This is a genomic window from Rhodococcus sp. NPDC056506 (assembly GCF_042794945.1).
In the GTDB taxonomy this organism is placed as follows: domain Bacteria; phylum Actinomycetota; class Actinomycetes; order Mycobacteriales; family Mycobacteriaceae; genus Rhodococcus_F.
Window position 1 is genome coordinate 1 of sequence record NZ_JBHTSW010000040.1, and the last position, 55,724, is coordinate 55,724.

Annotated in this window: 47 protein-coding genes and 2 tRNA genes; 19 read left to right on the plus strand and 30 right to left on the minus strand. The window is 62.5% G+C overall.

The window, feature by feature from the left end; genetic code table 11:
- The 7 genes from rpmE to argS form a co-directional block, all read right to left on the minus strand.
- Positions 1–229 (minus strand): 50S ribosomal protein L31 (gene rpmE, locus ACFQ6H_RS24055; RefSeq protein ID WP_378649043.1); only part of this gene is annotated, 229 nt, incomplete at its 3' end.
- A 226-nt stretch (positions 230–455) separates the two neighbouring features.
- A complete protein-coding gene (gene rho, locus ACFQ6H_RS24060; RefSeq protein WP_378649045.1) occupies positions 456–2,612 on the minus strand; it encodes a transcription termination factor Rho in 2,157 nt (718 codons plus the stop codon).
- 503 nt (positions 2,613–3,115) lie between these two features.
- Positions 3,116–4,060 carry a homoserine kinase gene (gene thrB, locus ACFQ6H_RS24065; RefSeq protein ID WP_007726194.1) on the minus strand — a complete coding sequence of 315 codons (945 nt, stop codon included), beginning with the start codon at positions 4,058–4,060 and terminating at the stop codon, positions 3,116–3,118.
- Positions 4,061–4,104: 44 nt separating this feature from the next.
- Positions 4,105–5,187, minus strand: a complete 1,083-nt coding sequence (gene thrC, locus ACFQ6H_RS24070) for a threonine synthase (protein WP_003941280.1) — start codon at positions 5,185–5,187, stop codon at positions 4,105–4,107.
- Positions 5,184–6,497, minus strand: a complete 1,314-nt coding sequence (locus tag ACFQ6H_RS24075) for a homoserine dehydrogenase (protein WP_007726192.1) — start codon at positions 6,495–6,497, stop codon at positions 5,184–5,186. The genes thrC and ACFQ6H_RS24075 overlap by 4 nt, the downstream gene beginning before the upstream one ends.
- Positions 6,494–7,915 carry a diaminopimelate decarboxylase gene (gene lysA / locus ACFQ6H_RS24080; protein WP_378449322.1) on the minus strand — a complete coding sequence of 474 codons (1,422 nt, stop codon included), beginning with the start codon at positions 7,913–7,915 and terminating at the stop codon, positions 6,494–6,496. The genes ACFQ6H_RS24075 and lysA overlap by 4 nt, the downstream gene beginning before the upstream one ends.
- Complete coding sequence (gene argS, locus ACFQ6H_RS24085) at positions 7,912–9,564, minus strand: arginine--tRNA ligase (protein WP_378539446.1); 1,653 nt, start codon at positions 9,562–9,564, stop codon at positions 7,912–7,914. The genes lysA and argS overlap by 4 nt, the downstream gene beginning before the upstream one ends.
- 216 nt (positions 9,565–9,780) lie before the next feature.
- Between argS and ACFQ6H_RS24090 the strand changes: the two genes are divergently transcribed.
- Together ACFQ6H_RS24090 and ACFQ6H_RS24095 are read left to right on the plus strand one after the other, a co-directional pair.
- Positions 9,781–10,608: a DUF3105 domain-containing protein gene (locus tag ACFQ6H_RS24090; protein ID WP_095971602.1), complete on the plus strand. Its 828-nt coding sequence runs from the start codon at positions 9,781–9,783 to the stop codon at positions 10,606–10,608.
- Positions 10,601–11,320: a DUF305 domain-containing protein gene (locus tag ACFQ6H_RS24095; RefSeq protein WP_378649052.1), complete on the plus strand. Its 720-nt coding sequence runs from the start codon at positions 10,601–10,603 to the stop codon at positions 11,318–11,320. The genes ACFQ6H_RS24090 and ACFQ6H_RS24095 overlap by 8 nt, the downstream gene beginning before the upstream one ends.
- Before the next feature lie 42 nt (positions 11,321–11,362).
- Here ACFQ6H_RS24095 and ACFQ6H_RS24100 read toward each other — a convergent pair whose 3' ends face one another.
- Positions 11,363–13,732 carry a phosphoketolase gene (locus ACFQ6H_RS24100; RefSeq protein WP_378649054.1) on the minus strand — a complete coding sequence of 790 codons (2,370 nt, stop codon included), beginning with the start codon at positions 13,730–13,732 and terminating at the stop codon, positions 11,363–11,365.
- A 243-nt stretch (positions 13,733–13,975) separates the two neighbouring features.
- Between ACFQ6H_RS24100 and ACFQ6H_RS24105 the strand changes: the two genes are divergently transcribed.
- The 5 genes from ACFQ6H_RS24105 (at position 13,976) to ACFQ6H_RS24125 (ending at position 20,109) form a co-directional block, all read left to right on the plus strand.
- Positions 13,976–14,048 (plus strand) — tRNA-Arg (locus ACFQ6H_RS24105).
- Between the two features lie 693 nt (positions 14,049–14,741).
- The gene (locus ACFQ6H_RS24110) at positions 14,742–15,695 is read left to right on the plus strand and encodes a TIR domain-containing protein (protein WP_378649056.1); all 954 of its coding nucleotides are present in this window, start codon (positions 14,742–14,744) and stop codon (positions 15,693–15,695) included.
- Positions 15,696–15,878: 183 nt separating this feature from the next.
- The gene (locus tag ACFQ6H_RS24115; protein WP_378649058.1) at positions 15,879–16,805 is read left to right on the plus strand and encodes a LysR substrate-binding domain-containing protein; all 927 of its coding nucleotides are present in this window, start codon (positions 15,879–15,881) and stop codon (positions 16,803–16,805) included.
- Between the two features lie 128 nt (positions 16,806–16,933).
- Positions 16,934–18,244 carry an MFS transporter gene (locus ACFQ6H_RS24120; protein WP_378649060.1) on the plus strand — a complete coding sequence of 437 codons (1,311 nt, stop codon included), beginning with the start codon at positions 16,934–16,936 and terminating at the stop codon, positions 18,242–18,244.
- A 2-nt stretch (positions 18,245–18,246) separates the two neighbouring features.
- Positions 18,247–20,109: an FAD-dependent monooxygenase gene (locus ACFQ6H_RS24125; protein WP_378649062.1), complete on the plus strand. Its 1,863-nt coding sequence runs from the start codon at positions 18,247–18,249 to the stop codon at positions 20,107–20,109.
- Between the two features lie 73 nt (positions 20,110–20,182).
- On the opposite strand, the gene ACFQ6H_RS24130 is transcribed toward ACFQ6H_RS24125, so the two are convergent.
- On the minus strand, positions 20,183–21,712 hold the full coding sequence (locus ACFQ6H_RS24130) for an MFS transporter (protein WP_378649064.1): 1,530 nt from the start codon (positions 21,710–21,712) through the stop codon (positions 20,183–20,185).
- A gap of 85 nt (positions 21,713–21,797) precedes the next feature.
- Between ACFQ6H_RS24130 and ACFQ6H_RS24135 the strand changes: the two genes are divergently transcribed.
- Both ACFQ6H_RS24135 and ACFQ6H_RS24140 read left to right on the plus strand, forming a co-directional pair.
- Entirely contained in the window at positions 21,798–22,175 is a 378-nt protein-coding gene (locus ACFQ6H_RS24135) for a MarR family winged helix-turn-helix transcriptional regulator (RefSeq protein ID WP_003941367.1), read from the plus strand.
- Positions 22,176–22,408: 233 nt separating this feature from the next.
- Complete coding sequence (locus ACFQ6H_RS24140; protein ID WP_378449318.1) at positions 22,409–23,560, plus strand: N(5)-(carboxyethyl)ornithine synthase; 1,152 nt, start codon at positions 22,409–22,411, stop codon at positions 23,558–23,560.
- Between the two features lie 9 nt (positions 23,561–23,569).
- Here the strand turns inward: ACFQ6H_RS24140 and ACFQ6H_RS24145 are convergent, their stop codons facing one another.
- The 5 genes from ACFQ6H_RS24145 to ACFQ6H_RS24165 form a co-directional block, all read right to left on the minus strand.
- Positions 23,570–23,941: a limonene-1,2-epoxide hydrolase family protein gene (locus ACFQ6H_RS24145; protein WP_378649066.1), complete on the minus strand. Its 372-nt coding sequence runs from the start codon at positions 23,939–23,941 to the stop codon at positions 23,570–23,572.
- Positions 23,938–25,092 (minus strand): 3'(2'),5'-bisphosphate nucleotidase CysQ, encoded by a 1,155-nt coding sequence (locus tag ACFQ6H_RS24150; protein ID WP_378539442.1) that lies wholly within the window; start codon positions 25,090–25,092, stop codon positions 23,938–23,940. Before ACFQ6H_RS24150 ends, ACFQ6H_RS24145 begins: the two co-directional genes overlap by 4 nt.
- Positions 25,089–26,933: an adenylyl-sulfate kinase gene (gene cysC, locus ACFQ6H_RS24155; protein ID WP_378539441.1), complete on the minus strand. Its 1,845-nt coding sequence runs from the start codon at positions 26,931–26,933 to the stop codon at positions 25,089–25,091. The genes ACFQ6H_RS24150 and cysC overlap by 4 nt, the downstream gene beginning before the upstream one ends.
- A complete protein-coding gene (gene cysD, locus ACFQ6H_RS24160) occupies positions 26,933–27,859 on the minus strand; it encodes a sulfate adenylyltransferase subunit CysD (protein ID WP_378649068.1) in 927 nt (308 codons plus the stop codon). Before cysD ends, cysC begins: the two co-directional genes overlap by 1 nt.
- Before the next feature lie 145 nt (positions 27,860–28,004).
- Positions 28,005–28,940: a helix-turn-helix domain-containing protein gene (locus ACFQ6H_RS24165; protein ID WP_378649070.1), complete on the minus strand. Its 936-nt coding sequence runs from the start codon at positions 28,938–28,940 to the stop codon at positions 28,005–28,007.
- A 116-nt stretch (positions 28,941–29,056) separates the two neighbouring features.
- On the opposite strand from ACFQ6H_RS24165, the gene ACFQ6H_RS24170 reads away from it, so the two are divergent.
- Genes ACFQ6H_RS24170 through ACFQ6H_RS24180 form a run of 3 tightly spaced genes read left to right on the plus strand, consistent with a single transcriptional unit; the run spans position 29,057 to position 32,155 of the window.
- Entirely contained in the window at positions 29,057–30,223 is a 1,167-nt protein-coding gene (locus ACFQ6H_RS24170; protein ID WP_378649071.1) for a hypothetical protein, read from the plus strand.
- A gap of 2 nt (positions 30,224–30,225) precedes the next feature.
- Positions 30,226–31,008, plus strand: coding sequence for an SDR family oxidoreductase (locus ACFQ6H_RS24175; RefSeq protein WP_378539437.1), 783 nt, complete (start codon positions 30,226–30,228; stop codon positions 31,006–31,008).
- Positions 31,009–31,015: 7 nt separating this feature from the next.
- Entirely contained in the window at positions 31,016–32,155 is a 1,140-nt protein-coding gene (locus tag ACFQ6H_RS24180; protein WP_378449311.1) for a sulfotransferase family protein, read from the plus strand.
- 73 nt (positions 32,156–32,228) lie between these two features.
- Here the strand turns inward: ACFQ6H_RS24180 and ACFQ6H_RS24185 are convergent, their stop codons facing one another.
- Together ACFQ6H_RS24185 and ACFQ6H_RS24190 are read right to left on the minus strand one after the other, a co-directional pair.
- Positions 32,229–33,074 carry an alpha/beta fold hydrolase gene (locus tag ACFQ6H_RS24185; protein ID WP_378649072.1) on the minus strand — a complete coding sequence of 282 codons (846 nt, stop codon included), beginning with the start codon at positions 33,072–33,074 and terminating at the stop codon, positions 32,229–32,231.
- Positions 33,071–34,861 (minus strand): amidohydrolase family protein, encoded by a 1,791-nt coding sequence (locus ACFQ6H_RS24190; RefSeq protein ID WP_378539435.1) that lies wholly within the window; start codon positions 34,859–34,861, stop codon positions 33,071–33,073. The genes ACFQ6H_RS24185 and ACFQ6H_RS24190 overlap by 4 nt, the downstream gene beginning before the upstream one ends.
- A 97-nt stretch (positions 34,862–34,958) precedes the next feature.
- Here ACFQ6H_RS24190 and ACFQ6H_RS24195 point away from each other — a divergent pair, with 97 nt between their 5' ends.
- Both ACFQ6H_RS24195 and ACFQ6H_RS24200 read left to right on the plus strand, forming a co-directional pair.
- Positions 34,959–35,606, plus strand: a complete 648-nt coding sequence (locus ACFQ6H_RS24195; protein ID WP_378449308.1) for a TetR/AcrR family transcriptional regulator — start codon at positions 34,959–34,961, stop codon at positions 35,604–35,606.
- 394 nt (positions 35,607–36,000) lie between these two features.
- Positions 36,001–36,126 carry a hypothetical protein gene (locus ACFQ6H_RS24200; RefSeq protein WP_003941303.1) on the plus strand — a complete coding sequence of 42 codons (126 nt, stop codon included), beginning with the start codon at positions 36,001–36,003 and terminating at the stop codon, positions 36,124–36,126.
- An 82-nt stretch (positions 36,127–36,208) separates the two neighbouring features.
- Here ACFQ6H_RS24200 and dcm read toward each other — a convergent pair whose 3' ends face one another.
- On the minus strand, positions 36,209–37,504 hold the full coding sequence (dcm, locus tag ACFQ6H_RS24205) for a DNA (cytosine-5-)-methyltransferase (RefSeq protein WP_378649073.1): 1,296 nt from the start codon (positions 37,502–37,504) through the stop codon (positions 36,209–36,211).
- A 377-nt stretch (positions 37,505–37,881) separates the two neighbouring features.
- On the opposite strand from dcm, the gene ACFQ6H_RS24210 reads away from it, so the two are divergent.
- The gene (locus tag ACFQ6H_RS24210) at positions 37,882–39,207 is read left to right on the plus strand and encodes an SEFIR domain-containing protein (RefSeq protein WP_378649074.1); all 1,326 of its coding nucleotides are present in this window, start codon (positions 37,882–37,884) and stop codon (positions 39,205–39,207) included.
- Positions 39,208–39,687: 480 nt separating this feature from the next.
- Here the strand turns inward: ACFQ6H_RS24210 and ACFQ6H_RS24215 are convergent.
- A tRNA-Cys gene (locus ACFQ6H_RS24215) sits at positions 39,688–39,758 on the minus strand.
- Between the two features lie 233 nt (positions 39,759–39,991).
- Between ACFQ6H_RS24215 and ACFQ6H_RS24220 the strand changes: the two genes are divergently transcribed.
- The gene (locus ACFQ6H_RS24220; RefSeq protein WP_378649076.1) at positions 39,992–41,278 is read left to right on the plus strand and encodes a multidrug effflux MFS transporter; all 1,287 of its coding nucleotides are present in this window, start codon (positions 39,992–39,994) and stop codon (positions 41,276–41,278) included.
- Here ACFQ6H_RS24220 and mraY read toward each other — a convergent pair.
- Positions 41,275–42,351 (minus strand): phospho-N-acetylmuramoyl-pentapeptide-transferase, encoded by a 1,077-nt coding sequence (mraY, locus tag ACFQ6H_RS24225; RefSeq protein WP_003941316.1) that lies wholly within the window; start codon positions 42,349–42,351, stop codon positions 41,275–41,277. The two genes, ACFQ6H_RS24220 and mraY, sit on opposite strands and share 4 nt — an antisense overlap.
- 85 nt (positions 42,352–42,436) lie before the next feature.
- On the opposite strand from mraY, the gene ACFQ6H_RS24230 reads away from it, so the two are divergent.
- Positions 42,437–42,970 (plus strand): MarR family winged helix-turn-helix transcriptional regulator, encoded by a 534-nt coding sequence (locus ACFQ6H_RS24230; RefSeq protein ID WP_054825961.1) that lies wholly within the window; start codon positions 42,437–42,439, stop codon positions 42,968–42,970.
- Between the two features lie 91 nt (positions 42,971–43,061).
- Here the strand turns inward: ACFQ6H_RS24230 and ACFQ6H_RS24235 are convergent, their stop codons facing one another.
- The 11 genes from ACFQ6H_RS24235 to ACFQ6H_RS24285 form a co-directional block, all read right to left on the minus strand.
- Positions 43,062–43,838, minus strand: coding sequence for an enoyl-CoA hydratase (locus ACFQ6H_RS24235; RefSeq protein WP_283307405.1), 777 nt, complete (start codon positions 43,836–43,838; stop codon positions 43,062–43,064).
- Entirely contained in the window at positions 43,838–44,731 is an 894-nt protein-coding gene (gene mmsB, locus ACFQ6H_RS24240; protein ID WP_003941308.1) for a 3-hydroxyisobutyrate dehydrogenase, read from the minus strand. The genes ACFQ6H_RS24235 and mmsB overlap by 1 nt, the downstream gene beginning before the upstream one ends.
- A 23-nt stretch (positions 44,732–44,754) precedes the next feature.
- A complete protein-coding gene (locus ACFQ6H_RS24245; protein WP_378649078.1) occupies positions 44,755–45,813 on the minus strand; it encodes an enoyl-CoA hydratase/isomerase family protein in 1,059 nt (352 codons plus the stop codon).
- Complete coding sequence (locus tag ACFQ6H_RS24250; protein ID WP_378539430.1) at positions 45,810–46,970, minus strand: isobutyryl-CoA dehydrogenase; 1,161 nt, start codon at positions 46,968–46,970, stop codon at positions 45,810–45,812. The genes ACFQ6H_RS24245 and ACFQ6H_RS24250 overlap by 4 nt, the downstream gene beginning before the upstream one ends.
- Positions 46,971–46,984: 14 nt before the next feature.
- Complete coding sequence (locus tag ACFQ6H_RS24255) at positions 46,985–48,535, minus strand: CoA-acylating methylmalonate-semialdehyde dehydrogenase (RefSeq protein WP_214888709.1); 1,551 nt, start codon at positions 48,533–48,535, stop codon at positions 46,985–46,987.
- A gap of 132 nt (positions 48,536–48,667) precedes the next feature.
- Positions 48,668–49,387, minus strand: a complete 720-nt coding sequence (locus ACFQ6H_RS24260) for a copper homeostasis protein CutC (RefSeq protein ID WP_378649080.1) — start codon at positions 49,385–49,387, stop codon at positions 48,668–48,670.
- A 1-nt stretch (position 49,388) separates the two neighbouring features.
- Complete coding sequence (nagB, locus tag ACFQ6H_RS24265; RefSeq protein WP_378449301.1) at positions 49,389–50,168, minus strand: glucosamine-6-phosphate deaminase; 780 nt, start codon at positions 50,166–50,168, stop codon at positions 49,389–49,391.
- Positions 50,156–51,397 (minus strand): N-acetylglucosamine-6-phosphate deacetylase, encoded by a 1,242-nt coding sequence (locus ACFQ6H_RS24270; protein WP_378649082.1) that lies wholly within the window; start codon positions 51,395–51,397, stop codon positions 50,156–50,158. The genes nagB and ACFQ6H_RS24270 overlap by 13 nt, the downstream gene beginning before the upstream one ends.
- On the minus strand, positions 51,394–53,067 hold the full coding sequence (gene ptsP, locus ACFQ6H_RS24275) for a phosphoenolpyruvate--protein phosphotransferase (RefSeq protein WP_378539427.1): 1,674 nt from the start codon (positions 53,065–53,067) through the stop codon (positions 51,394–51,396). The genes ACFQ6H_RS24270 and ptsP overlap by 4 nt, the downstream gene beginning before the upstream one ends.
- Positions 53,067–53,336, minus strand: coding sequence for an HPr family phosphocarrier protein (locus tag ACFQ6H_RS24280; protein ID WP_019749212.1), 270 nt, complete (start codon positions 53,334–53,336; stop codon positions 53,067–53,069). Before ACFQ6H_RS24280 ends, ptsP begins: the two co-directional genes overlap by 1 nt.
- 2 nt (positions 53,337–53,338) lie before the next feature.
- Positions 53,339–54,682, minus strand: coding sequence for a PTS transporter subunit EIIC (locus ACFQ6H_RS24285; RefSeq protein ID WP_378539426.1), 1,344 nt, complete (start codon positions 54,680–54,682; stop codon positions 53,339–53,341).
- A 328-nt stretch (positions 54,683–55,010) separates the two neighbouring features.
- On the opposite strand from ACFQ6H_RS24285, the gene ACFQ6H_RS24290 reads away from it, so the two are divergent.
- Together ACFQ6H_RS24290 and ACFQ6H_RS24295 are read left to right on the plus strand one after the other, a co-directional pair.
- Positions 55,011–55,241, plus strand: coding sequence for a PTS glucose/sucrose transporter subunit IIB (locus tag ACFQ6H_RS24290; protein WP_283307394.1), 231 nt, complete (start codon positions 55,011–55,013; stop codon positions 55,239–55,241).
- Entirely contained in the window at positions 55,238–55,696 is a 459-nt protein-coding gene (locus ACFQ6H_RS24295) for a PTS glucose transporter subunit IIA (protein ID WP_378449297.1), read from the plus strand. The genes ACFQ6H_RS24290 and ACFQ6H_RS24295 overlap by 4 nt, the downstream gene beginning before the upstream one ends.
- The last annotated feature ends 28 nt before the right edge of the window (positions 55,697–55,724 follow it).

Sequence of the window (55,724 nt, forward strand, 5' to 3'; positions counted from 1 at the left end):
CGGTGGCCGGGACCTTGCTGTCTGCACGCTTGCCGTAGCGAGCCTCGAAGCGAGCGACGCGTCCACCGGTGTCGAGAATCTTCTGCTTGCCGGTGTAGAACGGGTGGCACTGCGAGCAAACCTCGACGTTGATGCGTCCGGACTCCTTGGTGCTGTGGGTCTCGAACGTGTTACCGCAACCGCAGACGACGGTGGTCGCTACGTAGGTTGGGTGGATTCCTGCCTTCATGGTGTCCCTTTCAATGGTCGCCGGGTCGACGTCGCCAATCGACATCGTGAACCGGAACCGGACTCGGCCGTTCAGTATGCCAGATGCGGTACTTCACCAGAAATTCCGCGTCTCGCACGCCTCGGGGTGGCTGTACGAAGTTGTCAACGCACTGCACCTCGGTTTTGTTCCGCCCATGCAAAAGGCCCACAACCAGCTGGTTGTGGGCCTTTTGACGTCGAGTCGATCAGTCGTCGATCGCACCCGGTGCGGTCTTGGAGACCTGCATCAGGAACTCGAGGTTGTTCTTGCTCTTCTTCAGTCGATCGATCAGCAGATCGATGGCCTGATGCGAGTCCAGACCGGACAGGACGCGGCGGAGCTTGTGCAGCACCGCAGCTTCGTCCGGGCTCAGGAGCAGCTCGTCCTTACGCGTGCTGGACGGGTTGACGTCCACGGCCGGGAAGACGCGGCGTTCGGCGATCTTGCGATCGAGCTTGAGCTCGGCGTTGCCGGTGCCCTTGAACTCTTCGAAGATCACGGTGTCGCCGGTGGATCCGGTCTCGACCATTGCGGTAGCGATGATGGTGAGCGATCCACCGTTCTCGATGTTGCGGGCAGCACCGAGGAAACGCTTCGGCGGGTACAGGGCCGTCGAGTCGACACCACCGGAGAGGATGCGTCCCGATGCCGGCGAGGAGTTGTTGTACGCACGACCCAGACGCGTGATGGAGTCGAGCAGTACGACGACGTCCTTACCCATCTCGACCAGGCGCTTCGCACGCTCGATTGCCAGTTCGGCAACTGCGGTGTGATCTCCCGGCGGGCGGTCGAAGGTGGAGGAAATGACCTCACCCTTCACGCTGCGCTGCATGTCGGTCACTTCCTCGGGACGCTCGTCCACGAGGATGACCATCAGGTAGCACTCAGGATTGTTGGTGGCGACGGCATTCGCGATCGCCTGCAACACGCTGGTCTTACCGGCTTTGGGCGGGCTCACGATGAGGGCACGCTGGCCCTTACCGATGGGCATCACCAGGTCGATGACACGCGTGGTGAGAATGTGCTGCTCGGTCTCGAGGCGCAGACGCTGGTTCGGGTACAGCGGCGTGAGCTTGTTGAACTCGGGGCGCTTCTTCGCGGCCTCGACGTCGCCGCCGTTGACCGTGTCGATACGGACCAGCGGGTTGAACTTCTGACGCTGGCTGCCCTGCTCACCGTCACGCGAGACCCGGACGGCACCGGTGATGGCGTCGCCACGGCGAAGGCCGTTCTTGCGGATCAGGTTCATGGAGACGTAGACGTCGTTGGGACCGGCGAGGTACCCGGACGTACGCACGAAGGCGTAGTTGTCGAGGACGTCGAGGATGCCGGCGACCGGCTGCAGGACGTCGTCCTCACGGATCTCGGTCTCGCGCGAATCGTTGGGTGCGCCACCCTCTCCGCGGTCGCGACCACGGCCACGACGCTCACGGAATCGGCGTCCGCGGCGTCCGCGTCCACCCTCTTCGTCGTCGTCCGGGCCGTTGTTGCGGTTGTCCGTACGCGGACCCGCGTTGTTCTGGCCTGCGTTGTTCTGGTTACCGCGATCCTGGCGGTCCTGGTTGCCCCGGTTGCCCTGGTTGTCGCGCTGGCCCTGGTTGTCCCGCTGGCCCTGGTTATCGCGCTGGCCCTGGTTGTCGCGGTTGCGCTCGCGGCGGGGACGCTCGTTGCCCTGCTCGGCGGGAGCCTGATCAGCGTCTGACTTGCCCTCGGTGCGCGCCGGACGCTCCGCCGGAGCCTCAGCTTTGGCGGTCTCGTTGACCTTCGAGGTATCGGCGACCTTCGAGGTGTCGGCGGCCTTCGAGGTGTCCGAGTCGGACTTGGCCGAAGGAGCGTCCTGCTCGATGCTCAGTTCACCCTGGTCGGGCGAACCTGCACGACGAGCGGCGCCGCGACGCTGACGTCCGCGACGGGGTGCGCTCTGATCGGAATCCTCGGCGGATTCGGTACGCGCAGGCGCTGCCTCGGCGGGAGCGGATTCTGCCGCGGGAGCCGTTTCGGCTGCGGGGGTTTCGGTACGTGCTGCGCGAGTGCTCTTGGCACGGGTGCGCGCTACGGGTGCGTCGTCGAGCGTGAGTTCGCTCTGTGCGGGTGCAGCCTTTGCGCTGCCGCCCTGGCGCTCCTTGATGGCTGCGATCAGGTCGCCTTTGCGCATGCCGGAAGTGCCTTTGATGCCCAGTTCACCCGCAAGAGTGCGGAGTTCGGTGAGCACCATGCCGGAGAGTCCGGCACCACGGCGCGTTTCGGCACGCTTCGTGGAGGTCGCCACCGCACCGTTCGATGCTGAAGATGACGCCTGAGAATTGTCGCCTGATTCCGACCCGGCGGGTGCAGAAGTGGCGATGAGGTCCGTATCGGTCACGGAGGTCCTTTCCTTCCCTCACTCGCACTGCGCAAAGTCGAGGGTTCGTCCCGCAGTTCGATTGAATACCGAACTCGGTGGTGCCGTACGTGGTTGCTGTCCAGAACTGCCGGCTTGTCCGCCGTCACATGATTGTCGGAAACTCTCGCCTCAAACTTTTCATGCGCTCGCAAACCTGCCCAACGCGCCTTCGCCGTCGATTCACTCCCCCGTGTGGTGAACCCCAGAGTTGTGGAACCTCTGAGTGTTCGATCCGCGGAGGATCCAAACCTTCGGAGAAGGTACAAGCGCGAGGATCATGCCTGCGAGAATCATGCCAAGGACTGTGGACCCCGATTGGGAAGGAGTTTTGCCCCCTGGTGATGCACCGGCGACTGACGCGCACGATGTACGGACATAGCCCAGGATAGCGCCCAAACCTGAGTCCGGCAAGAATTTGGACGAGTGGGTGTGTCAGTTCACTACCGATCGGTAGTGCGCGACCACCAGGACCAAGGCGGGGATCAGACCGTGGTCGTGGATACTTCGACGCCGTCGGCGATGTCTAATTCGAGCACACGGAGTCCGTCTGCCCGCGCCGCTTCGGCGAGTTCGACGGGGAAAGGTTCTGTGCTGAGCGCCAACACAGTGGGACCTGCTCCGGAAACGGTCGCAGCGATGCCGGCCTCACGCAGGATGCCGATCCACCGAGTCGTGAGCGGTAGAGCGGGCGCGCGCTGTGCCTGATGCAGGCGATCCTCGGTGGCTGCCATCAACAGATCGGGACGAGCCGTGAGCGCGACGACGGCCAGTGCACTGCGGCTCGCGTTGAACGACGCATCCTGGTGCGGAACCAATTCGGGCAGGAGCCCACGGGTGTGTGCGGTGGACGACCGTTCCTCGGGAACCAGTGCAACGGCACGGATATCGGGATGTACGTCGAGTTTCGCCGCCGAGTAGATCGGCTCGTCGCCTTCGACGGCCGGCGGGCAACTCCACGAGACGACTGCGCCGCCGAGAACACTGGCAGACGCATTGTCCGGGTGACCTTCGAACTCGGAAGAGAGCTGAACCAACTGCTCTTCCGTCAAACCGATCTCGGCATCGAGTGCGCGTGCCAGGCCGTTGGCTGCAGCGAGTCCACCGACGGCCGCGGAAGCCGAGGACCCCAGCCCGCGTGAATGCGGGATCGCGTTGCGGCACAACACGTCCAGGCCACTGGCCCACACTCCAGCCGCTTCGAGACCACGCTCGATTGCGCGAACCACGAGATGCGAAGGACCCCAAGGGACGTCGGCGGCGCCTTCACCTTCGACGCGAATCTGGAGACCTGAATCCGTTGTGGTGACCACGATTTCGTCGTACAACCCCAACGCCAGACCGAGGGTGTCGAACCCCGGCCCCAAGTTTGCACTCGAGGCCGGGACGCGAGCAGTCACCGAAAGGCCGATAGGCAGGGTTATAGTCATGTCAGACACCGGATTCCGCGGAGTGGTCGATGAATCCACGGACACTATGCAAGCTCGAGGGCAGCCGCAACGGCAACGGGATCGACACCGATCGGCTCGACGTTCGGCATACCCTTCAAAGCCGTGTCAGGATCCTTGAGACCGTTACCGGTCACCGTGCACACGACGGTCAGGCCCGGCTCGAGCCAGCCCTCTGCACGTGCGGCGAGCAGGCCGGCGACGCTGGCTGCCGACGCCGGTTCGACGAAGACACCCTCGGTGGCGGCGATCAGACGGTAAGCCTCGAGGATCTTCTCGTCGGTGGCGGCACGGAATGCACCGTTCGACTCTTCCTTCGCGGCGACAGCGCCGTTCCAGGAAGCGGGGGAACCGATTCGGATTGCGGTAGCGATGGTTTCGGGATCCTTGACGGGTGCGCCGTTGACCAGCGGAGCCGCACCGGCAGCCTGAACGCCGAGCATGCGAGGCTTGACCGTGGTCAGACCGTCGGCGTAGTACTCCGAGTAACCGCGCCAGTACGCGGTGATGTTTCCAGCGTTTCCGACCGGGAGGGCGTGCACGTCGGGAGCCTTGCCGAGCACGTCCATGATCTCGAATGCCGCGGTCTTCTGACCTTCGATGCGCACCGGGTTGACCGAGTTGACCAGACCGATGGTGGGGAATTCCGCCGTGGTCTTGCGTGCCAGCTCTAGGCAGTCGTCGAAGTTGCCCTGGACCTGAATGATCTTGGCGCCGTGCATGACTGCCTGCGCAAGCTTGCCCATGGCGATCTTGCCCTGCGGGATGAGCACGGCGCAGGTCATGCCGGCCTTGGCTGCATACGCAGCGGCCGAGGCGGAGGTGTTGCCGGTGGACGCACACAGAACTGCGCGCTGGCCACGGGCCAAGGCGTCGGTGACGGCCATCGTCATGCCACGGTCCTTGAAGGAACCGGTGGGGTTGAGACCCTCGACCTTGAGGTAGACGTCGCAACCGGTGATCTCGGAGAGGTGGCCGGCCGGCAGGAGCGGGGTGCCGCCTTCGCGCAGGGTGACGGTCTTCCAGTTGTCACCGATCGCGAGACGGTCCCGGTATGCCTCGATGAGACCCGGCCATGCCTTGTGGACGGGGTTGACGATGCCGGTCATTGTTCAGTGCCTTCCAGTCGCAGCACGCTGGTCACAGCGGTGACGAATTCGAGTTCGTTGAGGGCCGCCACGGTCTCGGACAGAGCCGCGTCGGTTGCTACATGAGTGACGACCACCAGACGCGCGCCGGCGCCGGCGCCCTCCTGGCGGACGACGGAGATGCTCACGCCATGCTTGGCGAACTCGGCGGCGACTGCGGACAGCACGCCTTCCTTGTCCGCGACCTCCATGTTCACGTAGTAGCGCGTGAGGATGTCGCCCATCGGGGCGACCTTGAGCTTGGCGTACTTGGACTCACGGGGGCCGCGGCCGCCGTGAACCTTGTTGCGCGCCGCCATCACCAGGTCACCCATCACCGCGGAAGCGGTGGGGGCGCCGCCTGCGCCCTGGCCGTAGAACATGAGCCGGCCGGCGTTCTCTGCTTCCACGACAACGGCGTTGAACGCGCCGTTGACCGAAGCGAGCGGGTGGCTGAGCGGAACCAGCGCCGGGTACACGCGAGCAGAAATCCGCTCCTTGCCCTTGGGCGTGACGATGCGCTCGCAGATCGAGAGCAACTTGATCGTGCAGTCGAGTGCCTTCGCCGACGCCAGGTCGGCAGAGGTGATCGTGGAGATTCCTTCGCGGTACACGTCCGCGGCAGTGACGCGGGTGTGGAACGCGATCGACGCGAGGATCGCTGCCTTCGCAGCGGCGTCGTAGCCTTCGACGTCCGCAGTCGGATCGGCTTCCGCGTATCCGAGGCGTCCGGCTTCGGCCAGTGTCTCCTCGTAGTCGGCGCCGGTCTCGTCCATCGCCGAAAGGATGAAGTTGGTGGTGCCGTTCACGATTCCGGCGACCTTGTTGACACGGTCTCCAGCCAAGGACTGCGTGAGCGGGCGGATCACGGGGATCGCGCCGGCAACAGCGGCCTCGAAGTACAGGTCGACCGAGTTGGCCTCTGCAGCCTCCGCCAATTCACCGGTGTGGTCCGCGAGCAGCGCCTTGTTGGCGGTGACGACCGACTTACCGGAATTGAGCGAGGAGAGAATCAGCTTGCGAGGGAGCTCGATTCCGCCGATCACCTCGACGACGATGTCGACGTCGTCACGACCGACCAGGGACTCGGCGTCCGTCGTCTGCAGTTCCTCGGGGATTCCGCGGTCCGAGCCGATACGACGAACGGCAACTCCCCGCAGTTCCAACGGGGCGCCGACGCGGGCTTCGAGTTCCTCGGCCTGCTCACGAATGATCCGGACGACCTCGCTCCCGACGTTGCCGAGGCCGAGAACGGCCACACCGATAGCGCGATGCGCCGATTCGCTCGTCACTGCGATACCTCCAAGCTGAGCAGATCTTCCACTGTTTCCCTCCGCAGAATCACGCGTGAGACTCCGTCACGCACCGCCACCACGGCTGGGCGGGTGAGCAGGTTGTACCTGCTCGACATCGAATAGCAGTATGCACCGGTCGCTGCTACCGCTAGTAAATCACCGGGCCCGACGTCCTCGGGCATCCAGGTGTCCCGAATGACCACGTCACCGGACTCGCAGTGCTTACCGACGATACGTGCAACGACGGGATCAGCCTCGGAAGTTCGCGAAACCAACTTGGCTTCGTACTCCGCACCGTAGAGGGACGTGCGGATGTTGTCGCTCATCCCGCCGTCGACGCTGATGTAGCGGCGTGTCAGCGAGCTACCCACCGTGACGTCCTTGATGGTGCCGACCTCGTAGAGCGTCACCGTGCCCGGTCCGGCGATGGCGCGGCCGGGTTCGACGGCAAGCGTCGGCTCCGGCAGCCCGGCCAGTGCGGACTCGTTGCGCACGATGTGACCGAGCTTTGCTGCCAGTTCGTCGACGGGCGGCGGGTCGTCGGACGGGATGTACGAGATCCCCATGCCGCCGCCGAGGTCGATGATCGAAATCTGCTTGGTCTTCTCGACGCCGAACTCGGTGACAACCTCGCGGAGCAAACCGATCACGCGGTGCGCTGCCACCTCGAAACCGTCGACGTCGAAGATCTGCGAACCGATGTGGCTGTGCAGTCCGACCAGTCGCAGGTTTTCGGCGGCGAAGACGCGGCGGACCGCGTCGATTGCCGCTCCCCCGGCCAACGAGAAACCGAACTTCTGGTCTTCGTGTGCGGTGGAGATGAATTCGTGCGTATGCGCTTCGACGCCGACGGTCAGGCGGATCAACACGTCCTGAACCACACCGGCCTCTCCGGCGACACGATCGAGTCGATCGATCTCGATCGCCGAGTCGAGCACCACATGCCCCACACCGGCGGCGACACCGGCGGCCAGTTCGGCGACGGACTTGTTGTTGCCGTGCATGGCAATTCGCTCGGCCGGGAAATCAGCGTGCAATGCGATCGCCAGTTCACCGCCGGAGCAGACGTCGAGCGAGAGGCCTTCGTCGGCAACCCAGCGTGCGATCTCGCCGCAGAGAAACGCCTTGGATGCGTAGTGCACCTTGGCATCCGGGCCGAAGGCGCGCGCCATGTCACGGCAGCGCGAGCGGAAGTCGTCCTCGTCGATGACGAACAGCGGGGTGCCGTACTTCTCGGCAAGTTCACTGACCTTGACACCCGCGAGGGTTACTTCGCCGTCGTCACCGCGAGAAGCGTTGCGCGGCCACACCTGCGGTGAGAGTTCGCCGAAGGCTTCGGGGCTGGTTGGACGGTCGGGCAAGCCGGGGGCCTGCAACTGCTCGGCATGCTTGGGGCCGGCGGGGTGCGCGTTCACATTTGCTCCGGTGCGGTGACGCCGAGCAGTTCGAGGCCGTTGGCCAGGACCTGTCGGGTGGCGGCGCAAAGAGCCAGACGCGCGCGATGCACGTCGGTGGCGTCTTCGTCGCCTTGCGGAAGGATGCGGCACGCGCCGTAGAAGCGGTGGTACGCACCCGCGAGTTCTTCGAGGTAGCGGGCAATACGGTGTGGCTCACGCAAATTCGCTGCGCTCGACACGACGCGCGGGTACTCGCCGATCGTGCGGATGAGGTCACCCTCCTGCTCGACGGTGAGCAGGGCGAGGTGGCTCGCGTCGGCCGAGAGTCCGAGGTCTGCGGCGTTGCGGGCGATCGCGGAAAGGCGGGCGTGCGCGTACTGGACGTAGTAGACCGGGTTCTCGCTGCTGGTCTTGGTCCACAGGTCCAGGTCGATGTCGATGCTGGAGTCGACCGACGAGCGGATCATGACGTAGCGCGAGGCGTCGACGCCGATTGCCTCGACCAGGTCGTCGAGGGTGATGACGGTGCCTGCACGCTTGCTCATCTTGACGGCGGTGCCGTCCTTGACGAGGTTGACCATCTGGCCGATCAGCACCTCGACGGTGTCCGGATCGTCACCGAAAGCGGCGGCGGCAGCCTTAAGACGGCCGATGTATCCGTGATGGTCGGCACCGAGCATGTAGATGCAAAGGTCGAACCCGCGGGCGCGCTTGTTCTGGAAGTAGGCGATGTCACCGGCGATGTAAGCGGCGTTGCCGTCGCTCTTGATGACGACGCGATCCTTGTCGTCGCCGTAATCGGTGCTCTTGAGCCACCAAGCACCGTCTTCGTGGAAGAGGTTGCCCGAACCCTTGAGGGATTCGACGGCCTTCTCGACAGCACCGGATTCGAAGAGCGAGTTCTCGTGGAAGTACACGTCGAAGTCGACGCCGAAGTCGTGCAGGGTCTGCTTGATGTGCGTGAACATCAATTCGACGCCGATGGCCCGGAAGGTTTCCTGCTGCTCGTCGGCCGGCAGCTCCATGACGTCGGGGCGCTGCTTCAGCACCGAGGCGGCGATGTCGGCGATGTATGCACCGGCGTAACCGTCTTCGGGAGCAGGTTCACCCTTCGCTGCAGCGATCAGCGAACGCGAGAAGCGGTCGATCTGGGCACCGTGGTCGTTGAAGTAGTACTCACGTGTGACCAGCCCGCCCTGCGCGGACAGAATGCGTCCGAGCGCGTCTCCGACTGCGGCCCAACGGGTTCCACCGAGGTGAATGGGACCGGTGGGGTTGGCCGAGACGAATTCGAGGTTGATCTTCTTGCCTGCGAGGGAATCACCCGAGCCGTACGACGCGCCGGCTTCGAGAACCGACACGACGATCGCGCCCTGCGCATCCTTGTCGAGCCGAATATTGAGGAAGCCGGGTCCGGCGATCTCGGCGGATTCGATTCCGTCGGCGGCGGTGAGGGCTTCGGCGATCCAGCCCGCCAGCTCGCGGGGATTGGTACCGACCTTCTTGGCTACCTGCATGGCAATGTTGGTGGCGTAATCGCCGTGCTCGGGGTTGCGTGGTCGCTCGACGGTAAGGGTTTCGGGCAGCACGGATACGTCGAGGCCACGATCGGCAAGGACGCTCGCTGCGGTTCCGCGGAGCAGTTCGGCAAGGTCAGCTGGAGTCACAGGTATTCATCCTATTGCCTGGACACCGGAAGTGGAGACTCGCCTCACGCCTCGCACTCGGCGAAGCTAGTCGAGGCCGCTGTGGCGTGTCGCACGCCACTCTCAAAGTTTGCCCTCAGACTCGGAAAGTACAGTGGTAATGCCCGAGCTACCACCGCGTACTTACATGCGCGGGCGCGCTTCACCTAAAGCCCACACACCGAAAGAGCCCAATCGATGCCAAGCGGTTCCGATAGTCGCGGTCCCAACAAGAACTCCGGGGCCAAATCAGCCAAGGCCATCAAGGCCGCCAACAAGAACAGTCGGCCGGCCAAGAAGGGCAAGGGTGGCGTCCCCGCTCCCCGCCAGATCCCCTGGCTGTCGATCGGCGCCGGTGTGGCTGTGCTCGCACTCATCGCCGTGCTCGGTATCAATCTGTGGCCCAAGGTCGAGGAGCGGCAGGCCCTCGAGCCGTACAAGTACAGCTCGGAGAACAAGGATCCGTCAGACAAGATCGACGGTGTCCTCAAGATCGAGTACCCGGCGGGCCAGCACGTCGATTCCACTCAGCGAGTCGCGTACGACCAGACCCCGCCGTTCGGTGGCCCGCACGACGCCACCTGGGCGAACTGCACCGGAACCGTGTACGCAGACCCGATCCGCACCGAGAATGCCGTCCACTCGCTCGAGCACGGCGCCATCTGGATCACGTACAACCCTGATCTCGTCGATCAGGACCAGATCGACAGCCTTGCCGGACGCGTCAACGGCAAGTCCTACATGCTGATGTCGCCGTTCCCCGGTCAGAGCAGCCCCATTTCTCTGCAGTCGTGGGGCCATCGCCTCGAGATCGACAAGGCCGACGACGATCGCATCGATCAGTTCATCACTGCGCTGAACCAGAATCCGAACGTCTACCCCGAGGTCGGCGCGAGCTGCACCAATCCCCTGTTCACTCCGTCGACGTCGCCGTTCGATCCGACACCTCCGGGCCCCGACGCCATCCAGATGGACGGCACTGGCGCTACCCCGGCCACCGACGAGCAGATTCCCGCCGGTGGATAGTTCACAGAACACCGATCAGTCTTCGAAGCCGAGTCAGCGCGCCGCACTGCTGATCATCGGTCTGATCGGCGCGATCGCCGTCGGTTTTGCATTGGGTGCATTCACCAATCTCCTCGGACCCGACGCGAAGTCGTCACTGACCGTTCCGGCATCGGATTCGGTGGACGTCGGATTCGCGCAGGACATGAGCGTGCATCACAGCCAGGCCGTGGACATGGCGTCGATCGCTCTGACGAAGTCCACCGACACCGACGTGCGCACTCTCGCGTTCGATATCTTGACCACGCAGCAGAACCAGCTCGGTCAGATGCAGGCGTGGCTGACCATGTGGGATCAGCCGCTGTCCAAGGTGGGCCCGTACATGGAATGGATGTCGTCTGATTCGGGCTCCGGCCACGGATCGCACGGGACTTCGGCCACGATGGACATGGCTCATTCGGGCCCGGTCGACACCATGCCCGGCATGGCGTCCCCCGAGGACCTTGCAGCTCTGCGCGCAGCAGAAGGTCTGCAACTCGACACCTTGTTCCTGCAGTTGATGCTTCGTCACCACGAAGGTGGGCTTCCGATGATGGAGTACGCAGCAGCTGACGCCACCGAGGGGCCGGTGCGCAGCCTGGCGCAGACCATGGTCAACACACAGCAGAGCGAGTCCAAGCTGATGACCGACATGTTGGCAGCTCGCGGCGCAGTGCCGCTGCCCATGAACTGAGCCGAGAACATTCAGACCCGAACTGGGCCTGGTCCTGAAATTTCAGGACCAGGTCCAGTTTTCTACCTCCGGCATGTCTTCGAGGTGCTCGACGATGTAGCGCGAGTGCTTCTCGAGTTGGGTGCGGCAGAACTCCGCCAACTCGGACGCGCCGGCCGGCCGACGCTTGGAGCGTCGTAGCGCCTCGATCACCAGGTGGTAGCGGCTCATCTTGTTGAGGACAACCATGTCGAACGGTGTTGTGGTTGTTCCCTGTTCGCTGAATCCGCGAACGTGGAAACGCTCGGGACTCGGACGCCCGTGAATCAGTTCGTGCACCGCACGCGAGTATCCGTGGAATGCGAACACGACGTCGGTCTGCGCGGTGAACAGATCGAGGAAGACCCGCTCCCCGAATCCGTGGGGATGCTCCGTCGGCGTCAGCAGCGCCATCAGGTCGACGACGTTGACGACTCGGGTGATCAGTTCCGGCGTGTGATCGCGCAGCAACTGTGCAGCAGCCAAGATCTCCTGCGTCGGTACGTCTCCCGCCGCGGCCAGGACCACGTCCGGTTCCTGTCCGCGAGCTTCGGTTCCGGCCCATTCCCAGACCGAAGCCCCCGCCGCGCAGTGCTCGTGCGCTTGCTCGAGCGTGAGGTACTGCAGGTGTGGTTGCTTGTCCACGACGATCAGGTTGACGTGGTCGGTACTGCGCAGACAGTGATCCGAGATCGAGAGCAAGGTATTGGAATCCGGCGGTAGCCACACGCGGATCACACTGGGAGCCAAGGGAATAACGGCGTCGATCATACCGGGACCCTGATGTGAGAATCCGTTGTGGTCGTTGCGCCAGCACGTACTGGTCAGCAGCACGTTGAGCGAAGCGACGGACGCCCGCCAGGGCAGGTCGACAGCGTGTTGGAGCCACTTGGCGTGTTGGATGAGCATCGAGACACTCACCATCGCAAACGCTTCGTAGCTCGCGAACATCCCGTGTCGGCCAGACAGCAGATAACCCTCGAGCCAACCCTCGCAGAGGTGCTCGCTGAGGACCTCCATGACGCGACCGTCCGCCGACAGTCCGTCGTCGTAGTCGGTGATCGGCAACTGCCAGCAGCGATCGGTTGTCTCGAACACGGCGCCGAGGCGATTGCTCGACGTCTCGTCCGGACAGAAGAGTCGGAAAATCCCGCCGCTGTCCTCGGTTTCCGTGGCGGAGTAGATGTCGCGCAGAAGCTCGCCGAGCACTCGCGTCGTCTCGTGGAAAGTCGAACCCGGGGATTGGATGGGTAGCGCGTATTTTTCGAGCGGCGGCATCGGAAGATCGACGCGAAGTCGTCCGCCGTTCGCGTACGGAGTGCTCCCCATGCGCTTGTCCCCCGCCGGCGAGAGCGCCGCCAGTTCCGCGACCAGTGATCCGTTGGCGTCGAACAACTCGTCCGGACGGTACGAGCGCATCCACTCTTCGAGTTGCCGCAGATGCGACTCGTTGGTTCGCACGCCGGACAACGGCACCTGGTGCGCACGATGTGTGCCCTCGACCAAAATTCCGTCGACGGTGTGCGGTCCGGTCCATCCTTTCGGCGTCCGCAACACGATTGCCGGCCACGAACCCGTCCACTCCTCTCCGCGGCGTGCGGCACCCTGCATCTCGCGGATCTTCTCGTGCGCCTGCGAGATCGCTTGATACAGCTGAGGAAACACCACGTCGGGATCGTCACCGGAGACGACGATCGGCGCCCACCCCTGTCCACCGAGGTAGGCCTGGATGTCTTCGTCGCTGCTGCGTCCGTACACCGTCGGCCCGGCTATTTTGGCGCCGTTCACGTGCAGGATCGGCAGGACCGCGCCGTCGCGTCGTGGATTCAGGAACGCCGGGAGCTTCCACGAACCGGACAACGGCCCGGTCTCCGCTTCGCCGTCGCCGATCACGCAGGCCACCACGAGGTTCGGATGATCGAAGGCAGCACCGGCCGCATGGGCAAGGGCGTAGCCGAGTTCGCCGCCTTCGTGAATGCTTCCGGGTGTCTGCACACTCACGTGGCTGGGCACCCCGCCGGGAGCGGAGAATCGCCGACACATCCGGTGGATACCCTCGGCGTCGTCCGAGACTTCCGGATAGATCTCCGAGTACGTTCCCTCGAGATACGTCGACGCGACCAGCGCCGGACCGCCGTGCCCGGGACCGGTCACGTAAAGCCAGTCCGCATCGGTGGCGACGATGTGCCGATTGAGGAGCGTGTAGATCATCGACAAACCGGGACTGGTCCCCCAGTGCCCGAGCAGCCGAGGCTTGATGTGCTCGGCGCGTAACGGTTCCCGCAGAAGCGTGTTGTCCTTCAGGTAGATCTGCGCAACGGTCAGGTAGTTGGCCGCTGCCCACCACTTCAGGTCGAGCGCGAGCTGGTCTTCGGAATAGTGGTGATCGGTCATCAACGACTCCCGTACCTCACGAGGGTGCCCGAGCAGTCCGCCCGAGCCTGTGCTCAGAGCCGAGCCTAGGCGTAAAAAGCATCCGAGTCAGTCGGTACAGATGATTCGACGGCCATGGTCCCCGGCCGCATCCTCGACTACCTCCCCCGACGACGCCATGCCGAGAGGGGTGCCGGTTTGGTCTTGTCCCCCCCTGATGCGCTACGCTAACGCAGCCCAATCGGCACACCGAAAGTTCGGTGAGCCCCCGTAGCTCAGGGGATAGAGCGTTCGCCTCCGGAGCGAAAGGTCGCAGGTTCGAATCCTGCCGGGGGCACCCAGCTTTCTGATGGTCAGACTGACTTTCCTGGCCATCACAGTATCGAAAGTACGTCTCCGGGCACTCAAACAAATAGCTTTTTGATTCGGCTGCAAAATTGAATAGCTCCGGCACATACTTCCCTCCCGTATCCGAAACTCGGTACATCGGAGAAAACTCGGATGAACCGTCACAGGGGTCCATCCACGGCTAGGGCACCTCTAGTCGAGCAGCCAACCCGCTATCACCGCCCTGATTCTCGTCGCCACCACATCTTGGTAACGGCCTTGTGCCGCACCATCACTGCCCTCGGCTTGGTAAGGACTCATCGACACCACCAACGAAACCGCCTGGGTGGCTCAGTCAGTCAGAAAGTGCCCTGAATTCCTGGTCATCGTGGACCTTCCGATCCGCGTCACGTCAACCTCATGCAAGATCGAGTGACTCCTTTGTCTTCCACCGGGCAGACCTAAAACCCTTACGCGATCTTGATCGAGATCGAAGCCACCACTTCTCGAGACGTTGGACGAGGCCCCCTGCGAAGAACCGACACGTTCCACCACGACGCGTCATTAGAACGGTGAATCGGATCCGGCAAAGTCCACAATCGTAGCGCCGATCCCCCGTTCTGCAAGCACTAGCGGATCCTCCGACAAACAGTTCGTCGGGGTATGAACCCGACAGTACGCTGATCGCTGCTAATCTCCGCACATGGCAGACGATGTGAAGATCTTCATTAGTTGGTCCGGTGACCTGTCGCGTGAGATCACCAAAGTTATCCATGCGTGGCTCCCGAAGATGATCGACCGCGTCGATCCTTGGATGTCGGACATAGACGTGCAAGCGGGATCGCGAGCGCTGCAAGATATCGAGACTCGTTTGAATGAAAGTGCGTTCGGAATAATCGTAGTTACAACGGACAACCAAGAGAAGACTTGGCTGAACTTCGAGGCTGGTGCGCTATCCAAGCGATTCGACAACAGTCCAACCAGAGTCGTGCCCCTCTTGGTCAACTTCGACGAATTCTTCCAGATCACTGGTCCGATTCGCCAATTCCAAGGTGTAATGCTTCAGCAGAAGGGCGAACTGTACAAACCTGGCATGCTGAAGTTGCTTCAGTCGGTGGCTGTTATCGCCGAAGCCGATTGGGACTCCGTTTCGACCAGGTTCAACTGGTCCTGGGATGAATTCTGCGAGGATATTCGCGCGGTAATTGACCAGGCTGGAGACCAACCCGATCCTCCCGAATTCGACGAGAAGTCCACACTCCTCGAAATCGCCAGACGGCTGGATCGCATTGAGCGCGACGGCACGGCTCTTTCGCAACAATCAACGCTGGACCGGAATGACCCGTCCGATCCGGTGACGGCCAAAGCGATATCAAGGACCAACCGAATGCTGATCAAACACGGAATCACTCCGTTGCGCATATCGCCTGACGTCGGTGCACCCAAGCCCACATTAAAGGTCTACGTGGAGGAACACCCGGAGCCATCGCTCCGCAGTGAGGTTCGAAATCTGTCCACTGACATGACCGGATACCAGCTTCGCTTCCTCGCACGACGACGAACTCCGCGGAATGACGCTGACTTCAACACCGACAGTCCGACAAATCCCGACACAGCTACCGAAATCCAACGTCGGGAAGGTTTGGCCGTTCAATAAAAATCGGACACTAACCAATGTTGGGTATCCAGGGGTACCACAGGATCTTCCAAATTTTGAGCCGCCGTCTACCTCGCAGGAGGCGGCGATCATAAGGGGCGCGAGGCCGAGAGCGACCCCAGATAGCGCCGTGAATCCAGCAACCACAGGTTCAGGGCAATCTATCCGACTACTGTCGATCTCATGCCTCGCATCGATCCTGCTCCCACGTACACGATGCGTCAGCTGGCCGCGTTTGTCGCGGTAGCCGAGACCGGGACGATCAGTGCCGCAGCCGAGCGCTTGCATCTCTCCCCCTCCGCCCTGTCCGCGGCGCTCACCGAACTCGAACGCGCGCTCAAAGTTCAACTGTGCGTTCGCCGTCGCTCATTCGGCATTCAACTGACCCGCACCGGTGAATCCGTCCTGGTGCGTGCACGGGCACTACTTCAGCAGGCAGGCGAGCTTGAATTCGACGCACTGGGAACCGGCGGAACCGTGTCAGGCCCCATCGCGATCGGCTGTTATCCCGCTCTGGGGCCGACGGTGTTGCCGTCGATGATCGCCGGGTTCACCCGTGAGAATCCTGACGCGCAGGTGGAGTTCCGCGAGGACACTCAGAATCGGCTCCAGACACATCTCGAGAACGGCGAGTTGGACCTCGCGATCGCTTACAACCTGGACCTGTCTCCACAATTGCGCACAGTTCCGTTGGCCATCCGCGAACCCTTGATCGTCCTGGGTGCAGAACACCCACTCGCGCGGTCCGAGCGACCGATCCATCTTCCGGACCTCGCGGAACACCCGATGGTTCTCCTCGACGCGCCGCCGAGCACCAAACACGCCCTCGACGTCTGTCGCGCAGGCGGATTCGCCCCGAAGGTTGCCTACAGAACTGCGAACTTCGAGACGGCGAGGGCATTTGTCGGCCGTGGCCTCGGCTGGACGCTGTTACTCCAGCGGCCCAAGATGGACGTCACGTACGAGGGGCTCGAGGTAGTCGTCAAGACCATCGCTTCCCCTGTCGTGCCGTCGGTGCACGTAGTTCTCGCGTGGCACCAGAACACTCGCCTCAGTCGCGTCGCACGCGCTTTCATAGAATTCGTTTCACCCTCGGAATCTGCCCAATAGTCCTACTACCAGCCAGCGGAGCTGGTTCCACGCATTTTCCGTGCAAGAACCTCCAATTCTTTCGCTTTTCAATTGTTGTGGCGCACGTCATTGTTTCTTCAAGCCACATTCATCTCGAAAGGCACTTCATGACCTCCATCGCCTCACCGACCGCTACGCGCACCGCCGCGACGGTCAAGGCGCGCAAGGCCGCCCTCGGCAGCTTTGTCGGCACCGCCATCGAGTGGTACGACTTCTTCATCTACGGCACCGCCGCCGCGCTCGTGCTCGGCAAGCAGTTCTTCCCCGGCACGTCCGATCTGGCCGGCACCCTGGCCGCCTTCGCCACCCTCGCCGTCGGATTCGTCGCGCGTCCCATCGGCGGAATCGTGATGGGCCACTTCGGCGACCGCATCGGACGCAAATCCATGTTGGTCACCTCGTTGATGCTGATGGGCTGCGCCACCGTTGCCATCGGCCTGCTACCCAACTACGCCGCCATCGGCGTCTTTGCCCCCATACTCCTGGTGACCTTGCGATTCGTTCAGGGACTCGGTGTCGGCGGCGAGTGGGGCGGCGCAGTTCTGGTCGCCACCGAAAACGCACCGGAGGGCAAGAAGGGGCTGTACGGCAGCGCACCACAAATCGGTGTTCCCGCAGGCGTACTGGTGGCCAATCTCGTCTATCTCCCCCTCGCCGCCTTCATGGACGACGATGCATTCAACTCCTGGGGATGGCGAATCCCGTTCCTGCTCAGCGCAGTTCTGGTGGGCGTTGCGATGTGGATCCGTCTCGGCCTCGAGGAAAGTGACGAGTTCACCGCATCGAAGTCCGAAGCGCCGGCGGAGTCAATGCCGATCCTCGAGGTTCTGACCAAACACTGGAAGACTGTGCTCCTCGCCGGTGGAACCTTCATCGCCACCAACGGAATCGCGTACGCGTACATGGTTTACGTCCTCAAGTACGGCGAGACGGAACTCGGCTTCAGCAAAACCACCATGCTGTTTCTCCTCATCTCATCATGCCCGTTCTGGATGGCGGGAATGGCTTTCAGCGCCCACAAGTCGGACACTCTCGGACGCCGGACCGTCTACATCCGCAGTTCGATCGCCCTCGTGGTGGCGGCAGCGGTGTTCTTTCCGTTGATCGACACAGCGATCGTTCCGGTGATGCTCGTATCGATGATCGCCCTCGGCTTCACTCTCGGCTGCTGCGCCGGTCCACAAGCGGCCCTGTTCGCGGAATTGTTCCCCGCACACATCCGCTACAGCGGAGCGTCACTCGGATACCAGATCGGCGCAATCCTCGGCGGCGGGCTGGCCCCGATGATCGCCACTGCGCTCTACGCCGCCTTCGACACCTCGTTCGCCATCACCGCCTACTTCGTGATCATTGCCGTGATCAGCCTGGTGTCCATCTTCCTGCTCCCGGAACCTACTGCCGCACAGAAAGCCTCGTGACTATGTCGACTTACTTTCATCCGAAGAAGTACGCGCCCGAGGACTTCTCGTCCATGGAACCTTCGGCCGACGCACTTCCCGTCGTGATCGTCGGAGCCGGCCCCGTCGGCATGGGCGTAGCCATGGGCTTGGCGCAGCGCGGCATTCCCGTCACGATTCTCGAAGCGGCCGATCAGGTCTCGTTCGGCAGTCGCGCGATCTGCGTGTCTCGGCACAGCCTCGAAGTTGCCGAACGCCTGGGCTTCGGTGCCGAACTCGAAGGCACCGTTCTGCCGTGGGTGGGTGGTCGGAGCTACTACCGTGATCAGGAAGTACTGCACTTCCGGATGGCATCCGCCGAGCACGACGCTCGTGGCCCCATGGTCAACGTGTCGCAATCCGAGTTCGAGCAGATCATGACAGACAAGTTGCTCGCGCATCCCATGGTGAATTTCCACTGGTCGTCGTCGATCGCCGGCATCTCCGGCGGTGATGACGAGGTGACACTGACCGTCGACACCGCGTTCGGAACCCGCGAACTGCGCGCGGCATGGATAGTGGCTGCCGACGGTGGACGAAGCAAGATGCGCGAACTCAGCGGAATCCGCTTGCAGGGCAACAGCTACGAGGGCAACTACGTCATTGCCGACATTCATTGGGAATCGGAACTCCCGGCCGAGCGTCTGGTGTGGTTCGACGCACCCAGCAACCCGGGGTCCACGATCATCATGCACCGCCAACCACGGGACATCTGGCGCATCGACTACCAGCTCGATGCGTCGGACGATCCGGAAGCGGAGACGCAAGAAGATCGCATCCGTGACCGCATCACGCGTCACCTCGAGTGGCTCCAGAGCGACATCCCCTGGACCCTGGAATGGTTCGGCTTCTACCGCGCCCACGCACTCGCCCTGGAAGATTTCACTCACGGCCGTGTGCTCTTTGCCGGCGACGCCGCGCATCTCGTTCCGATCTTCGGTGTTCGCGGCCTCAACTCTGGCATGGAGGATGCCGAGACCCTGGTGTGGCAACTGGCGACCGTTATCAGTGGGGCTGCCGATACCGCAATCCTCGACGCGTATTCGAAGGAACGTCGCAGCGCGTGGCAGCAGAACGTCGACAATGCAGGCAAGTCGACGCTCATCATGTCGCCCGGCAGTCATGGATACCGGACCACCCGCGACGCCGTACTCGAACTCGCCACCAAGCGAAGCGAATTCGCGCACCTCATCAACCCGCGCCAGTCGAGTGCAACGCACGCCCGTCTCTCGCCGCTGACGTGGCCCACAGCTGCGGGCAGCGAGGGCGTATTGCCCGGGGATCCGCTGGAAGACAGGGTCGTCCAGGTCTCGGCGGACGGTTCATCTACCTCCTTGAACAGTCTGCGCGGTACTGGATTCGGCCTGCTGGCTTTCGGACTGTCAGCTGAGCTGGTATCCGAACTCGACACGCAAGCCGAGAATCTCGCTCAGGCTCTTGCACCGGAAACCGTACAGGTGATCACCGCGGGAACTACCGACTCCACGATTCCCGATGTCGAGGGTGACCTCGCATCTGCCCTCGGCGCTCGTGTCGGCGAGATCTTCGTGATTCGGCCCGACGGCTTGGTGCTGTGCCGCATCAGCGATCCCGCGCAATTGAGCGACGTAGCCAAACACCTCACTGCCGGCACCGCGCCAACGCACTTCGACTCAGCACTGTCGGTCACGCCCACTGTGATTGACGACGAAGGCCACCGCGAACACGTCTGGCTGGCACTGTCGAACGCACTCGACCAGGCTGATCCGTCCGACCGCGAAGGCTTGTTGGTGCGTCTAGCCTTGATTCTCGGTTCGCAAGCTACGTCGACGAGCTTCGACGCAGCCCTGGATTCTGCTACTCGGTAGTTCCCGCACAGCAGCTCGGCCGCGCAGGAGTCTCTCCTACGCGGCCGAGCGCATTCGCGGATGAAGCAAGTATTCAGTTGACCTCGGCCAACTCCTTTTCTTCCTCAGCGCGCCTTTCACGCACGGATCTTCCACGCAGCGAGCTCCCACGTACGAGCGGCGAGACGGTGATCGCCAAGCCCACCAGCGCGACCCCGGTGACAAGGATCAGTCCGGGATGGAACTGCTCGAACCCGGCGGTACCGGCGTCGGACGCGGTGTGCGATCCGGCGGTCACGAGGGCAGTAGTCAGAGCGAGCACGAGCGCCGCACCGACCTGAGCTGACGTGTTCACCAGACCAGACGCCAAGCCCTGCTCGGAGTCGTCGACGCCCGAGGTGGCCTGAGCCATGATCGAGGTGTATCCCAACGCGAATCCGAGTCCGAGCAGGATGACGCTCGGCAGAATCGCCACGACGTACGACGGTGAATCGCTGCCGGCGAAGAGGAACCAGAGGTACCCGACGCTCAGCGACGTCAGTGCCGCGATGATGAGCTTGGCACTGCCGTACAGGTCCACCAACCGTCCGACGAACGGTGATCCGAAGGCGACGATGATGCCTGCAGGGAGCAGCGCCATCGCCATCTTCAGGGGAGACCAGCCGAGGGCCGACTGCAGGAAGATCGTCATCATGAACTGGAAGCTCAGGTAGGAACCGAAGAGCGCGATGATGGCCAGATTCGCACGGACGATGGTGCCGACGCGCAGAAGTCCGAGGCGCACCAGCGGATGCGCCACCTTCTTCTCCACGAAGAAGAACGTCGCGAGCAGCACGGCGGCCACGGCGAACGATCCCAACGTCATCGGGTGTGCCCATCCACGGGTCGGAGCCGAAACCATCGTGTACACCGTGAGAAGCATTCCCGTCACCAGGGTGACGGCGCCGACGAGGTCGTGTCCCCCGGTATCTGCGGGACGGTCCCGCGGAATGAGGAAGTACCCACCGATCAGCGCGATGACGGCAAACGGAACCGGCATCAGGAACGTGAATCGCCAACCGGCACTGGTCAGCAGCCCACCGAGGATCAGACCGGACGAGTAACCACTGGCGCCGAACACGGAGAACACCGACAGCGCACGGTTACGGGCCGGACCTTCCTTGAACGTCGTGGTGAGAATGGACATTGCGGTCGGAGCGGTGAAGGCCGCAGCCAATCCCTTCACGAATCGTGATGCGATCAGCAGTGTTCCGTTGTCGACAAGGCCACCGACCAGCGAGGCGATTGCGAAGACGGTCAGCGCGATCAGGAAGACCTTCCTGCGCCCGAGAAGATCGGCGGTACGTCCACCGAGTAGCAACAGGCCGCCGAATCCGAGGACGTAGCCGTTGATGATCCACTGCAGCGAGGTAGTGGACAGGCCCAGTTCATTGCCGATGGACGGAAGAGCGACGCCCACCATCGACACATCGAGACCGTCGAGGAACAACACGAGGCAGAGCACCGCGAGGATGCCCCACAGCTTGAGGGACCAGCCCTCCCCTGTGGCCGGATCCGAGGATTCCGTAGAACCCGGGGATTCCGGCGAATCGAATGGTTTGAGTGTCGAGTCTGTGCAAGTCACGTCAGCGAGAATAGATGCACATGCACATAATGCACAAGCATTTAATGCAATTGCACGTAATCGAGTCTTCAACTAGAATGCGGTCGTGACGTCGGAATCCGAATTGCGCAACACCTGGCGCTCGCTGTCGACCAGCTACAACGACATCGCGTGCGAACTCGATCGCCAGATGCAGTCGGCGCATGGGCTGAGCATGAGCGACTTCGAGGCTCTCGACCGACTCATGGACGCCACGTGCGAACGTCCACGCATGCAGGAGCTTGCCTCGGAGATGTATCTGAGTCCCAGCGCGCTCTCCCGAAGCGTGGCTCGTCTCGAGAAGGCCGGACTGGTTCAGCGAGCACTGTGCGAGGCCGACCGGCGCGGAGTCTTCGTCGACGTCACCGACAAAGGACGTCAGGTACACGCGGACGCCAGCAAAATCCAACTGGCCGTACTGGATTCACGCCTGCGCGAGCAGTAGCCACACGTCAGCGGAGCACAACACAGCGCCCGGCCACCGGGCGAGGGCCGTTCCGGACTAGACTGAGCACATACCGACGCGCCTTTCTGTTGCCGTCGGCGATCGACAGCAGCGCAGCCAGCACGCTTTCACGCGGTCCTGGCCGAGGCAATCTGCCAGCGTTCCTGCGGCTTCTGCTAGTCCCTCAGGCTCCTGCCTGACATCTCTACCTGCTCCTATCGAGAGATACACAATTGAACAACGCACGCACCCTTGGAGTCATCGGACAGTCGAGCAAACCGGCAGAACGCCGGTTGCCGATCCATCCTGCGCATTTCGATCGCATCGATGCCGAACTACGTTCTCGGATCTACCTCGAAGAGGGCTACGGCCACCCCTTCGGCTACTCCGACGACTACCTCTCGCGCCTGGTTGCCGGAATCCGCACGCGCAAGCAGATTTTGGCGGAAACCGATGTGGTTCTGCTACCGAAGCCGTTGGTGCGTGACCTCGCCGAACTACGATCCGGTCAGGTTCTCTGGGGCTGGCCGCACTGCGTCCAGGACACCGAACTGACACAGATCGCGATCGACAAGAAACTGACTCTCATCGCCTTCGAGGCCATGAACTTCTGGCACAGCGACGGATCGTTCAATCTGCATGTGTTCCACAAGAACAACGAGCTCGCCGGCTATTGCTCGGTACTGCACGCCCTGCAGTTGATCGGTTCCACCGGAGACTACGGCCGCCGTCTCACTGCTGCCGTGATCGGCTTCGGAGCCACTGCACGCGGCGCGGTCACAGCACTCAAGGCGCACGGCATCCACGAAGTGAACGTCCTCACCCAACGTGGAGTCACCGCCGTCAGCTCCCCTATCCACTCGGCGCGCATGGTCTCGTTCGACAACAACAACGGTGACGTCCGTGGCAGCCACGTGATGCTCGACAACCACAGCGTGCCGGTACCCGGCTTCTTGGCCGAGCACGACATCGTCGTCAACTGCGTACTGCAGAACACCGACGCCCCACTGACTTTCCTGACCGAGGAAGACCTCATGGACTTCCAACCCGGCAGCCTCATCGTCGACGTGTCGTGCGACGAAGGCATGGGCTTCAGTTGGGCTCGCCCCACCTCGTTTGCCGAGCCGACCTTCATCGTCGGTGACAACATCACCTATTACGGCGTCGACCACAGTCCGTCGTACCTGTGGAACTCGGCATCGTGGGAAATCAGCGAGTCTCTTCTCCCCTACCTGCCCACCGTGATGGCGGGAGAGACGGCATGGAAGGCAGACGAGACCGTCGATCGGGCCATCGAAATCCGTGACGGCGTCATCGTGAATCCGGCCATCACACGGTTCCAGCACCGCTCGCCGGACTACCCGCACGCCGTCATCGCGGAGTAGCCGCCCCGATCAGGCCTGGCCGGCTGCCGCGTTGATCGGCGCCATGTCGAAATAGTCGCGCCAGGCGCTGATCTTTCCGTCCGTGACTTCGAATACCCCCATCACCGGGAGCGCTACCTCGGCGCCGTTGACGGTGAAGACGTCGACGCGTTCGTTCATCACCACGCTGCCGTCCGCGACCTGACGCTTGATCTGAAAGTCGATGTTTCCGAAGGCACCGACAAATTGCTCGATGAACGCGCGGACGGCCTCCCGGCCGACAACGGGCTCCATCGGAATGTTGTGATAAACGACGTCATCGGTGAAGTACTCGACGATCTTCGCGACATCGGCATTTGCCCACAGTGCGCAGAATTCGGTGACCAGCTTGTCCGGTGTCATTGTGTGCCAGCCTCTTTCGAATTGTCTTCGTGGGGTTCGATGATTGCCATGATGCTTTCGATCTCGCCTGCCGGTATCCCGAAGTACTCGGTGACGAAAACCGTGACGGCCGGCGCCTGGCCAGGTGTTCCGAGATCCAGCAGATACCGCGCTACGACACTCTCGCCCCACTCGCGCAGCGCGAGTTCACGTATCGCCACGATTCCGCGATACTGCTGCCCCTGTTCGAGCTCGTTGCTGATGAAAACGCCGGTGTCACCGGTTCGCTGACCGTTCTCGACTCGCCAGGCGTCGGCGGCAAAACGGACCTTCGTTGCGTCGTGAGTGAGCAATGCGTTCACGTACTCACGTGCCATGGCGATGCGCCCGCTGACCGCAGACTCCGTGGAGTGCTTGGCAATTGCGCCGAGGATCGACTCAGCCAATTCCGGTCGGCAGATCACGAGGTCCGGCAGGTAGGGGTGAGATTCGTTGTAGAGCAACGGCGAACCGTCGATGCGGCTGCAATGCAGTCCTGCTGCCTGCGCGACGCCGACCGGTGCCGCCGAATCCCATTCCCACTGCCCACCGGCGTGCAGATACGCATCGACCTCACCGCGCACCACCGCCATCGCCTTGGCGCCGGCCGACCCCATGTGCACAACGTCGGCGCCGAGTTCGGCAGCCACGGCTTCGGTGAATGCGGGCGGCCGCGAGCCACTGACGACTACCCGGAGCGGAGAGTTGGCAGTCACCGAGACTGCCTCGTCGCCACTGGAATAGACGGCGCCGAGCGCGGGCTGCGACACCGCGGCTGCGGTAATCCCACTATCGCGTTCCCAAAGCGCCACGTGCACTGCCCAATCCGAATGATCCGGGAGTCCGTATTCCTTGGAGCCGTCGAGCGGATCGATGATCCAGACTCGGGACGCCTCCAGGCGACTGCGATCGTCGGCAGATTCTTCCGAGAGCACGGCATCGCCCGGCCGCTCGGCCGCCAACCGGTCGAGGATGTAGGAATCGGCGGCCTTGTCGCCCCGCCGACCCAGCTCACGACCGTCGTCGACGCCCAGACCCTCGGCTCGGATCCCCAGGAGGATCGCACCAGCGGCCTGCGCCAATTCCGCCGCGAGTGCCTCGTCGGCGATTCTGCTGTGTGTGGATTCGCTCACCGGTCCAACACTTCCATAATTCGCAGCGCAAGTTCGGTAGGCGTTCCGTCTTCGGGTCTGATCACCAACTCGGGGCTTGTCGGAGCTTCGTAGGGATCGTCGACGCCGGTGAATCCCGTGATTTCCCCGGCCCTGGCCTTGGCGTACATACCCTTGGGGTCTCGGGCTTCACATTGCTCGATCGGGGTGTCGACATAGACCTCGACGAACTTCAGTCCAGCGGCCTCGTGCGCCGCCCGCACTCGATCACGATCTTCGCGGTACGGGCTGATCAGGCAGGCCACTGCCACGGCCCCGGAATCGGCGAACAATTGCGCCACCGAGCCGACTCGGCGGACGTTCTCGGCGCGGTCATCGGCACTGAATCCCAGATCCGCGTTCAGTCCGTGCCGGAGGTTGTCGCCGTCGAGGCGGTACGCCGGGATACCCGCGGCCACCAAACGCCGCTCGAGTTCCACCGCGATCGTGGACTTACCCGAGGCCGAGAGACCGGTAAGCCACACAGTCCCGCCGGTAGTCGCACGTTCCTCGCGAGAGACCTCCGAACTGTGCCAGACGACGCGCGATTCCTTGAGTGTCGGTCCGTTGATCATTCCGGCTGCGACGGTGTTGCCCGTGGTCTCGTCCACGAGAATGAAGCTGCCTGTCACGCGGTTGCGGCGGTAGGGATCGAACATCAACGGCTGCTGCGTTTTGATCGAGATGCGACCGATCTCGTTGAGGGACAGAGATTCTGCCTTCTCGTCGCGGTGCAGAGAATTGACGTCCAGGCGATAGTCGAGCTTGACGATCTGCGCCTTCGTGAAGCGCGTGGTGTGCAGCAACGAGTAGCGATTGTTTTCCGACAGCGTGGTCTGTTCGGTCAGCCAACAGACCATCGCATCGATTTCCTGCCCGACCTGCGGCCGGTTGTTGAGCCGACACAATTGGTCCCCACGGCTGACGTCGAGATCGTCGGTCAGTTCGATGCACACGGCCGCGGGCGCAAACGCCTCGTCGATCACGTCGCCGCCCGGCCCGTGCACTGCCTTCACCGTCGACGTGAATCCAGAAGGCAACGCCACGATTTCGTCGCCCGGCTTGAAGACGCCACTGGCCACCGTTCCCGCGTAACCACGGAAATCGTGGAGGTCGGCGTCGGTCTGCTTCTGCGGACGGATCACGTACTGCACTGGAAACCGAGCATCGATCAAGTTGCGATCCGACGCGATGTGCACCTGCTCCAGATGGTGCAACAGCGACGGCCCGTCGTACCACGACATGTTCTCGGTCCGCGCAACGATGTTGTCTCCCAACAGCGCCGAGACTGGAATGAACGTCAGATCGTGGACGTCCAACTTGATCGCGAACTGCCGGAATTCTTCCTTGATCTCCTCGAATCGTTCCTGAGACCAGCCCACCAAGTCCATCTTGTTCACACACAACACGAGGTGGGGAATACCCAGAAGAGTCGACAGGAAGGCATGGCGCCGCGTCTGTTCGAGCACTCCTTTACGGGCATCCACCAGGATCAGGGCGAGATCTGCAGTCGAAGCGCCGGTCACCATGTTGCGGGTGTACTGCTCGTGCCCGGGAGTGTCGGCGATGATGAACTTGCGATGAGGGGTGGCGAAATACCGGTGGGCCACGTCGATCGTGATGCCCTGTTCACGCTCGGCGCGCAATCCGTCGGTCAGTAGCGCGAGGTTGGCGTACTCGTCTCCCCGTTCTCGACTGCTCCGCTCCACGGCCTCGAGTTGATCCTCGAAGATCGACTTGGAGTCGTAGAGCAACCGGCCGATGAGTGTGGATTTACCGTCGTCGACACTGCCCGCCGTAGCAACTCTCAGCAGTTGCGGCATCAGAAGTACCCCTCTTTCTTACGATCTTCCATGCCGGCTTCGGAAATACGGTCATCAGCTCTGGTTGCGCCACGCTCGGTAATGCGGCTCGCAGCAACCTCTTCCACGACGGCGGCCGGCGTTTCGGCCGACGATTCGACGCATCCGGTGCACGTTGCGTCGCCGACCGTGCGGAAGCGCACCAACGCCTCGTAGGACTCCTCACCCGCGCGGAGCTCGAGGAAGCGGGTGCGTGCCAACAGCATTCCGTCCCGCGGAACCACCTCACGCCGATGGGCGTAGTAGATGCCGGGAAGGTCGATCTGCTCGCTCTCGATGTACTGCCAGATGTCGAGCTCTGTCCAATTGGAGAGCGGGAAGATCCGAATATGTTCGCCCTTACGGTGTTTGCCGTTGTACAGGTTCCACAGTTCAGGCCGCTGCACCTTGGGATCCCACTGCCCGAACTCGTCTCGGAAGCTGAACACCCGCTCCTTGGCTCGCGCTTTCTCTTCGTCGCGGCGAGCACCACCGAACACTGCGTCGAACTTGTTGTCGCGAATTCCGCGCAGCAGCGCGTGCGTCTGCAGGCGATTGCGACTGGAACCGACTCCGGTGTCCTCGATGACACGTCCGGCATCGATGTCGTCCTGCACGCTGGAGACGACAAGCCGCAGGTTGAAGCGATCGACCGTGCGGTCACGGAACTCGATCACTTCGTCGAAGTTGTGACCGGTGTCGACGTGCATCACGGCGAACGGCAATGGCGCAGGCCAGAACGCCTTGGCTGCTACGTGCAGCATCACGACGGAATCCTTACCTCCGGAGAACAGGAGGACCGGCTTTTCGAAGGTCGCTGCGACTTCGCGGAAAATATGGACCGCCTCCGCTTCGAGGGCTCGCAGTTGCGACAACTCGTAGGCGGGCGGGGTCTGGAGTGTTGCCATGTCTTTCGCTCCTGAGCATCACTGACTCCGTTGCGGGAACTTCGTCACCGCATCGGTACATTTATGTACCGGACTGGTTCTAAATTGAACGCAATCACAGAATAGAACTCGTTCTACCCAAAGGTCAATGACCGGCAACCAGACGTCACTGACCGCGAACCGGACTCCGTCCACCAACTTCCGCCGTCACCGCATCTGCCGCCGCAACCAGCGCCGCGGCGCGTCGCTCGATCTCGGCACCCGAAATTGCGCCGCCGACATACAGCGTGAGCACCAGCGCCTGATGCCCTTCGGCGTCGTAGGTCGGGGCGGCGATGAGACTGACCGGATGCTCGTCGTCAGAGCTGATGTCGCGCCCGAGGTACACCCGCTCGCCCAGGCTCGAGACCATCTCACCGAGCAGCTCACGCACTTCGGGCGGAAGATCGTGCGTCGCAACACCCGCCATCAACGTATGAAGTCGCTGCCCCACCGGATCCAGACTTTCGACCAGGTACCCCGCGGATCGGCACTCGCGGACCACGTTCCACAGACGCTCGCGATCCAAGCGCACCGGCAAGCTCGGCTCCTTGCTCAGCCAACTGTCCATGTCGTGATCCGAACCCCAGAGGACGTACATCAGTCCGACCGGCGGAGCGAACGGATACACCTGACCGACCTTGGCGGTGCGACGCGCGCCGATCGGTCCGGTCACTTCGAGAACACTGATCTGATCACCGATCACACCGGACGCCGTGCACGTCGTGCCGAACTCCGCGCTCACCTTCTCCAGGTGGGTGCGGGCAATGGGTCCGACGGCAAATCCTCGCTGAGCTGCACGTCCGGCCGCGATCAAAGCTGGACCGAGCCCGTAGGTCTTGGACACCTCGTCCCGTGTCAGGTACCCACGGTCAGCCAGCGCCGTGAGAATTCCCAGGCAGGTCGGCTTGCTGATCTCGAGGGCGCGGGCGAGTTCCGACAGCCCGAACCGCTGGTCAGGGCGGCCGACGAGGTAGTCGAGCACCTGAACCACCCGTTCGGTGGGAGGCGATTGCCTCCCCCTCGAGCGACCCCCTTCAGGCGCCTTCTCCGGTCCACCCATTGACCACTCCCTAGAACGCGTTCTATTGTCGGAATACCAAACATCTACCCCATAGGTACATATTTGTACCACGACGCTCTGGGCCGGCGACATAGTCGGAACTGTGAGGAGCCAGCGTGCTGACGGACCCGTTTGCCGAGGCGATCGCCGAAGCCGAGAAATTGATCGAGACTGCGCCGCACATCAGATCCGAGCAGGATCTACTGGAGGGATACCAATATCTGGCCGGCGGAATCATCGCGACGACGCATGCCGCGTGGGCCGGTGAAAAGACCCATCCGAGTTTCATCCAGGGCACCGGACCGTTCACCAAGATGGGCCTCGACAACCCTGACACCCTGTACTTCGGCGCTCGTATCAACGACGACAAGGAATACAAGGTCACCGGAAAGCGCGGCACCACAGCCGATCTCAGCTTCCAGGTATTGAGCGGAAACTACACCAATTCGAATGTCCCCGGAAGCGAGATCGCCTTCGACGACCGCGAACTCGAGATAGACGACGACGGTAACTTCGTCGCGTGGTTCGGCCCCGGTCCTGCCGACGGACGAGCCAACTACTACACCCTGGCGCCAGGATCCTCGCAGTTGGTCGTGCGCGAGGTCTACAGCGATTGGAGTCAGCAGCGCGGCGTGATCCGCATCGAGCGCACCGATTCGATCGGCATCGCGCCGCCGCCCCTCACCGCGGAAGAGACCGAGAAGCGGTATGCACGGGCCGGGAAGGCCCTGGTCACGCGGGTCAAGACGTGGCTGCAGTTTCCAGAGTGGTTCTACCTCAAGCTCACGGTCAACACCATGACCGAACCGCGACTGACTCCGGGCGGACTGGCGACGCAGTACTCGTCGGTGGGACATTACGAACTCACCGACGAGCAGGCGATGATCATCACCGTTCCGGCGTCGGACGCACCGTATCTGGGATTCCAACTCGGGAGCCTCTGGTACATCTCGCTCGACTACGTCAATCATCAGACCTCCCTCAACAACGGCCAGGCGCAGGTCGATCCGGACGGGATGGTCCGAATGGTGGTCAGCGCGAAGAACCCCGGTGTCATCAACTGGATCGAAACCGTCGGACATCCGCGCGGCATTCTTCAGTTCCGTTGGCAGCGCGTATCCCGTGAGCTGACGCCGCAGGACGGCCCAACCGTCGACATCGTTCCAGTCGAAGATATTGCGAAGCACCTGCCGCATTTCGACACCAACGCCATCACCGCCGAGGAGTGGGCAGCGCGAATTGCCCAGCGCCAGGGCGCCATCGACAACCGAATGCTGGGGTAATCATGACCGCATTGCTCGAAGACCGTGTAGTAGTCATCTCCGGAGTCGGTCCGGCACTCGGCCGCGCTTTGGCCATTCGTTGTGCGTCGGCCGGCGCGAGTCTTGTTCTCGCAGCGCGCACGCAATCGCGACTCGACGACGTCGCGAAGGAAATCGTCGATGCCGGTGGACGCGCCGTCACCGTGGCCACTGACATCACCGACCAGGCTTCCGCCGAGAATCTGGTCGCCGAATCCATTGCCGCCTACGGCAAAGTCGACACCCTGATCAACAATGCATTCTCGATACCGTCGATGAAACCGTTGGCTCGCACCGATTACCAGCACATCCGCGACAGCATCGAACTGACCGTACTGGGTGCGTTGCGTCTGACTCAGCTGTTCACGCCGGCCCTTGCCGATTCGGACGGCTCCGTGGTGAACATCAATTCGATGGTGTTGCGGCATTCGCAAGAGCGGTACGGCAGCTACAAGATGGCAAAATCGGCCCTCCTCGCCATGTCGCAGTCCCTGGCCACCGAGCTCGGTCCGCACGGAATTCGTGTCAATTCTATTGCACCCGGCTATATCTGGGGCGATACCCTCAAGGGTTATTTCGCACACCAGGCGGAGAAGTTCGGCATGACCGTCGAGCAAATTTACGAGCACACCGCCTCGAACACCGACCTCAAGCGCCTACCGACGACAGATGAAGTATCCGACGCGGCGATCTTCCTGGCGTCTCCGATGGCCAGCGCGATCACGGGCCAATGTATCGACGTCAACTGCGGCGAATTCCATCACTAGGAGCACCATGACTGAACGCACTCACGTCGGCACCGTCGAGGATCTCCACGCCTCGGCAACGCGGATGACCGGACTTACGGATTTCGGCGTCGACGATTACACCGAGGCTCTGTCGGTCCTCCTTGAGTCCTACGACCGCGACGAGGATCTGACCCCCTTCGGCAGCAAGATCTCTCGGGTATTCCTTCGCGGCGCGCTGGTGGCACGTCTGCTCAGTGAATCGGCATGGAAGGAACACCCTGAGCACGCCGACGTCAAGATCGAGCGTCCGATCTTCGTCACCGGATTGCCGCGCACCGGCACCACGGCCCTGCACCGCCTCCTCACAGTCGACCCGGCCCACCAGGGCCTCGAGATGTGGCTGACCGAGTTTCCGCAGCCTCGACCACCTCGTGACACGTGGGAGTCGAACCCGGTCTTCGCCAAGATCGAGGAGACGTTCGGGCAGCACCACGTCGAGCATCCCGAATTCATGGGCGTGCACTACATGTCAGCCAGTGAAGTCGAAGAGTGCTGGCAGCTGCTACGCCAGACGTTCAAGTCCGTGTCCTACGAGTGCCTGGCGAACCTGCCCACGTACTCCGCATGGCTGAAGGACCAGGAATGGTCGAATGCCTATGCACGACACAAGAAGAACCTGCAGTTGATCGGTCTGCCCGATCAGGATCGACGGTGGGTCCTCAAGAACCCGAGCCACCTGTTTGCGCTCGACGAATTGATGCAGGCGTACCCCGATGCGCTCGTCATTCAGACTCACCGCTCCCCTACGACGATCATTCCGTCGGTGTGCAGCCTGGCCGCTCAGGCAACGGATGGTTGGTCGAACACGTTCACCGACAAGGTGATCGGCGAAAGTCAGCTGGAATTGTGGGCCAGGGGTCTCGAGCAGTTCGACAGTGCACGCGCACACCACAATCCGGCACAGTTCATCGACGTCGACTATCAGGACTTCGTCACCGATCCGCTGGGCACCGTCGAGAACATCTACACACACTTCGACATCCCGTTGACATCTGCCGCGCAGCAGTCGATGGAGGCCATGCACGAGGAAAGCCGCTCGGGTGCTCGCCGACCTTCGCACAAGTACACGCTCGAGGAGTTCGGTCTGACGAAGGAGCAGGTGGAAGAGCGATTCGGAACTCGCTGACCCCCGCCGCCCGACGACCTTGCTGACAACTGAAGCCCCGCCGACCGGCGGGGCTTCAGTGATCGAAACGCGGTCAGCTGCTGAGATGCTCACCCAGCAGTCGGTCCAACTCGACCGGCGCCTCGTCCGGAATCCAGTGGCTCACGCCGCTGAGAACCTCGAACCGGTACGGGCCGTCGACAAACGCGGGGGTGAGCGCAGAACCCTTGGGCCCGATGGCAGCATCGCCGTCGCTCCAGACGTGCATGGTCGGCACGGTGACCCGGGCAGTTGCGGGGTTCGGCTTGGTCATCCACATCGCGCGATACCAGTTCAGACCACCGCGCAGGCGGCCGGGAGCCAGCATGGCATTCAGATCGCGCCGTGCGTTCTCCGGCGTCTGTCCGCTCGAGATCAGGAACTTCTCACCCGCCGACGTGGAGGACAGAACCTTCTCGGGAACGAAGGGCAATTGGAACGCCCCCATGTACCACGATTTCAGTCCCTGTGTGCTGGTCACCATCGCCTTGACGAACGCAAGTGGATGCGGAACCGACACCGCGGTAACAGTATTGAGCAAATCGGGCCGCTCGGCAGCGACCTGCCATGCAACTGCGGCACCCCAGTCGTGGCCGACCAGGTGCACCTTCCCCACACCGAGTGCGTCGATCAATGCGACAGAATCTGCGGCAAGCTCTGACCCGCGGTACGCCCAGCGCGCTTTCGGCCGCGCGCCGGGTGAGTACCCTCGCTGATCCGGTGCGACGGTACGGAAGCCGCGGGCGTGCAGTAGCGGTGCGAGCTGATCCCACGAACTCGAATCCTGCGGAAAACCGTGCAGGAGGACCACGACCGGACCGTCGATCGGCCCTTCGTCGCGTACGTCGAAGGTCAGTCCGGACCGGGAGTACGAGGTGAGGCGATCCGCCGGTGAAGTCATAGCGCCACGCTAGTCTTCGCGACACCCGTAGTTGGAGCCTTTTCGCCGGCGCGCAGGAATTGACCCGTCTTTTCGGTTCCGAATCCCGGGGCGAATTCGCCGTCGCTGTAGACGAGTCGGCCGTTGATCACTGTCGCGACGGCTGCATCGTCGCTGCGGTTGACCATCCGGCTGATTCCGCCGTACTCGGGGACGGTTGCCTCGAACAACCCGTCGACCGACTCGTCGAGCCCGGCCGGGTCGATGACAACGAAGTCCGCGCGGTCACCCTGGCGTAGATGCCCGGCATCGATTCCGTACCAGTCCGCCAACTCTCCGGTCAGGCGGTGAATTGCGCGCTCGATGGTCAGGAACGGCTTGCGATCACTCTGGGCGTCCTTGACGCGCTTGAGGAGCCGCACCGGGTAGTTGTAGAACGCCATGTTGCGCAGATGCGCACCGGCATCGCCGAAGCCCATCTGTACGCCGGAACTCGCAGCGAGTTTCTTGGCGAACTTGGGACGATGATTTGCAATGGTGGTGCGCCAGCGAAGATCTCGCCCGTACTTGACCACCAAGTCGAGGTACGCGTCCACCGGGTGCACTCCCCGGATGTCTCCGACCTGACCGAAGTTCTTGCCGATCAACGTCTCGTCCGGACAACCGACGATGACGGCGTCGTAGAAATTGCGGTGCCAGATGCGGGGTGAGAACTTGTTGTCGTAGTCCTTGCGGAATGCGCGGCGGTACGACTCGTCCTGGAGCAGCTTGTTGCGCTCCACCTGGTCCTTGAGATGCAACGCGGCGGCGCCGGCACCGAACTCCTCGAACACGACGAGGTCGATTCCGTCTGCATAGACCGTGAAGGGAACCGGAAGGTGCTGCCACTTGAAATCGGTCTTGGCGAAACGGTTCAGCAGTGGGGCCGCAGCGAGCATGAAGTACACGATCACCGGGTAGGCCTTCGAATCCGCACCGGAGAGCAGCGAAGTCTTGAGCGGCTTCTTGCGTCCGATCGCAGAACTCTCGGCGAAGAACGCCGCGACGTTCGGATGCAGGTTGATGGTCGGAGCGCTCTGCAAGATCTTTCCGCGATCACGAAGGATACGGTTGAGGAATCGGAACTCCTTCCACCGCGCGTACGTCGACGGCAAAGAGCGAGAACGGTATTCGTCGCCGTCGATCTTGTCGAGCGCATTGGTCATCGACGACAGGCCGAGCATCCCCGCATCGATGGCGTCCTCGAGCATCGAGCCCATACGCCCGAGCTCCGAGCGGCTCGGCTTGACCTTCTTGTCTGTGCCTCGCCCCAAACCGAGTACGTGAGTACGAATGTCGGAGTGGCCGATGAATGCCGCGACGTTGGGTCCGAGCGGGAGCGCGTCGAGTGCGGCGGCATAAGCGGCGGGGCCGCTCCAAGTCTTGTTCGCTTCGAGGATGCTCAGCACCGCATCGTGGGGAACTGCTTCGACTCGGCTGAACAGGTCCGCGATCTCGCGCGGGGTCGAATACACCGTAGACAGTGAGCAATTACCGAGCACGACCGTCGTGACGCCGTGGCGAACCGATTCCGGAAGCCCTGGGCTGACCAAGGCTTCGGCGTCGTAGTGCGTGTGGACGTCGACAAAGCCGGGGAGAACCCACTTGCCGGCCGCATCGATCACCTCGGTGTCCGGCCCGATTTCGAGGCTCGTCGTGGACACCTCCGCGACCACGCCGTCTCGAACTCCGAGATTTCGACGTAGACCAGGAGCCCCCGTCCCGTCGAACCACAACCCGTCGTTGACCACGATGTCGAAAGCAGACACTGTCGGACTCCTCGCCTCACGTATGTGTTACCTCACGTTATAGACAGCGTTGAGTAAAAGTCAATGAACCTTACGAGCGAATACATAAGATGTCGGAATGGCTGCAGTCCCCCGCTCCCCCGAAGACCGTCAGAGGCAAATCCTCGAGGTGGCGGTGCACATGTTGCGGACCGAGCCTTTCGATCAGCTGTCGATGGACCGGGTTGCGGCCGAGGCCGGCGTCTCACCGCCGCTGCTGTTCCACTACTTCAAAAACAAAAAGGGTTTCCAGAACGCCATACTCGAGGCCGCCTCGGCCGATCTCGAAGATCGAATGCGGCCGGATCCCGAGCTACCGATCACGTCCCAGCTGCGTTCAGGTATCGAAACTTTCGTCGATGCCGTTATCGAGCACCCCACTATTTACCTTGCCGTTATGCGGATGGCCGGCAGCGGCGACGTCCGGATGCGCACGATCTACCGCGGGATGCGCCGCACCTTCACCACGTGGATCGTCGCCGCGCTCACGGATCTGAGCATCGAGTCGAATGCGACGGTCGAGGCAACCATTGCCGGATGGCAGGCATTCATGGAGGAAATCGTCGTCAACTGGATCGACGAGCCGACCCTCGAACGAGGCGAGATGGTCGACCTCTGCGAACGAATTTTCTATCACTGCCTACCGGCCGCCGGCATCAGCGTCGAGCAAATTGTGGCGGCAACGGTGGCTGCGACAGCTAGCGAGTCCGGCGCAACACAACTGTGATCTGCGCGCCGGGGTTTCACAGGTGGTCACGATTGGGTATCTTGCTTGCAGTGGCGCTGGACCACGACCCCAACACATGAAGGATCCAACATGGAGTCTGTCGAAAACGTATTGCCCGAGGGTGTCAAGCTCGAAGACATCTTGAGTGTCCTCAAGGTCGCAGTTGCGGGCATCGGCCTCATCAGCGCGTTGTCGGCATTCAGCTGATCGCAAAGCGTCATCGACAGGCCGGACTTCGGGGAGTCCGGCCTGTTTTTTGTTTCCGTTCCTGAACAATCCGTGAACTTCTCAGCAACTTCAGTGCAAAGTGGTCATTTCGACCCAAACAAGCGTCCAATTTGCTAATTTGTGTCTGCGACACGAGGTCGCATGGAAACACCACGCAGACACAACCTTGTACATACACACCTGTACATACGACACGGAGGACCGAAACATGGGTTCCATCAACACCCTCAGCGCCGTCATCGACATCATCAAGGTCGTCCAGCCGTTGATCGCCAAGCTCAACCTCAGCTGATTCGCTTGCACCACACCCCTGCCAGGGCGTAACTCGAAATGGGGCCGACAATGTCGGCCCCATTTTCCGTCGGCGCCTGACCTCAGCCGAGCGCCTTCTTGATCTCTCCTGCCAGCGCCGAGGCCAGTTGCGGCGGCACCGCATTGCCGATCATCGTGCGCACCGCTCCCCACTTGCCTTCGAAGACGTAGTCGTCGGGAAAGGTCTGGAGGCGAGCAGCTTCTCGAACGGTCAACGATCGGGTGTGTTTCGGATGCACATTGCGTGAAGCCGAGATCATCCCGAAAGTGGTTCCGACCGTCGACGCCGGCTCGTCCCACCGCAGTCGCTTGTACGTCGTGTTGTATCCGGACGACGGTCGCATGGCCGGATCCTCGTTGTCGTGAGCCGACATTCCTTCCGGCACATCGCGCAGCCACCGCAGGACGTGCTCGGGATGCTCGACGGCCCAGTGCAACGGATCTGTTTCGCATGCCTGCCCCGATTCCAGCGGGGCCAGGTCGACGGTGGCGTCACGAAAAGTTCGCAGCGGCGCAACACCATTCACGCCGTGAGTCTTCGGCGGAAAACGCAGTGGCCCGATACCACTGTCGCGGCGCGTCGCCACGATGAACACTCGCTCCCGGAACTGCGGGACTCCGTAATCCTGCGCATTGACCGTATTGACCGACGCGTCGTAACCGCGTGCAGCCATCTCGCTGAGAATCCGGTCGACGACCATCCCGCCGTCCGGGTCTTTCATGCTCAGCAGCAGTCGCACGTTTTCCATCACCACGACCTTCGGTCTCACCAGATCGGCGAGCTCGAGTAGGTTCCGGAAGAGATGGTTACGCGGATCGTCGCGGTCTCGCCGGCCGGCGAGACTGAAACCCTGACACGGCGGTCCCCCAGCCAACACATCGATATCCACTTGTGCCAGAAGATCTTTCACACGGCCTTCGTCGATCGCCCGGATGTCCTCACCGAGGCACTTCGCGCCGGGGAAGTTCCGATCGAAGGTAGCGCGCGCCTCCGGCACGACTTCGATGTATCCCTCTACCGAAAACCCCGCCATCCGAAAGCCTTCGGCCATACCGCCACAACCCGAGAACGCCGTCAATACGGTGGGGCCGCCGCTTCCTGCCCCTTCGATCGCACGCCGGGTCACCGAGGCGGGGTCGTTGACCGGTGTCGCCCGACGCGCGCGAGTGCTACCGCTCGATCGCTTCCGCGGAGCCGCGTACGTGCCCTCGCGCTTCGCGGATTCCAATGCGGTGAGGGCCGCGAGAACTGCTCGCTCCGCCGGTGGTTTGGGATACGCCTTGTCGAGTTCCCACGCGGAGACGACGGCTGACGAGACTCCCGCGAGGCGGGCGAACTGGAATTGACTGATCCCCACGTCCAAGCGCCGCGATCGCAGGTCCTGTCCCGAAATCAATTCAGTGCCTCACTCATGTGGTCCGCTCGCTCCGGCAGCCCAGACTATCTCAGCCGACGACGTGAACCAGGACTACACAAGAGAGACCGGCAGGCGGTATGCCTGCCGGTCTCCGACACGAGCGGATGACGGGACTCGAACCCGTGTGAACGGCTTTGCAGGCCGGTGCCTCTGTTGGCGAACGCTAACCGCTGGATGAATGACTGCTCGCCAGCATCGTATTGACGCCTGCCGCGTCACGACTGCGCGCGATCTGTACGTCCGTGGTACCTCCAAGTACGGGGGACGTTGCGCGGAACTGCAGGAGGTGTCGGACCATTCGGATACGATAACCCGCTGTGACGACTGAATCGCCCGTACCGAATAGCGCTCCTTCGTGCCTAATTTCATATAGTCACGACAGCCCAACGCATCGACAGCACGTGCTGAGTATCGCCGAAGCCCTTCGTAACAATGGCGTCGACGTCACACTCGATCAATATGTAGAGCACACACCACCACCATCTTGGCCTCGATGGATGCGTGAACAGATTGAACATTCCGACTTCGTGCTGGTCGTCGTCACAAAGGACTACGCTGAGCGCTACAACGGTAGACCCCTCGCCGACCGAGGTCGCGGCGCGGACTGGGAGGGGCTGATAATCACCGGCGAGCTATACACTTCCCACCAGTCCAAAGTTAAGTTCATTCCGATCGTCACGAACAGCGCCGATGTCCAACATATCCCGGCCGTGCTGGATCAAACAAGTTTTCACAACCTTGAGAAACTCTCGCAAGATGCATTGATCCCCCTGCTTCGCCAGATATTCGAAAGACCATCGATTACGCCTGCGCCGCTGGGGATTCCACGGTTTGAGATTGAAGACGATCCCGTCGAAACGGCTACAAAGTTGCTCGCCTCGAACGCCACTGATGCAGAGACAACGCTAAAAACACTGGCCGGAAGTTCGAACCTGGACATTGCGGCCCGCGCTGCCTTCACCCTTGGCGAGATCTACTACGAATCGCAGCAGTACAGCCGCTCCTCAGAAGCGTTCCTCCGATCGGTTCAGTGTGGCCCCAAGACGAGCGTCTTTGATGCCGCCCGGCGTGAGCTCTCGAATGTTGCAGCGGTCATTAACCAGCACTACGGACCACTAAGCGCAGGCACGTTTGCCCGCAAATGGATTTCCGATATACAGGCGGGAAATGTGCCCGAAGTCTGGCAGGCAATCGACAAGGATTTCAGAGTCGCATTGGCGCAAGATTGGATACTTGCCAACAAAGATCATGAAACGCTACAGGGCTTGGATCGCGAACACCTCGCAGACGAGCTTCGGAAACTCGAGCCGACACACGCGCTATCTGTGCACTTCCTTTCCTCGCAAATGGAAAAGTTGTCTAAAATTGTGGAAGGCATAGATGACTCGTGGGGCATCGCCGAAAAGCCACGCCGCTTCGGGCTCGATTTTGAAATCATCATTCTTACACCAACTGAGGGCGAAGTCCTAATTTGGGAAGCCGGAATGAATCTCCAAATGCTACCTATTGTGTTGCGCCGACGGATGGGCAATTGGTTGATCGTCGGCACCGGCGTTCCGCCTGCAATTCCGATTCCAGGATGGCCACCAACCCGACAGGAAATACCTCTTGACGGGATCGGCACCGGCCACGCAAGCCCCTAGCCTGGACAGCCGCATACAGTTTCAGCCTACAGGGGTCCCATCTCCTTAGGCCTTCTCATTGCGCGGTGGCCCTCGGATAGATAGCGCATTCCGGTCGAGGGAGACCAAACTGCAATGGTCCAGAGCGAAAACGTCCCATACGTAAACGTCTAGAGCAGAAACGCCGTACTATTCAGCGGTTTACAAACCATCGCGGCAGGCGCTGCACCTGGTCGGCCCCCACCCCACGCTGTCATAGCGTCTGCGTGGTCGTCCAAAAACACGCGGGCGTGCACCGCCAAAGCAATGTTGGCGTAACCTCTGAACGTGCGACACAACGGTTGAATCAAGCTCGCGACGCACAGACTGCCGTTACGTGTGCTGCAACCGTCCAGTACGTGTGCTGCAACCGTCCAGCCGAAATCGGTATTCTCTGCGCACACGCTGACACGATCTGCGATACAAATCGGGGCTGACCGTGTTGGCCAGCCCCGACGCCCGAGCGGATGACGGGATTCGAACCCGTGTGAACGGCTTTGCAGGCCGGTGCCTAGCCACTCAGCCACACCCGCGTCACTGAGTAACTCTGCCCCGAGTCACGGCGTCGAACCACAGTTCCGCTCAGCATGATTCGAGTGCAATCCCACCAAACGTTCCAGTCTCTGGGAAAACTGCGGGCCCTTCGGGAACAAATCGGTCAGTCTCGATGCTGACTCCCTCGGTGGGCGCAGGTCATTCGATTGCGGCCCAAATTTCGACCGAACGACCGAGCAGTTCGCCAGACCCAGACAACCCAGAAGGTTTCATGAGTGCCGAGAACACCGCCGTCGCCCCGCCCGTCAAGGCAGCCCCGCCTGTGAAGGCAGCTCCGCCCTCGGAGGCGGCCCCGCTGGAAACGAGCAGTGTCGACCGCAAGCCGAGTGTCGGCAAGATCCTGGCCCTCGGTTCCATGACGGCGCTCGGGCCCTTCACCATCGACATGTACCTGCCCGCCCTGCCGGATATCGGCGCCGATCTCGGGGTCTCGTCGTCAACGGTTCAGCTGACGATCACCGGAACCCTCATCGGCCTGGCGCTCGGACAGCTGTTGGTCGGGCCGCTCTCGGACACGCTCGGCCGCAAGAAGCCGCTGCTTGCCGGAATCGGCGTGCACATCCTGGCGTCGCTGCTGGCGGTCTTCGCACCGAGCATCGCGGTCCTCGGCATCCTGCGGGTTTTCCAGGGAATGGGCGCGGCAGCCGCGGCAGTGGTCACCATGGCGATCGTCCGCGACCTCTACAGCGGTAACACCGTTGCCGTCGTGATGAGCCGGCTGATGCTCGTGCTCGGTGTTGCACCGATCCTGGCGCCCAGCATCGGCGGCGCTCTCCTCGTCGCCCTCGACTGGCGCGGGATCTTCGTCGTCCTGGCATTGATCGGCGTCGGCACGGCGATGATCGGGGCGTTCGGACTCGCCGAAACACTGCCGAAGGAAAAGCGTCGCCCGAGCGGATTGAAGTCGGTTCTCCGTACCTACGGTTCGCTGCTCGGCGACCGCACGTTCATGGTCCTGACGCTCGTCTCCAGCGTCGGCATGGCGTCGTTGTTCGCGTATGTCTCAGGCGCGTCATTCGTCTATCAGGACCAGTACGGCCTCAATCAACAGGAGTTCGCGCTGCTCTTCAGCGCAGGCGCTATCGCGTTGATCGGTGCTTCGCAGGTCAACGTCCGACTGCTCGACCGCTGGACTCCTCAGCAGATCACCAAGTGGGCGCTCGTCGCTGCGGTTGTCTCCGGCGCGGTAGTTATCACTGTCGCGGTCCTCGAACTGGGCGGGCTGGCCGGATTCGTGATCGCACTGTGGGCCATGGCAGGCGCCATCGGCTTTGTTCTCCCCAACGCCCCGGCGCTGGCTCTCGCTCGTCACGGCGAAGCGGCCGGTACTGCTGCGGCGATGCTCGGTGCGTTTCAGTTCGGCGTCGGCGCGGCCATCGCGCCCGCCGTCGGCCTACTGGGAAACACCAGCACGGCTCTGGCCGTCACGATGACGGCGTGTGTGTCGCTCGGGCTGATCGCTCTTCTGGCTACGACCCGAAAGAGCGAATCGGTCTAACCGGCAGCGGAGAACCACTCGCTGTAGAAGGTGGCAAGTCCCAGGACGCACGAGATCGCGACGAAGATCCAGAATCTTGCGATCACGACGGTTTCCGGCCAGCCGAGTAACTCGAAGTGATGATGGATCGGGGCCATCTTGAATACGCGTCGGCCGGACGATCGGAACACCAGAACCTGGATGATCACCGACAGGATCTCAGCGACGAACAGGGCGCCGATGATGACCATCAGCAGCTCGGTGTGCGTCGTGACGGACAGGCCGACCACCAGGCCGCCGAGCGCCAAGGAGCCGGTGTCGCCCATGAAGATCTGAGCCGGGGCGGCATTCCACCAGAGGAAGCCCAGGCACGCTCCGCCTGCTGCGGCAGCGACGATCGCGAGATCGAGAGGGTCGCGAACGTCGTAGCATCCGGCGGCGGGCTCGAGGACACACGAGTTCCGGTACTGCCAGCCGGCGATGACGACGTAGGTCCCCAGGATCATGCCCATCGAGCCGGCTGCGAGACCGTCGAGACCGTCGGTGAAATTGACGGCGTTGGACCAGGCGAACACCAGAATGCAGAAGAAGACCACGAAGCCGATGGCCCCCATCGAGAACACCGAGATGTCACGAACGTGGGACAGATACTGACTGCCTGGTGTGACTCCGTTGTTGTTGGAGAACTGCAGGAACAGAATGCCGAAGATGATGGCGCTCGCCAGCTGACCAACGGTCTTGGCCGTCTTGTTGAGCCCGAGGTTGCGCTTCTTGCGGATCTTGATGAAGTCGTCGAGAAAGCCGACGATTCCCAGTGACGTCGCGAGCGCGAGAACCAACCAACCGGACGCAGACAGGCGCGGTAGCCGCGAGCCGAAACCGATGATGTGTGCCGCCAGGTAGCCCGCCCACATGCCGGCGATGATCGCGATGCCGCCCATCGACGGGGTGCCACGCTTGCCTTGGTGACTCTGCGGGCCCTCGATCCGAATCTCGTGCCCGAGCCCCTGCCGCGAAAGCACACGAATGAGAAACGGAGTCAGGAAGAGGGCGACGAACAACGAGACGCCACCCGCGACGAGGATTGAAATCACCCGTGGGACTCTACAGACGTAAGCGGCTGCGACACACAATCAGACAAGGCACCCGACCGCTTCGGAGCATGGGATGATCGACCTTATGTCTCCCCCCGCACCGCTCCCCCTCGACCCCATCGAAGAGGCGCATCGTCAGTGGACGGAGCACGGGTGGAGCGACGTCGCCGACGGTATGGCTGCGGTCACGTCGGTGATGCGAGCACAGCAGATCATGATGGCGCGGGTCGAAGAAGTACTCAAGCCGCTCGGGTTGACCTTCGCCCGCTACGAATTGCTGACGCTTCTCACCTTCACCAGGTCGGGCGCACTCCCGATGGCCAAGGCAAGTGCCCGCCTCCAGGTTCACCCCACCAGTGTCACCAATGCCGTCGACCGTTTGGAGAAAGCGGAGTTGGTCAGGCGGGTCCCGCACCCCAGTGATCGACGCGCGACGCTCATCGAGATCTCCGACGCCGGTCGCGCACTGGCCCTCGAAGCGACCGAAATGCTCAACAGCAAGGTGTTCGCTCACCCCGGACTCCAGCAGGACAAGCTCGAACAATTGGTGACGATCCTCACTGAGCTTCGCAAGACCGCCGGGGACTTCGACACCGGCGGCGCGCCCACCAAGTGGTGAACCGACCACCCGTACACAAAGAAACTGCCCTCACACTCTCGACGAGTGTGAGGGCAGTTTCAGCGGTCTAGAAGTTCAGCGGTGCTCGAGTTCAGCGGTGCTTGAATTCGGCCGACCGCTTCTCCACGAATGCGGCCATGCCTTCCTTCTGATCCTCCGTCGCGAAAGTCGAGTGGAACACCCGACGCTCGAAGCGGACGCCCTCGGCGAGGGTGGTCTCGAAGGAGCGGTTGACTGCTTCCTTGGCCATCATCGCAATCGGCAGCGACATCTCGGCGATGGTGGTTGCGGTCTTCAACGCGTCGTCGAGCAAGTCGGCGGCCGGAACGATCCTGGCGACCAGGCCTGCACGCTCGGCTTCTTCTGCGTCCATGTTGCGGCCGGTGAGGCACAGTTCCATGGCCTTGGCCTTGCCCACGGCGCGCGTAAGGCGCTGCGAGCCACCGATACCCGGAATGACACCGAGCTTGATCTCCGGCTGACCGAACTTCGCGGTATCCGAAGCGATGATGAAATCGCAGAGCATCGCAAGCTCGCAGCCACCACCGAGCGCGTACCCGGAGACAGCTGCGATCAGCGGCTTACGAGCTGCTGCAACGCGGTCCCACGGGGTGAAGAAATCCTCGACGTATGCGTCCATGTACGTCTTGGACTGCATTTCCTTGATGTCGGCGCCGGCGGCGAATGCGCGCTCGGAACCGGTGATCAGGATGGCTCCGATGCCGTTGTCCGCTTCGAGGTCGGCAACCGCAGCGACGACCTCGTTCATCAGCTCGGAGTTCAGTGCGTTGAGAGCTTTCGGGCGGTTGAGCGTGATGACGCCGACGCGACCCTTACGCTCGAGGATGATGGTGTTGAAGTCGGTCACTACTGTCCTTCGGTCGAACGGTCACGGATGTCGTTGATGATGGCAGAGAAGTCCTGACCGCCACCGCCCGCAGCATGGAAGCGACTGTAGAGTTCCGCGGCCTTGAGCCCGATCTCCGCATCGACGCCGTTGTTGCGCAGCGCATTTGCAGCCAGACCGAGGTCCTTGTCCATCAGCGCGACAGCAAAGCCGGGCTGGTAGTCGTTGTTGGCCGGGCTCGTGGGGACCGGTCCCGGTACCGGGCAGTTGGTGGTCAGTGCCCAGCACTGCCCCGAGGCGTTGGACGCCACATCGAAGAGCGCCTGGTTGCTCAGGCCGAGCTTCTCGCCCAGCACGAACGCCTCGCTGATCGCGATCATCGAAATGCCGAGGATCATGTTGTTGCAGATCTTGGCAGCCTGGCCGACACCGGCGTCGCCGCAATGAACGACCTTGCGGCCCATCACGTCCAGCAACGGTGACGCGGCCTGGAAGTCCGCTTCGGAACCGCCCACCATGAATGCGAGAGTGCCTGCGGTTGCCCCGACGACTCCACCGGAGACCGGTGCGTCGACGCTGCGGTGACCGGCTGCTTCGGCTTTGTCGTGTGCCTCGCGGGCATCGGCGACGTCGATGGTGGAACAGTCGATGAACAGCGTGCCCGGTGTTGCCACCGGCAGCAGTTCTTCGTACAGACCGAGAACATGCTTACCGCTCGGCAGCATCGTGATCACGACGTCAGCACCGCGAACGGCGTCGACTGCCGAATCCGCTACCGATGCACCGTCTTTGACTGCCTGCTCCAGCGCCGCGGGTGCCAGGTCGAAACCGACGACCTTGTGTCCGGCCTTGACGAGATTGGCCGCCATCGGGCCACCCATGTGACCGAGTCCGATAAATCCAATGGTGCTCATTAGTGATGCTCCTTCGGCGGTGATCAGTTGCCTTGCAGTTGGGGGGCGAGTCCGAGCTCGTTGTCGCCCAGCGGGGCGAAGTAGGCGTCGACGGATTCTGCGGTGACATCGTCGAGAGTTGCCGGCAACCACTTCGGGTTTCGGTCCTTCTCCACGACCTGGGCGCGAATGCCCTCGACCAGATCGTGTGAGGCGAGCGCAGCCGTCGAGACCCGGAACTCCTCATTGAGGACTTCTTCCAAGCCTGCTGCTTCCTTGGCATGGCGCAGGGACCGCAGGGTCACCGACAGTGCGATGGGCGACTTGCCGAGAATCTGCTCCGCGGCCTTCTCCGCCTCGGGGATTCCACTTGCGCGAAGACGCTCCACGATGGTGGAGACGTCGTCTGCCGAGTACGCGGCGTCGATCCAACTCTGCTGGGCCAACAGCTCCGACACCGGAGCCGGCTCCGCGTATTGCGCCACGGCGTCGGCAACCGAAGAAGAGGCGAGCGCAGCGATGAACGTCTCGATGTTCTCCGACGGGATGAAGTGATCCGCGAAGCCTGCTGCGATGGCATCGCCAGCGCTCAGACGCGCCGTGGTGAGCGCGATGTGCGTTCCGAGTTCGCCGGGAGCACGCGAGAGCAGGTACGTTCCGCCCACATCGGGAATGAAACCGATTCCGGTCTCGGGCATTCCGATCATCGAACGCTCGGTCACGATGCGAATGTCGCCGTGTGCGGACACTCCGACGCCACCGCCCATGACGATCCCGTCCATGATCGCGACGTACGGCTTCGGGTAGTTCGCGATCTCGGAGTTGAGGATGTACTCCTCACGCCAGAAGTCGAGCGAACCGGTCTTGCCGTCCTTGGCGTCGTGGTAGATCGAGACGATGTCGCCGCCGGCGCACAGACCACGTTCGCCGGCGCCCGTGAGTACGACTGCATTGACGTCGTCGTCGGACTTCCATTCCTCGAGTGCCTTGGCCATCGCCTTGACCATCGAGTGGTTGAGGGCGTTGATCGCCTTGGGCCGGTTGAGGGTGATGAGCCCCAGCCCATCACGCTTTTCGATCAATACCTCGAGCTCGTCGCTCATGCTGCTCCCTGCTTTCCCTGACCTGATGCGACCACGCTGCGCGCGATGACCACCCTCATGATCTCGTTGCTGCCTTCGAGGATCTGATGAACGCGAAGATCGCGAACGATCTTCTCGATCCCGTACTCAGCAAGATAGCCGTACCCGCCGTGAAGCTGGAGAGCCTTGTTGGCAACGTCGAATCCGGTGTCGGTGGCAAAGCGCTTGGCCATCGCACACAACTCCACGACGTCAGGCGCTCCGTCTTCGAGTGCTGCGGCGGCGCGCCACAGCAGTGTCCTGGCAGCCTCGAGTTCCGTGCGCATGTCGGCGAGCTGGAACTGCAGGGCCTGCGACTCGATCAGTGCCGAACCGAAAGCCTTACGGTCCACCAGATATGCAACGGCCTTCTCCAGCGCCGACTGAGCCCCACCGACCGAGCAGGCGGCAATATTCAGCCGGCCGCCGTTGAGACCCTTCATGGCGATGCGGAATCCGCTGCCCTCTTCACCGAGCATGTTGGCAGCGGGAACGCGCACGTCTTCGAAGATCACCTGGCGAGTGGGCTGCGCGTTCCATCCCATCTTGACCTCGTTGGCACCGAAGGACAGTCCGGGTGAATCCTTGGGCACGATGAACGCCGAAATGCCCTTGGCACCTGCAGATCCGGTGCGGGCCATCACGACGTACACGTCGGAAGTGCCTGCGCCGGAGATGAACTGCTTGACGCCGTTGAGGATGTAGTCGTCACCGTCGCGAACAGCCTTGGTGCTCAAGCCCGCAGCATCGGATCCCGCACCGGGTTCGGTGAGGCAGTAGCTGCCCAGCTGGTCCATCGAGCAGAGTCCGGGAACCCACTTGTGGCGCTGTTCGTCATTGCCGAACTGGTCGATCATCCACGTGACCATGTTGTGGATGGAGATGTACGCGGCGATCGACGGATCACCCTTGGCGAGCTCTTCGAAGATCCGGGCAGCGTCGACGCGGCTCAGCTCACTGCCGCCCACGTCTTCACGAATGTAGATACCGCCCATCCCCAGGGACGCCGCCTTACGGAGGACGTCCACCGGGAAATGCTTGGTCTGATCCCACTCCACTGCGTTGGGCGCCAGATGCTCGGCCGCGAAGTCGCGGGCAGTGTCACGAATCGCCCGCTCGTCATCGGTCAGAGTAAACATGGAAAGTGTTCCGATCAGTTCATCGTGGGGATGACGAAGTGGTTGTCAGGAGCGGAGTCTACGGAGCGACCCTCCTGACCTGCTTCCTTCTTGCCGGAAGGCCAGCGCTGCGTCACGGTCTTGGTCTTGGTGTAGAAGCGGAAGGAGTCGGGACCGTGCTGGTTCAGGTCACCGAATCCGGAGCGCTTCCAGCCACCGAAGGTGTGGTACGCGATCGGGACCGGGATCGGCACGTTGACGCCGACCATGCCGACGTTGACGCGAGCGGTGAAGTCACGCGCGGTGTCGCCGTCGCGAGTGAAGATGGAGACACCGTTGCCGTACTCGTGTTCGGTCGGAAGACGCAGTGCCTCTTCGTAATCGGCAGCACGTACCACCTGAAGGACGGGTCCGAAGATCTCTTCCTTGTAGATGCGCATGTCCGAGGTGACGTTGTCGAACAGGGTTGCGCCGGCAAAGAATCCGCCTTCGTGGCCTTCGAGGGTGAAGCCGCGGCCGTCGACGACTGCCGTTGCGCCCTCGTCGATGCCGATCTGCACGTAGTTGTTGACGCGATCGAGGGCATCCTGGCAGACCAGGGGACCGAAATCGACGCCTTCGTCGTCACTGCGACCGATCTTGAGCTTCGCGACGCGTTCCTTCAGCTTCGCAACGAGGGCGTCCGCGGTCTCCTCGCCGACGGGAACGGCGACCGAGATGGCCATGCAACGCTCGCCGGCGCTGCCGTAGCCCGCGCCGATCAGGGCGTCTGCAACCTCGTCGAGGTCGGCGTCCGGCATGACGATCGCGTGGTTCTTGGCGCCACCGAAGCACTGTGCGCGCTTGCCGTGAGCTGCGGCCGTCTCGTAGATGTACTGAGCGATCGGCGTGGAGCCGACGAAGCCGACGGCCTTGATGCGATCGTCGGTGAGCAGAACGTCGACAACTTCCTTGTCACCGTTGACCACGTTGAACACGCCGGCGGGCAGTCCCGCTTCGAGGAACAACTCGGCCAGGCGCAGCGGCACGGATGGGTCGCGCTCGGAGGGCTTGAGGATGAAGGCGTTACCTGCGGCGAGGGCGGGGCCGGCCTTCCACAGCGGGATCATCGCGGGGAAGTTGAAGGGCGTGATGCCGGCAACGACGCCGAGCGGCTGACGCATGGAGTACACGTCGATGCCGGTGCCGGCACTCTCGGTGAATTCACCCTTGAGCAGGTGCGGAGCGCCGACGGCGAACTCGATGACCTCGAGGCCGCGCTGGATGTCACCCTTGGCGTCGGCGACGGTCTTGCCGTGCTCGGACGAGAGGAGGCGGGCCAGGGAATCCATCTCGGCCTGAGCGAGCTGCAGGAACTTCATCAGCACGCGGGCGCGCTTCTGCGGGTTGAACGCTGCCCACACCAGCTGCGCCTCTTCGGCATTGGCGATGATGGCTTCGGTCTCGGCCTTGCTCGCGAGGGGGACGCGGGCCTGCACCTTGCCGGTGTTGGGATCGAACACGTCTGCAAATCGATCAGATGTCCCGGGAACACGCTTGCCACCGACGAAGTGCGTCAACTCGTGAACCGTCGCATTTTCAACCATTGTGCTAACCCGTTCCTTGCTCGTATGGACCGCCGAGGAGGCAGCAGTGAATATGTCTACCATCCTATAGTTGGATGTCCATGTATGTCTAGAGCCCAAGCGCCGTGAGTGGTTAAGGAGTCCCGGGGCTCCCTAAGCACGCACAGCGCGGAGCGCGACTGCCGCTTCCTGCGCGACTACGGCATCGGTGACGTCGTATCCATCCGATCCCCCACCAGGTCCGCCGGACACCGCGACAACCTTGCGTGCCGAGAGATGCACCGCATCGACGCCGACGGCAGCGATTGCCGCAATGTCGTCGACGGTTATTCCGCCACCCGCCATGATCTGGATCCGGCCCGCGGCATGTTCGACCATGCGACCGATCTCGTCGAGTCCCTCACTGCAAGTGTCCGCTCCACCGGACGTCAGCACGCGGGTCACGCCGAGGTCGATCAGTTCGTCCAGCGCGGTCAGACGGTCGGTCACCACGTCCATCGCACGATGTACTGTCACCTCGACCCTCGCCGGGTCGACGCATCCGATGATGCGGCGCAGCACGACGGTGTCGATCGAATTGTCTTCTGTCAGCGCGCCGATCACGATGCCGGCAGCTCCCCCCGCCACTGCAGCACGGACGTCGTGCTCCATCACCCACACTTCGTCGGGTGAGAACACAAAGCCTCCGGCGCGCGGACGGATCAGCGGGTGTACCGCGATCCCCACTTCCGACGCTGCCTCGATCACGCCGATGCTGGGCGTCACTCCCCCCGTCGGGCCGAGGGCCGCACACACCTCGACTCGAGTTGCTCCTACCGAACGCGCGATCCTCGCCCCCCGCACGTCCTGCACAGCCAGTTCCAAGACGGTCATGTCAGAAGGACTGCCACGACGGCTTGTGTTCGAGCGCGTACCGGTAGTAATCGGCAAGCTTGAGCGAACTGGCCGCAGCTTCGTCGATCACGACGGTGACATGGCGGTGCAACTGCATCACCGAGGCCGGGCAGAACGCGGACAACGGGCCTTCCACGGCGGCAGCGATCGCATCGGCCTTACCTTCTCCGGTCGCGATCATCACGAGATGCCGTGCATCGCTGATGGTTCCGAGCCCCTGGGTGAGCACGTGGTGCGGGACGTCGTCCACTCCGTCGAAGAACCGCGCATTGTCGATCCTGGTCTGTTCGGTCAGTGTCTTCACGCGGGTGCGCGACGTCAAGGACGATCCTGGCTCGTTGAAGCCGATATGGCCGTCGGTGCCGATGCCGAGCAACTGCACGTCCACTCCCCCGGCCGCCGCGATGCTGTGGTCGTACCGGGCGATCTCCTTCTCCGGGCACGGCGCTTCACCGTTGGGGCTGGACACCATCGCCGGATCCAAGTTGACGTGATCGACGAACTCCGACCGAATCACCGAGTAGTACGACTGCGGATGCCGTTTCGGCAATCCGAGGTACTCGTCGAGCAGAAAGGCTCGGGCCAGCGAGAAGTCGAGTTCGGCGTCGCGATGCCGCGCTGCCAGTTCACGATAAGTTCCGATCGGCGACGACCCCGTTGCGAGCCCGAGCGTCGTCGCCCCGGCTCTGACATATCCTTCGACGATGTCCGCGACGGTCGAGTCGACCTCCGCGGGTGTCGGCTGAATTACGATTTCCATGATTTTTCCTTTCCGGCGGCTTTTCCGCCGAGTAGTACACGCCCCAGGCGCAATTGACGATCTGTGACCACGATGTCGGCGCGAGCGCCGACGGCCAACGATCCGAGTAGGTCGCCCAGGCCCAGCAGGCGCGCTGGGCTCCGAGTTGCTGCTGCGACCGCGTCTTCGAGAGCGACTCCACCGTCGAATACGGTGCTACGCACCACATCGAGCAACCTTGCAGTCCCTCCGGCGATGGCACCGGAACTGCCGTCGGTGGTCGCGAGCCTCGCGACGCCTTCGTGCACCGTGACGTCGAGAGCGCCGAGTTGGTAGTCGCCGTCGTCCATTCCGGCAGCGGCCATGGAGTCACTGACCAAGGCGATCTGGTCGGGGCCGACAGCATCGAAGACCATCGACACGGTCTCGGGAGCAAGATGCACTCCGTCTGCGATCAGTTCCACCACCATCTCGCCTCTCGCGGCCGCCGCCAGGCATGCAGCCACGGGCCCCGGCGATCGATGGTGCAGCGGCGGCATCCCGTTGAACAGGTGGGTCGCACTGATCTGCCCGGCCCAATTCCCGTGCACTGCAGCACCGATGCGCGCCGACGTCGTTGCCGCGTCGGCATCGGTGTGACCGAAACTCGGCACGATGTTGCGATGTCGCATGATCGCGAGCAACTCTTCGAAGTTCTCGGTCTCCGGCGCCAAAGTCATGGACCGTACGGTCCCCCGCGCGGCGTCGCACACGGCTTCGAGTAGATCAGGATCACCGGGAATGATCGCCGCCGGATCCTGGGCACCGCAGCGGACGCCGTTGATGAACGGCCCCTCGAGGTGGATACCCAGAAGTTCTCCGCGTTCGACCAGGTCGGCGAGCATCGTTGCTTGCCGCACCAGATCTGCGCGCGGCGCGGAGACCAGGCTGGCCAACATTCCGGTCGTGCCGTGCTCACAATGATGCGCTGCGGCGCGGCTCGCACCATCGGCGTCGGTGTTCGGAAAACCAGCACCCGCTGCGCCGTGACTGTGGACATCGATCAGTCCAGGCATGATCAACGAGTCGGAACGTTCCGGAATGGCAAAGACGGGCGCCGACGCGACGTAGTCCGCAGCCGAGCCGACCCAGCTGATCTTCTGACCGTCTACGACGACAACGCCGTCGTGAATCTTGCCGATCGGTGACCCGATCACCGTTCCCCGCAGCACAATCGGATCGATTACCGTGGCCGAGCCTGGCGTGCTCATGCGGACTCGAGAATCCGCGCCACGGCTGCTCTACCCTCGATCGGGTTTCGCGCGCCCCGCGCCGCAGCGGCCATGTCCTTGCACACCGCCAGATCGAGTGACGCCAACTGAGCGCGCACGGCGCCCAACGCCGGGACCGACATCGACAAACTCGTGACGCCCAAACCGACCAGAACCGGAGCCAACAGCGGATCCGACGCGGATTCACCGCACACTCCAACCGGTTTCCCGGCGTCGGCGCCCGCCTGACCGACCATCGCGATCAGATCGAGGACCGCCGGCTGCCACGGATCGAGCAGTTGCGCCAGGCTCCCGGCCATACGATCCACGGCGCAGGTGTACTGACTCAGATCGTTGGTACCGATACTGACGAAATCGAGATGCTCGAGGAGGTCCCTCGCCCGCAAAGCGGCAGCTGGAATCTCGATCATCGCTCCCACCTTGCCGATTCCCCGCGAACGCGCGAGTTCTGCAAAGTCTTTCGCTTCGTCGGCCGTGGCCACCATCGGCGCCATCACCCACAGGTCGGCGCCCGTCGCGTTTCCCGCGGCGGCGAGAGCGTCGAGCTGACTGATCAGAGTGTCGGGATAGACCGTGCCTACTCGTAACCCACGGATGCCCAGTGCCGGGTTCTCTTCGATCCCGAGATCGAGAAACGGCAACGGTTTGTCCGAACCCGAATCGAGAGTGCGGACCACTACCTTCTGTCCGGCGAAGTGTTCGAGAACCGACGTGTACGTCTGGGCCTGCTCCTCCACCGAAGGAGCGTCGTGACGCCCGAGATACGAGAATTCGGTACGGAACAGTCCGACGCCCTCACAATCCGCCGCCCCGGCCCGGGCGGCGTCCTCGAGGGTTCCGATGTTGGCCGACAATCTCACCGCGAATCCGTCACGTGTGCGACCCGGACCACGCGCCGAAGCCAACTGCTCTGCCGCGCAGGATGCTTCGAGGGCTACCCGCTCACACATTTCCACAGAGGGATCAATGGTGACCGTTCCGGTAGTGCCATCGAGGATGAGGAGTTTGCCCTCCATCAGCAGGTCGGTTCCCGAGCAGTTCACCACGGCCGGGATTCCGAGCGACTTCGCCAAGATAGCCGTATGGCTGGTCGGGCCTCCTTCCGCGGTCAACAGTCCGACCACGTCGCTGTCACCGAGCGTCGCCGTGTCCGCCGGCGCCAAGTCGCGCGCCACGAGGATGTATGGATGACCCGGAGTGGGGATTCCGGGCATCGGCTCACCGCGGAGCACGGCAACAGCTCGCTGTCCGAGATCACGCAAATCGGTTGCCCGTTCGGCCATGTATCCGCCGAGCGCCGTGAGCTTTTCACAGAACGTGTCGAAGGCGATCGCCACCGAGTGAGCTGTCGGCAACCCGGACTCCAGGTTCGCCTTGGCCGCCTTCACGATGCCCGCGTCGCGCGCCATCGCAGCAGAGGTCGTCAGGATTTCCGCGGGTACACCTTCGACGGACTGTGCACGAGTGAGCAGTTCCTCCGCCACGGCGTCCAGTGCCTCTCGGATTCTGTTCAGCTCCGCCTCGGGACTGCCCGTGACCCGATCCGACGCCGAGGTCGGTTCGGGCGTGGAGAATCGCAGCCACGGCGCACATACCGAACCCGCGCTCACTCCGATACCCGCAATGCGGTTGTCCACACTCGCCGTCATCAGGCTTCGTCCAGTTCCGAAGCGAGAAGCTCTGCGAGTGAACCGACCGCGGCATCGGCGCCGTCACCGTCAGCACGCAAGGTCACCGAATCGCCGAATGCGGCACCGAGAGTCATGACCGACAACATGCTGGAGGCGTCGACGGGTTCGCCGTCGCCGAGCGAGATGGTGACGTCGACCGGTAGGTCGGCCGCGGCGCGCGCGAAGAGCGCTGCGGGTCGTGCGTGGAGTCCGACGCGGGATCCGATTGTCGTGGTTGCGATCGCCATGTTCAGCGTCCTTCCAGTTCCTTGTCGAGCTTGTGTTCAAGTTCTGCGACGAGTGGGGCGTCGGTGCGGGTATCGCCCTCGGCTGCGAGTGCCAATTCGGCCTCGAGCAGCGCGGGGTCGGGCTCACCTGCGGCCACCTCGACCTCTTCTTCTCGTCCCGGCGTGCGCAGGTTCCACTTCTTGATCACGAAACTGAAGAGGAAGTAGTAGATCAGCGCGTACCCGAGCCCGATCGGGATCAACATCCAGGCGTTGGTCGCCTTGCCGAAGTTCAACACGTAGTCGAAGAAGCCTGCGGAGAAGGTGAATCCGTCGTGGATACCGAGCGCATTGACCAGCGCCATCGACGTTCCGGTCAACAGTGAGTGGATGACGTACAGCGGCCACGCGACGAACATGAAGGAAAATTCGAGAGGCTCGGTGATACCGGTGAGGAAGGCGGTCAGGCCGGTGGAGAGCATGATGCCGCCGACGAGCTTCTTCTGAGAAGGCTTGGCGTTGCGCCAGATTGCGAAGGCTGCAGCGGGGAGGGCGAACATCATGATCGGGAAGAATCCGGTCATGAACGTACCGGCGGAGGGGTCGCCGGCGAAGAACCGGTTGAGGTCGCCGCGAACGATCTGACCGCTCGCGTCCTGGTAATCGCCGATCAGGAACCACACGGCGGAGTTCAAGATGTGGTGCAAGCCGGTGGGGATCAGGAGGCGGTTCGCTGCGCCGTAAATGCCGCCGCCGACAACGGTATTGGAAGCAACTGCTTCACCGACCCAGTTGAGGCCGGAGTTGAACAGCGGGTACACGAATGCCATCAGGACACCGACGACAAGACCGGTGATTGCCGTCAGAATGGGAACGAGCCTGCGCCCGTTGAAGAATCCGAGATAATCGGGAAGCTTCGTTCGATAGAACCGCTGCCACAAGATCGCCGACAGCAAGCCCATCACGATGCCGGCGAGCACACCGTAGTTGATCAGGGATTGATCCCCGTTCGGGTCGGTTTTCCCTTCGAGAACGATCGGCGACATCGCCTTGAACACTCCGTCGATCACCATGTAGCCGACGACGGCTGCCAAGGCAGTCGAGCCGTCGGCCTTCTTGGCCCAGCCGATCGCGATACCGACGGCGAAGATCAGCGGCAGCCACGTGAAGACGGCTTGTCCCGCCGCAGAGATCACGGCCGCGGCACTGTGCATCGAACTGAACCGCCCGAGCAGGTCGTCCTGACCGAGGCGGAGCAAAATTCCCGCAGCCGGCAGAACTGCGATCGGAAGCATCAAGCTTCGGCCGAGGCGTTGAACCCCGGCGAACACTTTCGATTCCTTCTTCGGGGTGTCTTCGAGAGTCATCAAAGGACCTTCTTCGTTCGCCGGGCCGCGTCGCGATCGGCCAGTGGTTCTGGAAATTCGGGTGTCGTGCACGTGCAGGTTTCGTGAAAATGCTGGTCACGGTTCATGCTCGGAAGTGAGGCCGAAACCGTTTTGCCGAAACTGTTGTGGAGCCGGACTTCCAACGGGTACTGTCCGGTCATAACCAGTTGTAGTTTTACCTGGTCGAGGCGAGTTGTCAACACCCAAATGTGACATACGTAACCGGGATAGCCTTGACCAGCAACTAGTCAGCCCACCTGTACGACCGTTCAACGATCACGACCAACCCGACAATCAGGAGCAGCAAATGTCGAAAGCGGAAGCAATCATCAAGGGCCTCGGCGGCGCAGAGAACATCGTCGAGATCGAAGCGTGCATCACCCGCCTACGCACCGAGGTCAAGGACGGCGCGAAGGTGAACGAAGCCGCGCTCAAGGCTGCCGGCGCACACGGCGTGCTCAAGGCCGGAACGGTCGTCCAGGTGATCGTCGGACCCGAGGCAGACACCCTTGCCGAGGACATCGAGGACATCCTGTGACGGTCGTCCTCGCCCCGCTGCCCGGCCGGGTCGTCGCACTGGCAGACGTCCCGGACCCGGTGTTCGCTCAGCAGATGGTCGGCTCGGGCGTCGCCATCGAACCTGCCCGCGATCAGGGGCCGCTCACCGTTGTCGCGCCGATCAGCGGGAAGATCCTCAAACTTCACCCCCACGCATTTGTGATCTTCGGAGAGAAGGCCACCGGCGTGCTGGTCCATATCGGCATCGACACGGTCAAACTCGAAGGCGACGGATTCACTCTCATCGCCGCCGAGGGCGACACGGTCAATGCGGGTGATCCCGTCGTCAGCTTCGATCCAGCGCACATCGACACCACCGGCTACTCGGCGATCTGCCCGGTTGTGGTGATGGATTCCAAGCCGGACACCGTCGAATCCCCTTCGGTCGGTAGCGACGTCACCACAGGCGACACGCTGTTCGACTGGTCGGCGTAACGCAAAGGGCGGGCACACCTTCCGGTGC

Coding starts and splice junctions, on each gene's coding strand:
- thrB (WP_007726194.1), bottom strand. CDS start 4,060: ATGACTATAACCCTGCCTATCGGCCTTTCGGTGACTGCTCGCGTCCCG.
- thrC (WP_003941280.1), bottom strand. CDS start 5,187: ATGACCGGCATCGTCAACCCCGTCCACAAGGCATGGCCGGGTCTCATC.
- ACFQ6H_RS24090 (WP_095971602.1), top strand. CDS start 9,781: ATGCCAAGCGGTTCCGATAGTCGCGGTCCCAACAAGAACTCCGGGGCC.
- ACFQ6H_RS24100 (WP_378649054.1), bottom strand. CDS start 13,732: ATGACCGATCACCACTATTCCGAAGACCAGCTCGCGCTCGACCTGAAG.
- ACFQ6H_RS24110 (WP_378649056.1), top strand. CDS start 14,742: ATGGCAGACGATGTGAAGATCTTCATTAGTTGGTCCGGTGACCTGTCG.
- ACFQ6H_RS24115 (WP_378649058.1), top strand. CDS start 15,879: ATGCCTCGCATCGATCCTGCTCCCACGTACACGATGCGTCAGCTGGCC.
- ACFQ6H_RS24120 (WP_378649060.1), top strand. CDS start 16,934: ATGACCTCCATCGCCTCACCGACCGCTACGCGCACCGCCGCGACGGTC.
- ACFQ6H_RS24125 (WP_378649062.1), top strand. CDS start 18,247: ATGTCGACTTACTTTCATCCGAAGAAGTACGCGCCCGAGGACTTCTCG.
- ACFQ6H_RS24145 (WP_378649066.1), bottom strand. CDS start 23,941: ATGACACCGGACAAGCTGGTCACCGAATTCTGCGCACTGTGGGCAAAT.
- cysC (WP_378539441.1), bottom strand. CDS start 26,933: ATGCCGCAACTGCTGAGAGTTGCTACGGCGGGCAGTGTCGACGACGGT.
- cysD (WP_378649068.1), bottom strand. CDS start 27,859: ATGGCAACACTCCAGACCCCGCCCGCCTACGAGTTGTCGCAACTGCGA.
- ACFQ6H_RS24165 (WP_378649070.1), bottom strand. CDS start 28,940: ATGGGTGGACCGGAGAAGGCGCCTGAAGGGGGTCGCTCGAGGGGGAGG.
- ACFQ6H_RS24175 (WP_378539437.1), top strand. CDS start 30,226: ATGACCGCATTGCTCGAAGACCGTGTAGTAGTCATCTCCGGAGTCGGT.
- ACFQ6H_RS24180 (WP_378449311.1), top strand. CDS start 31,016: ATGACTGAACGCACTCACGTCGGCACCGTCGAGGATCTCCACGCCTCG.
- ACFQ6H_RS24185 (WP_378649072.1), bottom strand. CDS start 33,074: ATGACTTCACCGGCGGATCGCCTCACCTCGTACTCCCGGTCCGGACTG.
- ACFQ6H_RS24195 (WP_378449308.1), top strand. CDS start 34,959: ATGGCTGCAGTCCCCCGCTCCCCCGAAGACCGTCAGAGGCAAATCCTC.
- ACFQ6H_RS24220 (WP_378649076.1), top strand. CDS start 39,992: ATGAGTGCCGAGAACACCGCCGTCGCCCCGCCCGTCAAGGCAGCCCCG.
- ACFQ6H_RS24230 (WP_054825961.1), top strand. CDS start 42,437: ATGTCTCCCCCCGCACCGCTCCCCCTCGACCCCATCGAAGAGGCGCAT.
- mmsB (WP_003941308.1), bottom strand. CDS start 44,731: ATGAGCACCATTGGATTTATCGGACTCGGTCACATGGGTGGCCCGATG.
- ACFQ6H_RS24245 (WP_378649078.1), bottom strand. CDS start 45,813: ATGAGCGACGAGCTCGAGGTATTGATCGAAAAGCGTGATGGGCTGGGG.
- ACFQ6H_RS24250 (WP_378539430.1), bottom strand. CDS start 46,970: ATGTTTACTCTGACCGATGACGAGCGGGCGATTCGTGACACTGCCCGC.
- ACFQ6H_RS24255 (WP_214888709.1), bottom strand. CDS start 48,535: ATGGTTGAAAATGCGACGGTTCACGAGTTGACGCACTTCGTCGGTGGC.
- ACFQ6H_RS24260 (WP_378649080.1), bottom strand. CDS start 49,387: ATGACCGTCTTGGAACTGGCTGTGCAGGACGTGCGGGGGGCGAGGATC.
- nagB (WP_378449301.1), bottom strand. CDS start 50,168: ATGGAAATCGTAATTCAGCCGACACCCGCGGAGGTCGACTCGACCGTC.
- ACFQ6H_RS24270 (WP_378649082.1), bottom strand. CDS start 51,397: ATGAGCACGCCAGGCTCGGCCACGGTAATCGATCCGATTGTGCTGCGG.
- ptsP (WP_378539427.1), bottom strand. CDS start 53,067: ATGACGGCGAGTGTGGACAACCGCATTGCGGGTATCGGAGTGAGCGCG.
- ACFQ6H_RS24280 (WP_019749212.1), bottom strand. CDS start 53,336: ATGGCGATCGCAACCACGACAATCGGATCCCGCGTCGGACTCCACGCA.
- ACFQ6H_RS24285 (WP_378539426.1), bottom strand. CDS start 54,682: ATGACTCTCGAAGACACCCCGAAGAAGGAATCGAAAGTGTTCGCCGGG.
- ACFQ6H_RS24290 (WP_283307394.1), top strand. CDS start 55,011: ATGTCGAAAGCGGAAGCAATCATCAAGGGCCTCGGCGGCGCAGAGAAC.